The following is a 57,671-nucleotide window of genomic DNA, read 5'->3' on the forward strand; positions in this document are numbered from 1 at the left end:
AATACGTTTAGTGTGAAGATGATATTTCACTTTTATCACAGTGTGGTAAAGGCGGAGCTTAAAAGGAGAGGCTTTCCTAAAGAGGTGGCTAAGAAGATAGAGGAAGAACATGGGAAGATAGTTGCGAGGGCTAAGGATATTGGTAAGTCAAAGCTTTTGAGTTCGTACATTATGGCGAGCTATTACATTGCCATGAACAGGAGCACAGGGAAGTCTGCGCAGGAGAATTTTGAAATATTCCGTGACGGGCTTTGCGCTTCAAAGCTTTTTCACAAGGTAATGGGTGATGTGGACAGTTATCTTGACCCTAAGAAGATGCCAGGGCGTTTGAAATGGTCGGAAGACAGCCACAAGAGGTTATATGAAAACGACTGGGTGGTGGACATACTGCCGGGCAATGGTGAATATGACCTTGGGTATGATTATCACGAATGTGGGGCGTGCAAGCTTTGTAAGGACGAGGGGTGTTCTGAGCTGGCGGCTTACATATGCAAAATGGACTTTGTGCTGGCGGACATGATGAACATGAAACTCGTTAGGACGGGGACTATTGCTGAGGGTGCATCATACTGCGATTTTAGGTACAGCAGGAAGAAGTGACAGGCTCATAGGGGCTGAGAGTTATTTAAGAGAAGGTAAAAAAGAATGAAAGAGTTGGAGTATCCATTTGACAATGGGTTTATAATGAAAAAGAAAAGGTCGCTGAAAAGGCAGCTTTTGGGCGACGGAGCGGTGCGGCTGAAAAAGAGGGTGGCTGTGCTGGGCGGCTCGACTACGGACGATATTGTGTCGGTATTGGAGCTGTTTTTGCTTGACATGGGCTTTGAATGTGAGTTCTATCGATCGGAATACGGACAGTTCTGGCAGGACGCTGTGTTCTCAAATGAGGAGCTTGACCGCTTTAAACCTGATATCGTTTATATACACACGAGCCTTAGAAACCTCAGCTTTTCACCTACCCCTAGGTCGGGTGAAGAGGAGATAGAGCAGGGGTTGAACGCTGAGCTTGACAGGCTTTCTCAGGCTTGGGACGGAGTGAAAGAGCATTTCGGCTGTCCTGTGATACAGAACAATTTTGAGCTTCCGTTTTTTCGCCTTATGGGAAACATGGACGCTTCTGACAGGCGTGGAAAGGTGAACTTCGTCACAAGGCTCAATTCGGCTTTGTATGACAGGATAGCCCAGAGACCGGAGGTTTATCTCAATGATATAAACTGGCTGTCAGCGGCATATGGGCTTGAAAAGTGGAGCGAGCCGAAGTATTGGTATCTCTACAAATATGCTCTCAATATCGAGGCTATACCTGAGCTGGCTTTTCAGGTGGCGAATATTATAAAGGCTATCTTTGGCAAGAACAAAAAGGCGCTGGCTCTTGACCTTGACAACACTCTTTGGGGCGGCATCGTTGGTGACGACGGTGTGGAAAATCTCGAGATAGGCAAGGAAACGGCTGAGGCAATGGCTTATTTTGAGTTTCAGCAGTATGTTAAGGCGCACAAGGACCTGGGCGTGCTTTTGACGGTATGCTCCAAAAACGAGGAAGAGAACGCTTTGGCTGGGCTTTCCCACCCTGAGGGCGTGCTAAGGCCTGATGATTTTGTGGCGATAAAAGCCAACTGGCTGCCAAAGGACAAAAATATCGTTGACACGGCGGAGGAGCTTAACATTCTTTCTGAGGCGTTTGTTTTTGTGGACGATAACCCTGCGGAGAGGGAGATAGTCAGGGAACAGCTTGGGGGAACGGCTGTGCCTGAGATAGGGGAAGTCACGGACTACATAAGAGTGCTTGACCGTTCGGGATATTTTGAAACTGTTACGCTGTCGGAGGACGATCTTAAACGCAATGATATGTACAGGGCGAACGCTCAGCGTGCAAAGGCGCAGAGCAGGTTTGCGGATTATCATGATTATCTTTTGAGTCTTGAAATGACGGCAGAGATAGGGGATTTTTCGCCTTTGTATCTGCAAAGGATAACTCAGCTCACCAACAAGAGCAATCAGTTCAATCTCACCACAAAGAGATACACTGCGGAGCAAATGGAGGCGGTCTATAACTCTGATGAATACATAAGGCTGTATGGAAAGCTTTATGACAAATTCGGTGACAACGGCGTTGTGGCGGTGACTATCGGAAAGACAGACAGCGAGGACAAGGGCAGGCTTGATATCGAGCTTTGGCTGATGTCATGCCGTGTGCTGAAAAGGGATATGGAGCTTGCTATGCTGGATAGTCTTGTGAAACAGGCGAAAAAGCGTGGCATAAGGGAGATATACGGGCATTATTACCCTACGGCGAAAAATAAAATGGTGGCAGGGCTTTATGAAAGCTTCGGCTTTGAGAAGATATCTCAGGACGAAGAGGGCAACACGGCTTGGCGGCTTTTAGTTGAGGGGTATGAGGATAAAAATACTGTTATAAAGGTGAAGGAGGAGCATTATGCTTAGCAAGGACGAGATAATTGAAAGACTTGATGATGTTTTCAGAGATGTTTTTGATGACGATACTTTGGAGGTGGACGAGAACACCACGGCTGATGATATCGAGGATTGGGACTCTATCGAGCATATCACTCTTATCGGTGCGGTGGAGGACGAGTTCAAGATGAGGTTCAAAATGGGCGAAGTTTCGGGTATGAAAGATGTGGGCGAGATGATCGGCATTATCGAGCAGAGAGGCAAGTAATAGGCTGTTTGCGAAATATGCGTGAGAACGCTGTTCTTTTTCTGAATTTTGTGATTTATAGCGGCGGTATGGCTGAAAAGCTGTACTGCCGTAAACTTTTAATGTAAATTCATAGGTTATACTTGAAATATCTGCGAAAATGGTTTATACTATTGGTAATAAAACTATTTTACGGAGGATATTATGGAAGATAATTTTACCCTCTGTCAGGGCGTATCTGTGGGCGGAGCGGAAAAACTGCGGTCTTGCTGCCACATTCAGGGGGATAATATAAGGGGTGTGCTGAGTTGTGACATCATGGCGAAGGTCGCCTGCGGTGTGATAGAGAAGCTCGCTGAGCCTATATTCTTCTTTCTGGAGCTTCCTGACAGTGAGAGAGATGGATACAAGACCTATTATCTTGATAACTGCACGAAAGAGGTCGCCCTTGCCATAATGAAGCGTTACGGCACTGTGCTTGTAAATGACGGAGTATCGAGATTTGGGTTTGGCTCGCACAAGAATGACGAGGAGATATATTTCACAGACTATCAGGAATTTCAGATATACTCACGCAATCCAAAGAAGCTTGAGAAGCTTTTTGACAGGCTTGGGATAGACGTTGTGGGTGAAGATGAAGTTGTAACACTGTGGGACTTGATAAACGAGGACAACGCCGGTTGTATCTCATGCGTTGAGGCGGACGGCGAAACGGTTTTTGACATACCTGAAAATCTAAAGTCTGAGGGTATGTACGAAGCTGAATGAAAATACAGGAGGAATGTACATGAACATCTGGCACGATATTTCACCAAAGGTGATAACAAAGGAAAAATTCACGGCGGTAATAGAGATACCAAAAGGCTCAAAGGTAAAATACGAGCTTGACAAGACCACGGGCCTTCTGAGAATGGACAGGATACTTTACACATCGACCCACTATCCTGCAAACTATGGTTTTATCCCCAGGACGTATGCAGAGGACGGCGACCCGTTGGATGTACTTGTGCTTTGCTCGGAAACGCTTGCGCCTTTGTCTTTGGTTGACTGTTATCCTATAGGCGTTATCTCCATGCTTGACAATGGTGCGGCTGACGAGAAGATAATCTGCATTCCGCTCAATGATCCTACATACAACATATATAAGGACATTTCAGAACTGCCTAAGCACATTTTTGATGAGATGTGTCATTTCTTCTCGGTATACAAGGCACTTGAACACAAGGACACTGTGGTCGATGATGTTAAGGATCGTGAACATGCTACTGAGATCGTGGCACAGTGTATCGACAGATACATTGAGAATTTTTGCAAGTAAATAACTGAGGCTTGGCGGACGCACCGGGGTGCGTCCGCTTTTTTACTGCATATTGTATTTCTACCCTTGCAGTTGCCTTTTTTGCCACTTTATTTTGCGGTTTTGTGCAATTTTACTATTATTTTTGGCTGTTTTAACGTTAAAAACCCTCTCTCATGCTCCATTCCTCTTCAATCTTTATTTTCTTTATCTAAGCAATGAAAATTTACAAAATCGGATAGTGCAATAATTAAATTAGAAAACAAATTCCCTTGTTACCGAATTTTAACCTTTTTGCGACACTATATTCTACCGTTCATCACCCTTCTTGCTTTTTCTGTCACAGCGTCAGAAATAATTGTGCTTTTTTTCGCAAAACCTATTGACGTATACTATATGTTGTGTTACAATAACTTTATAAGGTCAATACGATGTGAATGTGTGTGAGTTTTGCGGAAATATCTGCTATCTTTATACAGGCGCAAATGTTTAAAGTACCACAAGATATTGTATGACGTAAAATTAATTAAAAGTTTACAAATTACAAGACGGTGACAAATTAAAAGGCGAAAGTTACAAAATCCCCCTAAAATCTCTCTTAAATTGACCAAGTGTCCAAGAAAAATCCCTTGCAAAAATTCACTTTGGGAAATATTACTGTTGCAATTTTCTATAATATAGTGTATAATTATTGTATGGTGGTTAAAAGTGCAAAAAAGTGGTGATGAGTGCTTCAAAAGTGGCATTTCATTGCTTAACTTGGTCAAGGGAGGTGAACGGCTTGCTGGCGTGCTTGCTTAAAGGAACTTACAATCAGACTATGGACGCTAAGGGAAGAATGACTTTTCCTACTAAGCTCAGAGAGCTTATCGGCGAGCGGTTCATTGTAACTAAAGGTATAGACGGCTGTCTGTTCGTTTATTCCCTTGAGGATTTCGAGAAAAGAGCCGAAAAGATCAGAAGTCTGCCTATGGCTAAGGCGAGAGCTTTACAGCGAAGCTTTATGGCGTGGGCGTGCGAGGTCGAGCCTGACAAGCAGGGCAGGATACTTGTTCCGCAGTCACTGAGAGAGGTGGCAGGGCTTGAAAAGGAGATCGTTGTGGCCGGAGTATCTGACAGATGTGAGATATGGGATAAAAAGCGTTGGGACGATTTCAACAGCAGCATTGATGATAACGAGCTTATGGAAGCTCTGGAGGGGCTTGATTTTTAATGGAATTTAACCACATTCCCGTACTGCTTGATGAGTGCCTGGAGGGGTTGAACATTCGACCTGACGGCATTTACTGCGACGGCACTGCCGGAGGAGCAGGACATTCGAGAGAGATCGCTAAAAGGCTTGACGGCGAAAAGGGCGGCAGGCTTGTGGCTATAGACAGAGATCCTGAGGCAGTGAAAACTGCGACCGAGCGGTTGGCGGGCTATCCTGCGACTGTTGTGAGAGGGAATTACTCTGAGATAGACGAGATATTTGAAAGGCTCGGCATAAGCGGTGCTGACGGCATTCTTATGGATCTGGGCGTTTCCTCTTATCAGCTTGACAATGCGGAGAGAGGTTTTTCCTATCACAATGACGCACCTCTTGACATGAGAATGTCAGGTGAGGGGCTTTCTGCAAAGGACGTTGTGAACGGATATGATTATCAGAGCCTTGCGAGGATAATTTTCGAGTACGGCGAAGAAAAGTTTTCAAGAAGCATTGCTTCTAAGATAGTAAAATACAGAGAACAAAAACCGATAGAGACAACTATGGAGCTTGCCGAGATAATAAAAAGCGCAGTTCCGCAGAAGGCAAGGCGTGAGAAAAACCCTTGCAAAAAGACTTTTCAGGCTATCAGGATAGAGGTAAATAAGGAGCTTGAACATTTGAATATCGCTCTTGACAAGGCATTCGATTGTCTTAACGTGGGCGGCAGGCTTTGCATAATCACTTTCCACTCGCTGGAGGACAGATTGGTAAAGCAGAGATTTCAGAGCTTCTGCAAGGGCTGTATATGTCCGCCTGATTTTCCTCAGTGCATATGCGGAAGAACGCCTAGGGGAAAGCTTGTGAACAGAAAGCCTATAGAGGCTGATGAAAAGGAGCTTGCGGAGAATAACAGAAGCCGCAGCGCTAAGCTCAGGGTGATCGAGAAGATCAAGGACTGAGTGAAATTTGTGTGAAATTGGGAATGTGTAAATAACGGGTTTGCCCGTGGATCGTGAGAGGTGTTTTACCGCAATGGCAAAGGTACATAACTTGGCATTTGATTACAGTGCCTATGACAACGCTCAGGAGGCGGAGGCTCAGAGAGCCATAAAATATAAGAAAAACCCTGCACTAAAGCAGAAAACCATATCGGTAGTAGCTGTGATAGGCATTTGTCTGCTGGTGGCTGTTGTTCTTGGAACGATGATATACGGCAGAGTCGAAATATCAAGCCTATGTTCGGAGCAGACCAGACAGGAGGAACAGCTTGCTCAGCTTCAGGGAGAGAATGTAAGTTTACAGTCAGAGCTTGCTCAGAAGACCAATATGTCAAAGGTCGAGGAGTATGCTGAGAATGAGCTGGGACTTAAAAAGCTGGATAAATCTCAGATAGAGTATGTAACTGTGGAGTCAGACTCGGTGGCAAAGGTGGTAAAGGCCGAGGACGACAATGTGTTCGTTAAGATAAAACACTGGTTCAGCTCTGTTCTGGAATATATCGGGGCTTAGTGAATAAAATAACTATGGGGAAAGTTAGGGACAAGATATTTGTGCTTAGCTTTCTTGTTCTATTAATTTGTATGTGTGAAAATACGATATTTGCCGTATCATGCTAAATTATTGAAGATTTTGTATGTGCGGTGATGTCCTGAGAGGAGATATTTATGACCGACAGACCAAGTGCCAGAATGAAACAACGTCTGAATATTTGGCTGAGCCTGCCTGTGGCGGCGATACTTATATATACGGTTGCGACCATCTTTTCGGTGTCTATAAAGGACGGCAAGAAGTGGCAGTCTCTTGCAAACGCTCAGCAGCTTAAAAGCACGGCTGTTTCAGCGTCAAGAGGCACTATTTATGATTCAAACGGAACGGTGCTTTCTCAGAGCGCAACGGTCTATACTGTTTATGCAGACCCTCTTATGCTCAAAGAAAAGCTTGATGACAACGACAAGAAGATAGAGGAGCTTAAAGGATATATAGCCAAAGAGGACGACGCGTCCAAGAAGGCTACATATCAGCAAAGACTTGACGCAACGAAATCAGGGGACGAATGTCTTGACGAGCTTGTGGAGTTTTTGGCACTCAATCTTGAGATAGACACTAACACTGTGAGAGAAAAACTCACTAAGACGGATACTCAGTACATCGTGCTGAAAAAAGAGGTGGAAAAGACCGTTTCCACGGCTATCGAGGATAAGCTCACGGAGCTTGGCATTGACGGCGTAAGGTGCGACCCTACCACAAGGCGACTTTATCCACAGAATACTCTTGCTTCTGTTGTTCTTGGTCACACGGACTATGAGGGCAACGGCATATATGGTCTTGAAGCTTACTATGACGATTATCTCAGCGGTATTGACGGCAGGATAATCACTGCAAAGGCAAGCGACGGAACTGAGATACCATACAGATACAAGCAGAGCTATGACGCTCAGGACGGTGACGATCTTAATCTGAATATCGACGCCAACATTCAGTATATCCTTGAAAAAGAGCTTGCAAAGGCAGTTAAGGAAAATCAGCCTACTGACAGAGCCTGCGGTATCATAATGAATCCTAAGACAGGTCAGATATACGCAATGGCGACTTCTGACCCTTATGACCCTAACGAGCCTGCGGCTATCTCCGATGAAAAGACGGCGGCGGAGCTTGCGGGGCTTGATGAAGATTCAAACGATTACAAGCAGAAACAGCTTGACGCATGGTCCCTTCAGTGGAAGAACAAGGCGGTTTCGGAAATATACAATCCGGGTTCTGTATTCAAGGTCATAACAGGTGCTTCGGCTTTGGAAGAAAAGGCTATCACACTTAATGATACTTTCGGCTGTGGTACTCAGATACAGGTGGAAGACACGACTTTCCACTGCTGGTCAACTACCGACCATGGTTCGCAGGATTTTGCTCAGGCAATGCTCAACTCATGTAACCCTGCGTTCATTCAGATAGGCATGAAGCTTGGCTCTGAAAAGTTCTGTCAGTATTACAATGCGTTCGGTTTCAACGAGCTGACAGGTATCGACCTGCCTGCGGAATCAAATTCTATCAGTATGCCACTTAGCAACATGGGTCCTGTTCAGCTTGCTTCATCTTCATTCGGTCAGACCAATAAGGTAACGCCGATTCAGATGATAACAGCTTACTCGGCGGCTATAAACGGCGGTTATCTTGTTACACCGCAGGTAGTGAACAGCATAACTGACGAGAACGGCAACATTGTAAAGAAAATGGACACTGTTGTAAGACGTCAGGTCATTTCTGAGGACACCTCCGCTTCTATGAGAGAGATACTCGAGGGCGTTGTTGAAGGTCAGCCAGGTTCAAACTGCTATATAAAGGGCTACAGGATAGGCGGTAAGTCGGGTACTTCGCAGAAAATAGACGAGGACTCAACAGGTCAGACTTATGTTTCTTCATACTGTGCATTCGCTCCTGCTGACGATCCGGAGATAGTAATGTTCGTAATGGTAGACCACCCCACAGGCGAGAAATTCTACGGAAGTCAGGTGGCAGCGCCTATATGCGTGAACGTGCTTTCAGACGTTCTGCCTTATGTGGGGATCTTCCCTGAGTATGACGAGAGCGAGCTTGCAGACTTGCAGGTTTCAGTACCTAGCGTTCAGTATTATACTGTTGAGGAAGCCAAAAAGACACTTGAAGATCTTGGACTTGAGGTCAAGGTCAAGGGCGAGGGCGACACTGTTGTTAAGCAGACGCCTGTTGCCGCAAAGATAGAGCATGGCGGATCGGTTGTGCTTTATACAGAAGCAAACGCCAAGGAAGAAACTGTTACGGTGCCTGAACTTAAAGGACTTACAAAGGAGCAGGCAAAGGCTACGCTTGATATGTATGGTCTTAACTTGACGGCAGAAGGCTCAGGCTATGAGGAGGAGGGTGCAGTTGCACAGTCCGATCAGAGCGTGGGAGCAGGACAGAGCGTTCCAATGGGAACGGCTGTGTCGGTAACATTTGCAGTGACCTCGGTAGGCTCACAGTAAGAAACCATGATAAGGAATGATAATTATGAAACTATATGATATCATAAAGGACGTTGCGAAAACTTCTCTGCCTGATATGGAGATAAGCGACGTCACAAGCGACACAAGAAAGGCTGTCAAGGCAGGCTCGATGTTCGTGTGCATAAAAGGAAAGACCTTTGACGGACATGACGCTGCTAAGGACATGATTGAAAAGGGCTGTACAGTTGTAGTCTGCGAAAGAGATCTGGGGCTTGACTGTCAGATAATCGTGGAGAACACAAGAGAGGCTTTCCCTCTGCTGTGTGCGGCGTTTTTCGGTCACCCTGAAAAGGAGCTTACTCTTATCGGTGTAACAGGAACTAACGGAAAGACGACTATCACAACTGTTATAAAGAAGGTGCTTTCTTCATTCGGCTGTAAGGTTGGTCTTATCGGCACTTGTCAGAACGAGATAGGCGACGACGTTTATCCTACTGCAAGAACGACTCCTGAACCTTATGATCTTTATGAGCTTTTCAGAAAAATGGCTGATGAGAAGTGCGACTATGTTGTTATGGAAGCTTCCTCGCAGGGCTTGGAACAGAAAAGACTTTCAGGCTGTCATTATAAGGTAGGCGTTTTCACTAACCTGACGCAGGATCATCTTGACGTTCACGGTACTATGGAGAACTACTATCAGGCTAAGAAGATACTTTTCACTATATCTGACAACGCTATCATCAATATAGATGATGAATATGGCAGGAGATATCTCAAAGAGATAAGCTGTCCTGCGAAAACTTATTCATGCTGTACAAAGGCTGATTTCAGAGCAGAGGATATACTGCTTTCAGCAAGCGGTGTGAAGTATGTTTTCACTGACGGAAAGATAAAGCACAATGTTTCATTCAATATGCCCGGACTTTTCAACGTTTCAAACTCGCTGGCTGTTATAGCCTGCTGTGAGACCCTTGGATTTGACGTTGACAAGACTATCAGAGCTTTGGGTACTATGCAGGGCGTAAGAGGAAGAGCGGAGATAGTTCCGACGGGCAGAGATTTCACTGTTATATGCGACTATGCTCACACTCCTGACGCACTTGTGAACGTGCTTTCGGCTATAAAGAACAGTGCAAGCGGAAAGGTAAAATGTCTTTTCGGCTGTGGCGGAAACAGAGACGCTTCAAAGAGAAGTCTTATGGCTGCGGCTGCGGCTGACAATGCTGATTTTCTTATCGTTACTTCCGACAACCCGAGAAATGAGGATCCGCAGGATATCATAAACGACGTTCTGGTTGGTCTGGAGGGCAAGACAACGCCTTATATCACTATCGTTGACAGGCGTGAGGCTATCCACTGGGCTATACATCATGCGGAAAAGGACGATATCATCGTGCTTGCCGGCAAGGGTCATGAGGATTATCAGATACTTGCAGGTGGTGTGAAGATACATTTTGACGAGAGAGAAGTCGTTGCGGACGCTCTTAAAGAGCTTGAAGCTGAGGGCAGATAAGAGAAAAATGTAGGGGCGAACAGTGTTCGCCCGTGATATGCAAAGCGGCTGTGGGCGGTTTTGCGATAAAGATATATTTATAAGATAAGGGAAAGGAGATACTGCCGAGAAATTGGCGGATAAGAATTAAAATGGAAAAATTAAGCTTACAGGAGATAATATCGGCGGTTCACGGAAGCTACGGCTATCCTGCTGACGTTGAAATTTCCGATATCTCCACCGATACGAGAACAATAAAGCCAGGCTCGCTTTTTATTGCACTAAAGGGTGAGAATTTTGACGGACACAACTTTGCCGCAAAGGCTATGGAGCTTGGTGCGGAGGCTGTTGTTACGGAAAGACCTGTGGAGGGTGCAAGATGTATGATCGTTGACTCCACTGCAAGGGCATTGCTTGACATTGCGGGGTATTACAGGTCTAAATTCGATGTTAAGGTAGTTGGCGTAACAGGAAGCGTGGGAAAGACCACCACTAAGGATATGATAGCCCTTGTTGTGGCGCAGAAATACAAGACGCTGAAAACTCAGGGCAACCACAACAATGAGATAGGTATGCCGCAGACGCTTTTCGGTCTTGACAGCAGCTATGAGGCGGCTGTTATCGAAATGGGTATGTCGCATCAGGGTGAGATATCGAGAATGTCAATGTCATGTCAGCCTGACGTGGCTGTTATAACCAACATCGGCATTTCACATATTGAAAATCTCGGCACGCAGGAAAATATTCTCAAGGCGAAGCTGGAGATACTTGACGGTGCGGCTTATGACGCTCCGCTGATACTTTGCCGTGATGATAAATTGCTTGCAGGGGTGCAGTTACATTCTGACAGAAAGGTTTATTACTATTCTGTATCAAAGAAGGACTGCGATGTTTATGCAAGCGGTGTTAAGACTGTTGACAACAGCATAACATTTACTATAAACTATGAGGGCGGAAAGATAGCAGCCCAGATAAACTGCTTGGGCGAGCATAATGTAAAAAACGCTCTTGCGGCGTTCTGTGTGGGTCTTGCACTTGATATTCCTCCTGAGGATATCGTAAAGGGCATTGCTCAGTTCAAACCGGAGGGTTTAAGACAGAATGTTACCGTCATTGACGGAGTTACATATATAGTTGACTGCTACAATGCTGCGCCTGACTCAATGAAAGCGAGCCTTTCGGTGCTTTCACAGGCACAGGCAGAGGGCAAGCGCATTTGCGTGCTTGGAGATATGCTGGAGCTTGGCAAGAACTCAAAGACCTATCACAGAAATGTGGGAGAGTATGTTGCGGCTTCAAAGGCTGACCTGCTTTACTGCTTTGGCGAGGACTCAAAGTGCTATATAGAGGGTGCTGAGAAAAAGGGCTTTGCAAAGGAAAATTGCAGGCACTTTGAAAGCAGAGATGACCTTGCGGCGGCTTTGAAAGAGGTAGTTGCAAAGGGCGATGCTGTGCTTTTCAAGGGAAGCAGAGGAATGAAGCTTGAAGAAGTGTTCAATGCGCTGACAAAATGAGTTGGAGCGTGCAGGCGGTGATACTGGGGTGTGAAATGGTGCTGGGATATGTTCTCGGCAGAGTGTTCATACCATATTTCCGCAGGATAAAAACAGGCAAATTCGATTTTTATATAGGCGACAGGTTCGCAAAGGACGGCTCTGAGCCAAAATTCGGCGGAGTTGTCATAATGCTCTGCGTTATATTCGGCATTGTTACGGGAGTTATATTTTATGACTCGCAGGCGGTGCTGAGTTTTGAGAACGGAGAGTTTTCAAGGCGTGTGTTTATCGCTCTGGGCGGAGTTTTGATGCTCACGGCTATCGGGCTTTCAGAGGACTATGTTAAGGAGAAAAAGCTTGGCATAGGCATGAAGCCTTTTTACAAGATATGTATGGAGTATCTTATATGTCTTGGTGTATGCGTGGGGCTTAGATACTGCGGAGGAGTGCAGACGGCTGTGCTTATGCCTTTTCACTTGGGCTATGTGCAGTTCGGCAGGCTTTTTTATCCGCTTTTTCCGTTGTTTATGACAGTGGGGATAAACATGGTAAAGATACACGATTGCGCAGGCGGTAAGACCGACACGGGTACTGACGGGCTGTGTGCTGTAACGGCTTTGATATTTTCGGCAGGGCTGTCAAGCGGTCTTGCGGCAGGGGCAGGCTCTGACGCCGCTCAGCTTTTTGCTGTTTGCACAATGGGTGCGGCAGGAGGCTTTCTCTTTTGGGGGTGCAGTCCTGCGAAGCTTTATTTGGGCGAGTCAGGTGCGTTGGCGATTGGTGGTCTTATGACTATGGCGGTGCTGCTTTCGGGAGAATATTTCGTTTTCCTGCTGGCTGGTGCGGCGGTGGTCGTTGACGGAGCTTGCGGGCTTTTGCAGTATATTGTTTTTAAGATAAGAAAAAAGCTGCTTATGAAAGGTTACACGCTTCATGAGCATTTGCAGAAAAAGGGTCATGGGGATCACGCCGTGATCGGGATATTCGCTGTGATATCTGTGGCAGGGGCTGCGGCGGCGATAGCGTTTTTGATATATTCGGGAAAGTTTTTCATATAGAGATTTTGTTGGGAGGTTGTTTGTTTGGCTATAAGAGGTCCTAGACGTGAACGTGACGGAAGCATAGTGTATAATAGTCACGTTCCTCTTAAACAACCTGTGGCACAGGCAAAAAGAAAACATAGATTCAGATTTATACTTACGGAGATAGACAAGCCGTTTTTCATTCTTGTAATGGTATTGCTTGTATTCGGACTTCTGATGATGTTTTCTGCAAGCTATGCGTGGGGTCTGAGTGAATATAACGATGGATATTATTATCTGGTGAGCCAGCTCAAGTCTGCCGGACTTGGTCTTCTTCTGATGTTTGCCACCAGCTATCTTGATTATCACTTCTTTCAGAACACTAAGATAGCATATATTGCGTTTATCGCCACATATCTTCTTACGTTTTATACAGCTCTTTTCGGAATAGACGTTGCCGGTGCAAAGCGTTGGATACAAATAGGTCCGATCAGCTTTCAGCCGTCGGAGCTTCTGAAAGTAACGTTCATTATTATTTTCGCATACATAATGTCGGTGAATTATCCTAAGTTCAAGGATTGGAAATTCTGTATTATACCGTTTACTGTGATAATGGGCGCGGTGGCACTGGTGCTTGTTTTGCAAAGGCATATGTCGGCTGTTATGCTGGTGGGTATCATGGGCGTGTCTATGATGTTCATAAGCGGTATGCCAAAAAAGACCTTCTGGAAATTTATCGGTGTGTGTGCTGTTTTCGGGGTGCTGCTGCTGATATATAAAATGGCGTCAGGCTCAGGCTTTTCTTATATTTCAGATCGTATACAGAGCTGGAAAAATCCTGAATCCGACCCTAGCGGAAAGACCTTCCAGACCTATGAATCTCTATTGTCTATAGGCTCGGGCGGCTGGTTCGGTCTTGGATTTGGAGAGTCAAGGCAAAAATACTATCTGCCTGAGTCGCAAAACGACTTCGTTTTCGCTATTATCTGCGAGGAGCTTGGCTTCGTGGGTGCAATGGTAGTGGTACTGCTGTTTGTGCTTTTTATAATCGAGGGCTTCATGATCGCTTCAAGAAGCAAGGATCGTTTTGGTATGCTTCTTGCGGCTGGTATAACAATACAGATAGGCTCGCAGGCACTTTTCAACATTATGGTAGCCTGCAACGCTTTCCCTAACACGGGTATTTCACTGCCGTTTTTCAGCTACGGCGGTACTGCACTGATGATACAGCTTGCAGAAATGGGTATCATGCTCAACGTTTCACGTCAGTGCATCAAAAAAAAGTAAAGAGGTATTAGTTCTATGCTCAGAGTTTTACTTGCAGGCGGAGGTACGGCAGGTCATGTAAATCCTGCTCTTGCCATTGCGGAGATCATAAAAAAACATTATCCTGACGCTGAGATAAGCTTTGCGGGAAATCCTGAAAAGCTTGAGGCTAGGCTCGTGCCTGCGGCAGGATATAAGTTTTATCCTATAAAGATAGAGGGCTTTCAGAGAAAGCCTAACTGGGTAAATCTCAAAAGAAATATCCATGCGGCAGGGTGTCTTGTAAAGTCAGGAAGCACTGCAAAGAAGATAATAAAGGAAGCAAGACCTGATCTTGTTATAGGAACCGGAGGATATGTTTCAGGACCTATAGTTAGAAAAGCCGCTAAAATGGGCATAAAGACGGCTATTCACGAGCAGAACGCTTTTCCGGGTGTGACAAACAAGATACTTGCAAAGTCTGCGGACGTTGTTATGCTCACTGTAAAAGAGGCAGAAAAGTATATGCCCGAAAATGCTAAGACGGTGGTGACAGGTCTGCCTGTAAGGGGAGCTTTCAACACCATGTCAAAGTCGGAGGCTAAAAAACAGCTTGGCTTTGATGAAAATGAAATATGTGTGCTTTCAACAGGCGGAAGTCTGGGTGCGAGAGTGCTTAATGAGAATATCGCAAAGCTTTTGAAATGGTATCAGGACAATGATGTTAAGGTGTGTCATATACATTCCTACGGCACTTATCAGGGCTATAAGGACTATCCTGAAAAGCTGGAGGCTATGGGTATAGATATCAACAACAGCAGACGTATCATAAAGGATTATATCAATATGCCTGTGGCAATGGCTGCGGCTGACCTTGTTATATCAAGGTGCGGAGCAGCTTCGCTGGCAGAGCTTGAAGCAATGGGCAGAGCTTCTGTGCTTATCCCGTCGCCTATGGTGGCTGAAAATCACCAGTATTACAACGGCATGGTATTGCAAAACGCAGGAGCAGGTTTTGTTATCGAAGAAAAAGACTTGACGGAAAAGCTTTTTATCGATACTGTAAAGGGGCTTATAGAAGACCCTGAGAAGCTCAGACAGTGCTCGGAAAACGCTGCAAAGCTTCATGTTGCCGATACTGAGGACAGGATATTCAAGGCTTTAGAGCCACTTATTAAGGGATAAGGAACGTAAAATTTAAGGGGGTAAAATAATGGATAAGAATTACAGACAGTATAACAAGAGGGCTTCAATGGACAGCATTGAAGTGCCTGATGTTGACAAGATAAAAAAGCTGTCAGATAAAAAGTTCAAGGGCAGCGGAGTGAACCGCACCGCCGACGAGATTTTTGACGGAGAAAAGTTCAACAAGGCAGGGGAGTTCGACCGTGCCACAAAGACTTACGATGACCCTACCAAGCACAAGGAAGAGGACGACAAAGAGGACGATTTCCTTGAGGACGCTGCGGCTATGCCTGCGCAGGCGGCGACAGGTCTTAGCAAGGGAGTAAAGGTGGGAGATTCATATGTAAAGCGTAGCAAGATAATAAAGACAGTTGTGGCTGTTATTATCGTGCTTGTGCTTATGGTGTTCTTCTTCCCACCGCTGTTTTTCAACGACGCAGACAAGAGCGTGGTGAGATATGACGACAACGTGTTCAAAACAATGGGTATGACGGATTTTAAAACATATGCGCTGTCAAATTATTCTGTATACAACGAAGAAGCTTTTGGTTCTGAGTTGAGTTCAAGCTACCGTTTTGCAGATATAGTGTTCAATATCAAAAACCCGTCTCCTTTTGAGATAAAGATACCGCAGTATGAGATCAGCCATGTTTCTTCTGAATATGACAACGCGGTATGCTATGCGACCAGCATTACAACAAACAGCGACGGAGAGGTCATAGGCGACACTGTTCCTCCGTTTTCCAGCAAGGAGGTCACTGTAAGGATACTTGTGAATATCACTGATATGGACGATAGTACGTTTGATGATTGCGTTACCGGCATGATACTTTCAACTAAGGATATGAAAAAGAAGATAGGCAATGACTCCTATCTGCCTTGTTTGCCTGCTTTTATGCCTGTTTCAAACGCTACAGAGATATATATCAACAAATAGCTTTAACCTATATGGGCGGTCCTGCATAAGATAAGTCAAAACCTTAAAAGGAGCGACGCTTATGCAACGGCTTATCATTCAGGGAGGAAGCAGGCTGAACGGAGAGATAACCGTTCAGGGAGCAAAAAACGCAGCTCTGCCGCTGCTGGCAGGGTGTGTTCTTATAAACGGAGAGATCAGGCTACATAACTGTCCTGCACTTTCGGACGTATTTGCGGCTTGTCGCATTCTGTCGGTGCTTGGGGCAAGGTGCAGCCGTGAGGACGGCTGTGTTACTGTGGACGCAAGGGGCGCTGTAAAGACCTTTGTGCCAGATGAGCTTATGAGAGAGATGCGTTCGTCTATCGTTTTTCTGGGAGCTGTTCTTGGAAGAACAGGTGAATGCAGGCTGTCATTCCCGGGAGGGTGTGAGCTTGGTCCGAGACCTATAGATATGCACCTGTGCGCACTTAGAAAAATGGGCGTCAGGATAAACGAGGAGTATGGCGTGCTTAGCTGCACCTGCCCGAGAGGGCTCAGAGGGGCTAGGATAGACCTTTCGTTCCCCTCTGTGGGAGCGACTGAGAACATCATGCTTGCGGCTGTTCTGGCAAAGGGCGACACGGTGATATATAATGCGGCAAGAGAGCCTGAGATATGCGATCTTGCGGAGTTTCTGAACTGCTGCGGTGCAAGGATAAGCGGCGCAGGGGGCGGAACGATAACAATAAGCGGTGTGGAAAAGCTACACGGCTGTGAATACTCTGTCATGCCCGACAGGATAGTTGCGGCGACTTTTATGAGCGCGGCGGCAGCAACAGGCGGTGAGATAGGTCTGCTTGGGGCAAGGGCAGGGGATATCCGTGCGGTCATACCTATATTTGAACAAATGGGCTGTCAGGTATTTCTATATGAGGACAGGATATTTATAAAAGCGCCTAAACAGCTAAGAGCTGTGCGGACGGTGAGGACTATGCCTTACCCGGGATTTCCTACGGACGCTCAGGCGATAGTCACGGCGGCACTTGCTAAGGCAAAAGGCACCAGTGTGGTGGTGGAAAATATTTTTGAAAACCGCTACCGCCATGTTGACGAGCTTGTGAGAATGGGTGCGGATATAAAGACAGAGGGAAAAGTGGCTGTTATCGAGGGCGTGAAGGAGCTTTACGGAGCAAAAGTCCGTGCGCCTGACCTTAGAGGCGGTGCGGCGCTGGCTGTGGCGGCGCTTTCGGCAGAGGGAGAAACATCTCTCACTAATATAAAGCTTATGGACAGGGGCTATGACTGCATTGAAAATGCTTTTACGCTTCTGGGCGGAAACATAAAACGTGTAAATTACTAGCAGTTAGGAAAGAGGAAAATGAACGGAACTTACAAGGAAAACAGAATGAACTCACAGCGGCCTGCGGCACGTCGGCAGACGGTGAATATGCGCAATGTGTATGTTGCCAGCTTTTTTGCGGCTGCGGCGCTGCTGCTGGTGCTGAGTATGTTTTTGTTTTTTAATGTGTCGGAGATAAAAATAGAGGGCGTTACCCTTTACGAGCAGGATCAGATCCTTGGCGTGGGCGGCGTTTCAACGGGACAGAATCTTGTGAGGACGAATACGGATATAGTTGAAAAGCGTTTGAAAGATACTCTTGTGTATCTTGATGATGTCAAGGTCACAAAGAAATTTCCGTCAACACTTGTTATAACCTGCACAGAGGCCGAAAAGGCGGCTGATATCGAGTATAAAAATTCATACTATGTGCTGTCTGCTTCGGGAAAGATACTTGAAACGAAAAATCCTGCTCCGACAGGGGATATACCTGTTGTAAAGGGCTTTGAGCTTAAAAGCCTTAGTCAGGGCGACAAGCTTGCTTCTGAGGATTCATTTAAGGCGGATATCCTTAAAGAGCTTCTGAATGATCTTCATGACCTGAAATTTAAAAATATAGACTCTATTGACCTGACCACCCGTTCGGATATTAAGCTTATGTATGACGGCAGACTTGAAATAAAGCTTGGAAGCTCGGTGGATATGGAATACAAGCTTACATATCTTAAGGCGGTAATTGACAAGAGCATTACTGACGATTACGAGGGTACGCTTATTTACAACGGTGCTGACAGCGGCATTTCGGCTATTCCGAAATCGCAGGACGAGTCGTCAAAACCTGACGACACAAGTTCTGCAAAGCCAGATGACAGCAGCAGTGCGGTATCGGCTGATACTAATATTGATGACGGCAGCACATGGGACGGTGATAACTCATGGTCAGGGGACGATAGCCAAGGCTACGGCGACGATACCAACGCATGGGACGGCAATGATGATGCTGACAATGCAGGCACAGATCAGTGGACAAACGAGAACGGAAACACCGACTGGGAATATGATAACGGCGGCGATCAGGGCTATACCGACAATGGATATGCTGACAACGGCTATGTGGACGATCAGACGAACACAGATTGGTAGGGGTCAGGATAACTAATTGTATAGTATACACAAATGAAACTGAAAAATCAGTCGTTTTATTGATAATTAATAAAAAGTTTATAATGGTTTCATTTAAGTTCTTTACTTTTTGACAAAAGTATGATAATATATTATTGTATCTATTTATGTGCATATTCGGCACATAGGCTTTTTTGCATTTTATTTTTGATTTGATAAATTGATATGTAAAAATACGGAGAAGTATGAAAATTCGCTTTTAGGAGGAGTTCTATTATGGGTTACGAGTATGTTGAAGAGCCAGTCGTAGGCGCAAAGATCAAGGTAATCGGTGTCGGTGGCGGCGGTGGAAACGCACTTAACTGTATCGCACAGGCCGGTATCGAGGGAAATGTTGAATATATCGCTGTTAATACTGATATCCAGGCACTGCATAAGTCAGCTGCACACACACAGATCCAGATAGGTGAGAAGCTTACTCACGGTCTGGGCGCAGGTGCAAAGCCTGAGATCGGCGAGGCTTCCGCTCAGGAAAGCAAGGACGAGATCGAGAACGCTATCAAGGACGCTGACATGGTATTCATCACAGCAGGTATGGGCGGTGGAACAGGTACTGGTGCTGCACCTGTAGTTGCTGAGATCGCACAGTCACTTGACAAGCTTACTATCGCAGTTGTTACAAAGCCTTTCAAATTTGAGGGCGCAAAGAAGATGGAGAGAGCAGAGAAGGGTATCGAGGCTCTTATCAAGCACGTTGACGCTCTTATCGTTATCCCTAACCAGAACCTTATCACAAACGAGATGCGCCTCACTATGAAGCAGTCTTATGCTATCGCTGATGAAGTTCTTAAGACAGACGTTATCGCTATCGCTGAGATCATTACAAGGCATGATGAGATCAACGTTGACTTCGCTGACGTTACTACTATTCTTAAGGGTGCAGGAAGAGCGCATATTGCTATCGGTCACGGTGAGGGCAAGGATAAGGTACAGGATATCATCAATCAGGTCATTTCTTCCGACCTTCTTGAAACTTCTATCAAGGGTGCGAGAAGACTTATCGTAAACGTTACAATGAGCGAGGATCTCCTTATCAGTGATATGGACGAGCTTACAGCTGCTATTGCTGACGCTGCTGACGATAACGTTGAGATCATTTTTGGTAACGGTACAAATCCTGATACCAAGGACGCTATGGACGTTACTGTTATCGCTGCTGACTTTGTTGACAGAGATGACGTTCCTGAGGCTGCTGCACCAAAGGCTGCGACAACATATACTGCAAATTTTACTCAGAAGGCTGACGACGCAAAGGCTGACGCTGAAGCGATGCACAAGGCTGGCGTTAAGGCTGCTGATAATCCAAATTATTACGACGATATCTTCAATATCTTCAAGAACAAGTAATAATGCTTTCAAAGGCGGATCGGCGTTTACGCTGTCCGCCTTGTTTGAACCAAAATCGGAAAACGTTTACATGATCGAAGAGATTTTCGTATTCTCAGAAAATTATCATGATATTGAAAATTTTTCGCAAAAGCACTTGAAATCTTACGGAAAATTTGATATAATTATTCTGTGATAAATATGATTTTAAGACATTTTGTATAAATTTCAGTTGCTATTTTGTATGGAATAATGAAATTTTTGAAAACGGCTTAAATCAGTTGAAAAATAACGTGGTTTATTGTATAATAGAGATAATCACTAATGTGGAGGGATTGAAATGGCTAGTAATGGTTATTTAAGAACGGTTAGAGTCGGCGGATTTGATAAGCAGGACGTTCTTGCTTATGTAGACGACCTTACTTCTAAAATTTATACTCTTGAGGCTCAGGTCAATGACCAGAACGAAACTATCGAACGTCTTGAGAAGCAGGGCGGCGCTCAGAAGCAGGACTTCGAGGGCAAGAAGGAACTTGAGAAAAAGGTAGAAGAGGCTAAAAACAAGATAGCCGAGCTTATGGCTAATACTGATACAATGAAGGTTCGTATCGCTGACTATGAGCAGCAGGTAACTGAAAAGGACGCTGAGCTTGAAAAGCAGAAGCAGGAGATCGAGGATCTTAAAGAGAAGCTCGAAACTGCTGAGGCTAATGCCGGCACAGCCACTCCTGCATTCGATCTTGGAAGCGTGTTCATGGAAGCTCAGAACACAGCTAATAAGGTCGTTCAGGAAGCTAAGAAGGCAGCTAAGCAGATGGAAGATGAAGCTAAGCAGCTTCAGGATCAGGTTCTTGCTGACGCAAACGCACAGGCACAGAAGCTTGTTACAAATGCTCAGACAGAGGCTGATACTACACTTCAGACAGCTAAGTCAAGCGCTGCCGCAATGACAGCTGCCGCTAAGCAGGAGGCTGAAGCTGTTACAAGCGCTGCAAACAAGCAGGCTGCCGAGGTAACTTCTAAGGCTAACGCTGAAGCTGAGGCTGTTACATCTAAGGCTAACGCAGAAGCTGCTGACGTAACATCAAAGGCAAATGCTGAGGCTGCAAAGGTAGTAAGCGACGCTAAGAACGAAGCTAAGAACATCAGAGCACAGTCTGCTGATCTGAGAGAGTCTGTTAAGACACAGTTCACAAGTCTGAGCGAAACTGTTCAGCAGCTCGTTACATCACTTAACGATCTGTATGGCAATAGTATCGGTGCTGTAAACACTGCAAGAGATCTTATTGACGATGGTCTTTCTCTTGTAAGCGATGATGACGCTGAATAACAGTTTGTCATGTCGGAAATAAGAAAGGTACGTTCCGAGGAGCTTAAAGCGGTGAGCGGAGAGCTTAAATGCGGTGACAAGATATTGCTTTCGGGCGTTGTGTACACTGCAAGGGACGCTGCACATAAAAGATTCAATGCTTTGCTTGACGAGGGAAAGGAGCTTCCTATCCCTTTGAAAGACGCTGTTATCTACTATGCCGGACCTACTCCTGCACCTGAGGGAAAGCCTATCGGTTCATGCGGACCGACCACTTCAGGAAGAATGGACAGGTTTGCACCGAGGCTGCTTGATCTTGGATTGGGCGGAATGATCGGCAAGGGCGAGAGATCACAAGAGGTAAGGGACGCCGTGATAAGAAATGGTGCGGTCTATCTCTGTGCTATAGGCGGTGCGGGCGCACTTGCCTGCAACTGCATAAAGTCTTGTGAGGTAGTGGCTTTTGAGGAGCTGGGCTGTGAATCTGTAAAAAAACTTTACGTTGAGGATTTTCCTCTTGTTGTGGCTGACGATTGCCACGGAGGGGATATTTTCAGCGATGGCAGAGCAAAATACTGCCGTGTATAACATCAAAGTTGCGTAAATTGCGGTCAGCCGTGTATTTCGACACGGCTGACTTTTTGTTTGTTGAAAATCACAAGAATACATTCTTAAAACTGTGGTATGTTACAAATATTTTGACAGGGACGGCGGATTTCGTCAATTCTCTTGACTTTTATGGTCTAAAATGGTATTATAACATTACGCAGTGGCGTCAGAATGGGGCTTTGCGGTAATTTCTACGATTAGGTGGGCGGTATTTTTTGAGAGGCGATCGGCAGGATCAGCAGAAAAAGCTTTCAGATGAGCAGCTTGTGCTAAATGCACAGAGTGACAAAACGGCTATCGGTGAGCTTATTGCGAGATATATCTGTACGGTGGAGTTCCTGGCAAAAAAATATGGCGCCGAGGTTCACGAGGATCTTGTCCAAGAGGGGCTAATGGGGCTTCTGGGTGCGGTTAGGACCTATCGTGAAGACAAAAATGCGAAGTTTTCAACTTACGCTACAAAATGTATAAAAAATAAGATCATTTCGTCTGTTCACAGAAATGCACTTCTTTCAGGCGGCGAGGAAGCTGACCTTGAGGCTATTCTTGGCAGCGGTGGCACTGTACCTGAGGAGGTCGTAGTGGAGCGTGAGGAGCTGAATGAGCTTTATGATAAGATCACTTCTGCACTTTCGGAGCAGGAGTGGCAGGTATTTCAATCGTTTTTGAGAGGAATGTCATACAATCAGATAGCATTAGGCTTGGGCACGTCGGAAAAGGCGGTAGACAATGCAATGCAGAGAGTCAGACGGAAATTGAGATCACTGTTGAGATAGGAATATGGCCGTATAGCTTAATAGCAGAGCGTTGTTTATTCAAAGGTGTCGGTGCAAATCCGACTAGGCACAATTTTATGTAATGAGGTAAGAACCATGTACGAAGACAAGACATTAGTATGTAAGGAGTGCGGAAACGAGTTCGTTTTCACAGCAGGCGAGCAGGAGTTCTATGCTGAGAAAGGTTTCGTAAACGAGCCACAGAGATGTAAAGCTTGCAGAGATGCAAGAAAGGCTGCTACAAAGTCTGAAAGACAGACTTATACAGCAACTTGTGCTTCTTGCGGCGGCGAGGCTGTTATTCCTTTCAAGCCAAGAGAGGACAGACCTGTTTACTGCAGCGAGTGTTTCGCTAAGATGAAGGAGCAGGGTTAATTTTCTGCATAATTGAGCTGCCTTTGGGCGGCTCTTTTTTTTGTTTGTGCTTATTTGATCTGGCGGAAAGCGGAGGGGGTCATGCCCTCGTATCTTTTGAAAAGCTTGCAGAAATAGCTTTCTGAGCAAAAGCCTGTTTCCTCGGCTACCTGCTCGATGCTTTTTTCTGTACCGGTAAGCAGGGCTTTGGCTTCTTGGATACGACGTTTTGCGATGTATTCCATTGGACGCATACTGAGTTTTTTGCGAAAAAGCAGACAAAGGTGCTGTTTAGTTACTCCTGACACACTACAAAGCTCGTCCATTGTGATAGGGGAAAAATAGTTGTAGTTTATGTAGTCCAGTGCTTTCATAAGGGCGGAGGATACTGACGTGGCAGGGTCTTTGTAGGCGATAAGGCGGTAAAACTCCATAAGAAAATCATACAAATAGCCAGAGGCTTTGTAATTGCCGAAAATACTGTCGGTTCGCAGAGCATTGTGCATTTTGCGGAAAATATGCTCGAGCATTTTTGTATCGCTGAGGTGAAAGGTTTTAAGCTCGGTAAGGCCGAACTGGGTAAGGATATCCTTGGCGGCGTATCCGCAGGGGACTATCCAGTGGATATCCCATATATCCTCTTCTGGATAGTATTCGTGGGGCGTTTCAGCGGGTATGAATATGGCGGTATCATGTGGTATGGGAATGGCTTTATTCTCAAAGATAAGCGTGCCGCTGCCTTTGGTGCAGTAGAGTATCTGGTCATAGTGATAGCCCTCGGGTCTTATAAGGTGATCCTGACAGTGATGATGACCCATATTTTGCAGATATAGTGGCAGGGACTTTTCATTTCCCAGGATAGGATAATCGGCAAAGAACAAAAATATCAACTCCATATTCATATTGTTATAAATTAATAATATCATTCATTGACTTGCCTGTCAATAGCTGATAAAATAATTACAGTAATTTATAAACTTGTAAAGGAGAACAGCTATGGATATTTTAAAGCTTGCGGCGGAAAATTCGCCAAGATCGAAAATGATATATCATGAGGATACTCAGGCGCTGCACATTGGCACGCTTGATAAGCACTGCTATTTTGTGCCGTTTGCAAAGGGGCAGGATCCTTTTGAGGACCGTAAAAATTCTCAGCGAATGGAGCTTTTAAACGGCAACTGGGGTTTTCGCTATTATGACAGCATAGTAGAGCTAGAGGACGATTTTATTCACGAAAAGTTTGAAAACACTATCCCAGTGCCGTCAAACTGGCAGCTTTACGGCTATGACAAGCCGCAGTATACGAACGTGTGCTATCCAATACCATTTGACCCGCCTTTTGTGCCTGACGATATACCTGTGGGAGTTTATCAGCGTGAATATGATTATTCCCCTGACGGCATGGACAGGGTGCTTGTGTTCGAGGGCGTGGATAGCTGTGTTTATTTGTATGTGAACGACAGCTTTGTGGGATATTCACAGGTTTCTCACGCTACGGCTGAGTTTGATATTACGCCATATCTTGCTGAGGGCAGGAATATCATTACTGCCGCTGTGCTGAAATGGTGCGACGGAACTTATCTTGAAGATCAGGACAAGATAAGGCTTTCGGGAATTTTCAGAGATGTTTATGTGCTGTCAAGACCAAAAATGCGTCTTGAAAATTATATCGTGAAAACTGTTCTCGGTGAAAATGGCTCTGCAAGGCTGGAGTTTACGGTATTCGGCTGTGATGTTTCGGCAAAGCTTTGCGATGATGATGGTGTTACAATGGCTCAGTTTTCGGCTTATGACGGTGAGAGCGTTGAGATAAAGTTAGAGAACGTCAAGCTTTGGAGTGCTGAAACACCTTATCTTTACAGGCTTACTATCAATGCAGGCGACGAGGTCATCGGCGAAGAGGTTGGCTTCAGAGATGTAAAGGTGGATAATGGCGTTGTTAAGATAAACGGCAGGGCAGTGAAGTTCAAGGGCGTAAATCGTCATGACAGCTATCCTGACACGGGATATTATGCTTCTTATGAGCAGATGAAAGCTGACCTTGTGCTTATGAAAAAGCACAACATAAACGCTGTGAGAACGTCACATTATCCTAACTCCCCTGTGTTTTATCAGCTTTGCGACAGGCTGGGGCTTTATGTTATTGATGAAGCGGATCTGGAGTCACATGGCTGTGTGGAGGTCTATTATGACTACAAGTGGGACTATTCAGATTACAACGGCATTGCGATGCTTGCTTGCGACGAGAGGTTTGGCAATGCCATAAAAGATCGTGCGGAATGTCTTGTAAAGCGTGACATCAACCGCCCTTGTGTGGTGTTCTGGTCATTGGGCAACGAGAGCGGATATGGCAAAAATATGCTTGATGAAGCTGAGCTTATAAAGAGGCTTGATGATACAAGGCTTGTGCATTATGAAAGCACACACTGCCTTGACGGAACTTCCGACAGCGTGCTTGACGTAGTTTCGGGTATGTACTGGGATCTAAACGGGCTGAAAGGCTATCTTGAAAAGCCTGAGGAAAACAGACCTCTTGTGCAGTGTGAATACTGCCACGCCATGGGAAATGGTCCGGGAGATCTGGAGGATTATCACAATGTGTTCTATTCCAATGAGCGTTTCTGCGGTGGCTTTGTGTGGGAGTGGTGCGACCATTCTGTACCGCTTGGTATGACGGCTGAGTGTAAGATAAAATACGGTTACGGTGGAGATTTTGGGGAAAGACACAATGACAGCAATTTCTGCATGGACGGTCTTGTTTATCCTGACAGAACGCCACACACGGGACTTTTAGAGGTAAAGCAGGTATACAGACCTGTGCGAGTAACAAAAGGGGAAAGCGAGGGAAGCTTTGTTTTTTCAAGCACGCTGGAGTTTGTGAACGCTGGGGATATTCTCGATTGCCGCTACGAGATAACGGACAAAAACGGTATTATACATATCGGTAGAGTGGATTTTGACATCGAGCCTATGGGAAGCACTGTGGTGAATGTTCCCAATGATACAGCGGAGTATGAAAATGAAACATTTATAAGGTTTATTTTCACTGCAAAGGAGGACACTGACTATTGTGAAAATGGCTATGAGGTGTGCTTTGATCAGCTTAGGATAGCAGAGGGCAAGGCTTGTAAGGTCGCTGAGGTGAAAGAAAATGTTGAGGCTGTGGAAACGCCTCTTGATATCACTGTGACAGTGGGAGATGTTGTTTACCGCTTTGACAAGCGTAAGTCGGCTTTTGTTTCTGTGAAATTCGGCGGCAGAGAGCTTCTTGACAGACCTTTGCAGTATAACTTCTTCCGTGCGCCTACGGATAATGATGTCATGAAGTACAATTGGTACAAGGTGCATCTTAATGACTTTGATGTGAAAAGCTACGGCTGTGAGCTTTCAGCAAGCGAGAACAGAGCGGAGATAAGCGTCACACAGTCTTTTGGCTGGTCCATACAACAGCCGTTTTGCAGGCTGAAAGCTGTTTATGTTATTGACTGCAGTGGGCTTGACATAAAATGCGAAGCGGAGTTTTCAAATAAGATAGATATGCTTCCAAGGTTCGGTATAAGGCTTTTCATGCCAAAAGATTTTTCAAGGGCGGAATATTTCGGATATGGTCCTACAGAAAGCTACATTGACAAGCGTCAGGCTTGCTATATGGGCAGATTTGCGGCTGATATCGGGGATATGCACGAGGATTATATAAGACCGCAGGAAAATTCATCGCACTATGGGTGCAGATATCTCACTGTGAGCAGTGAGGACACAAGTGTGATGTTCACTGCAGGAGAGGAGTTTTCATTCAACGCTTCTCAGTTTTCGCAGGAGGAGCTTGCGGCAAAGGCACATAACTATGAGCTTGAAAGGTGCGAGAGCAATGTTATCTGCGTTGACTATGCAATGGCAGGGGTCGGTTCTAACTCCTGCGGACCAAGGCTTGCGGAGAAATATCAGCTTGAAAAGCCTTTGATAAATGCACATTTTCATATTCAGATAAGTAAAATATAAAGGAGTTTTTATGGATATCTGTGAAACATACTCAGACAGAAAGCTTTTTTGCAACGATTGGGAATTTTACAAGGCGGCTTTCGGCTCTGACTACTCAGAGGATTTTGCTTTCAAGCCTGTGGACATTCCTCATGATTGGCTTATTTATAATACAAATGACCTATATGAAACTTCTACTGGCTGGTACAGAAAGAATTTCTCTTACCAAAAGAAAGAGGGCATACGCACTTTTATCCGCTTTGACGGAGTTTACATGGACAGCAAGGTGTATGTGAACGGTGCTTTGGCAGGGGAGTGGAAATACGGCTACTCGGCGTTTATGTTCGATATCACCGACCTTGTTAAGGACGGTGAGAATGTTATTACTGTCCGTGTGGATCACCACTCGCCAAACTCCAGGTGGTATTCGGGTGCGGGCATTTTCAGAAAGGTTTGGCTTTGCGAAAACCCTGAGATACGTTTCGGCAATGACGGCATTTATATCACCACGTCAAAGCAGGAGGACGGCTGGCAGGTGACTGTGAAGGCTGAGATGCTTCGTCCTAAGGGCACGCCTATTGGGGGAATACGCATCAGGAACACTATTTTTGACAAGAACGGCAAAGAGGTGGCAAGCTATGAGTCTGACGCTTGTGGGGCGGATATTTCCTGCATACCTGAGGCGGTGCGTGTGAAAGGCGTGAGCTATTCTCTCACCGCTCAGACCATGACAGTGAAAGACCCTGAGCTTTGGGATATCACCTCGCCTGTGCTTTATACCATGGTGTCGGAAATTCTTGTGGACGGCGGCTGTGTACAGCGTGTAAGTCAGAAATTCAGCTTCAGGACTATCAAATTCAAGTGCGACAGCGGTTTTTATCTCAATGGCAGACACGTTAAGCTCCACGGCTCATGTGAACACCATGACAACGGCTGTCTTGGGGCAGTTTCCAATCCTGCGGCTATAAGGAGAAGATTTAAAAAGCTACGCAAAATGGGAATCAACGCTATCAGAACCTCTCACAATATGCCTGCGGAGGAGTTTATGGACATCGCTGACGAAACAGGTATTGTAGCTTTGCACGCAAAATGTAACTTGTTTGCAAGCAAAATGTAAAGTGCAAAAAGCCGACAAATCACGAATTACACTTAAAAATCCAGACAACTAAACGGTATGCATTTGAAAAATCGTGACAGCATATTAAAAAATGAAACAAAAATAGCACGATGGAGTCATGTTTTGCTACTCCGTTTAAAAGGGGGTGTTAAAATACCGCCCCCTTTGTTATGCCTGGGTAAAACGTCCACCCATACAAAAGGAATGAGCGATTTGCTCACCCCCTAAATAGAAAAGTTAAACCGCATTTTAATAGCGTTTGAAGCTTGTTAAAATGCGGTTTTAATGTTCCCAAAATAAAACCAAGAGAAAAATTCCATGAAAAGAAAGATTATTATTGAAACAGTTTAAGCTTGCTGTCTGACCTACAATAAGCTAAAGCTGTAACAGCATTTAAGTGTAACTTTAATTCCCATTATGTAGCCTCGTGAGCTTCAATTACGGCAATAATAGCATCTTTTGTTGTAGCTCCGTTCAGATCTATGCCGTTGGCTTCCGCATATTCCTTAAGCTGTTCAACGGTCATGGAACTGAAATCTGTAACTTCCGATGGTTCTGAATTTTCTGTACCATTGCTTTCAGAAACATTAGAAATAGCAATTGCCTTTTTCTTGTTGTTCAGAACAAAAGCGTCATAGTAAACACGACCTTCAACAAGCCAGCCGCTTATGCCGGGAGGATTATCATGCGTGTTGTATTCCGCAAGCTTTACGGGCGAACACATTGCGATCGGATGAGTTATAATAAAGTTCGTGCCTGTTGGAAGATATGAAGACGGAACAACCTTAATGCTTGCACCGTCAATCTTAGTAAGATTACCGCTCTGTGCTATATTTGCCGCACTGTCAGATGTTCCGACAAACTGTGGATCAAGTCTGAGTGCCTTATAAAACTTAGGCGTCATGTATACAATGCGGTTTTCTGTTGGTATTTCATTTTCAGTAAGCTGCATAGCTACGTCAAGGTAGTGTTCATAAGGACTTGATGATTTAGCGTAACTAAAAGTCGCTGAAACGCCTGCATTTGCAGAAAGCTTTGACAGCCTGTACTTATCAATGGTGGGTACTACAATTTCATCAATGTGTCTTTGCAAGCATTTAGCTGCCTGCTGGGTCATCATAGTATCGTCACTGTTACGCCTGTCAATTGTGAATGTAAACGCTTTATCCTGTGAAAGTTTAAGCTCCTGAACCCTGTTGCCTAATTCTTTGGGTGTTCCGTAACGATTAGAACCCGCCGACATATTGTAATCGCCCAACTCTGCAAGTTCCGCAGAATACACATATACTGTATTCACACCTGAGAAATCATAATTGTTATTTACCGCTTCCGTTGTTACCGAGGAAAGTTTAAAACGTTCATCAATAACATCTGAATATTTGGAAGCATAATTTATTGTGGTCTCTGCCATAAAATTATCACCTTATTCTTTTAAAATTCTGGCAAAATCATCATCGCCGCTTTTTGTTGCAGAACCATGATTCAAACCAGTATCAATTCTTGCACCAGTATCTTTTATTCCGCATTTGGAAAAAATATCAGAAAGCTTTGTAATGCTATCCTTGTATGTATCATCTGTGGAATAATCAAGAAAGTCAATAAGTTCGGTTGGTAGTCTCTCTTCAGCTAACAACTGCTTTGCATTGAACTTCCTTTCGGATAAAACTAACTTGTTCTCACGTTCCTGAAGAACTTTGTCACGCTCATCAGCTTCAGGTGAGGCCTGCTGTTTCTGAGCCTTGCCTTTTTCTTCTGCTAAACGTTTCTGAACAATTGCGTTGACCTCTTCCTGTGAAAAGGTTCTTGCTTCCTGCTTTTCGGCTGCAGTTGCCTTTGTTTCCTGTGTCATTTCTTCCATGACTTAAACCTCCGTTTTACGCCTGTCGGCTGAATTTTCGAGAGCTTGTTTTACAATATCACGAACGCTTCTTACAGATAATCCGTATTTTCTGGCTATGTTCTTATATGAACGTCCCTGCTGAACCTCATAAAAAATGTCCTTATCCCTTTGAACTCTTTGAATAGTTGCTAATTTGGGTATGTAGATATATCCTCCGGAAAAGCACTTTGCAAGCTTGTATGCGTTTTCCGCTCCTATCGTTTCAATAACATCATAGAAATCGGAATCCGCAAATAATATTGCGGCGTTTTCTTTAAGAGATTCAATGTATTTTTTATCCTGTTCGGTCATTGTAATCAACTCCTCATTAAGATATTAACATATTTCAAGAAAATAGAATATTGTTTTATTTCTCCGAAATATTTCAAAAAAGGACGGAATAACCGCCCTTTGAATTATGTACACCGACTGTGTTTTCTTGCTCTTTCCGTTCTCTTGCCTAGAATGAATCCGTAGTTAAACATTTCTATAAGTAACGCTGTCTTTCCTCTCATTTCAGGTTTTCCAAGCATACCCGCTTCTTCAAGCCTTAAAAAAGGTTCTATGTAATCAAAAGCGGGCATTAAATCCTGATAACTTAATATCTGGCGTATTTCCGTTGTTTCCTGTTCTATTTGTTCAAGTTCCTGTTTTTCCTTAAGCTCATACTCTGCAAGTACTTCAATCTGTTCCTTTATACTTTTATATACATCTTTATCGGGGAATTGGGGACAATTAAAAGATTGATAATTTTTGAACAAGTAGTATTTTATGGCTGTCGGGAGCGTATTACAATTACCCATAATATAGTTGTAAAAAGATGATTTGTATTGCTCCCATGTATAGTACTTCTCTCCTGCCCTTTGTTCTTCATACCATATCTTAGCGAAATTATAATTGCTGTACAGCTTTTGTTCAAATGCGTTCATTAGAGTAAGGTCATACTCTTTCTGATGTGCCTTTGTTGCTTCAATTAACGCTGCTAAAGCTTCTGTACTGCTATAAACTTCTTTTATATTTCCTGACATTATTAATATCCTCCTCGTTATCATTTTAAAGACGTTTTACAGCGTTAGAGAGCGTTTTAGAAAAATTATTAGTGAAATTACCCTATGAAGTCTCAAACCCGCTCAGAACGCTGTGTGCTTTGCCTATTGCAATTTCTGTTTTTTTGTGATATACTGAGGATAGCTTAAGCTACTTGAATTTTTAAGCTATCCTTGATGGTGCTTGTTATTGGTGTAACAAGTGCCATTCTTTTTATATCACTGTTATTCATATTAAATCACCTTTGAAAGCTTATAGATGAGGTCATAAGTTAACTTGATTTTGTTTAAGAACGCATACTCAGAACAATAATCATAGAACTTTATAGATTCTCTAAGGCTTCTTGTTTTTGATATGCTTGTAAGCAGTGCAATCATTTTTTTATCACAATCGGGAAAAATATGAGAAATCTCTTCTTCTGTGTAATCGTTGGAAACTCTCGGCTTAAGAAAAATCCTTGTTCTGATTTGGTCAAATTCATAGTTCTTTGAGCCTGTGAGCATTTGCATATATAGCTTTTCATTACCTGCAAGCACTATGCCGATGCCTGCTTCATCATTCAAGTTTCGTATTGCCTGCAAAGCGTTAAGTGTAAGGTGGTCAGCTTCATCTATTATAATAAGTCTGTGAGTATTACTGAAATACGGCACAAGAGCCTTCATCAGAGCGGTGCTGCTCCTTCCAATAACAGTTTTTCCGATTTCTTCGGAAATTTTCATCAGTATAGCCGAAGCGGAACGTGTTGCTGCATTCGCTGTAACATAAACTACGCCTGAATTATGCTCGGTATAGTATTTCAATGCTGTTGTTTTTCCTGCTCCTGAATCACCTCTAACAAGAATCATATCTGAACACTTGTGAGCGTATTTGACCGCCCCTAAAACTGTTTGAGTATTTTCAAGACCCAAATAAAATACAGAATTCTTCTTATAGTTGATTCTTTCTTTTGCCATAACAAGATATTTTTCAATCTGACCGGCTATTTTTTCATTGTTTCCTGTGTAAGTCCCGCTTAGGAACTGAGATATTACGGTAGCCGACAAACCGCATTCATCAGCTATTTGCTTCTGTGAAGCAGAAAACTGCTCTATAAATGCGGTTAATTCCGCTCTTGTTTTTTCTATGTACGACATAAATTAACCACTCTCCTTTTTATATGATTCATACATATCTTTGTATGGATTAAAACGTTCAGCAGGCTTTTCCGCATTGGTAACCGATATAGAAATATTTTCGGTTTCTTCAAGCAATGCCTGCTTGGCTTTATGCTCTTCTGCAATATTGCCAAATAGATAATCTTCTTCATTCTTAAGCCTTTGCGGCTTGTATTCTTCAATCATTTTGCGAACCTTTTTCTTTTCCTTGCCTGCTCTGATATAATCTTCTTCATTAACGCCCCTGAACGGCGAATGAAGCTTCGGAACTGCTTCACAAATCAATTTACCGTCATTATCAAAGATATACACCTTCTCCATGTTTTCGGGATCATATCTGATAAGTACGGTATCACCTACATACTTATATAATTCTCCGTTAATATCATTAAAGGTATTACAAAACAGCTTAACTCCGTTGTTATGTACCTTTCTTGATACGACTTTACCGCAAATAAGGTTAAGCGTTAAATTATCGGTAACTTTTCTTATTACCGTTGGAAGATTTTCATCATATACAGTATCGGGTGATTTTCCCTCCATACCTAAGCCTGAATGAGAAGTTGAATTATACTCATTGATGTAGTTTTCAAGCTTCTGAATATATTCCTCAAAGCTGGGTATGTTTTTATCATCTGCAAGCTTGATATTGGTTTTCTGCATATGTTCAGGACGCTGTTTTGCATCGTGACCCAGATATGAATAGAAACGCTTATCAAACCTTTCTTCAAATGTTCCAAAAAACCTTTCAACAGGTTTAGCTTGTCCGTGGTATGGTGTAGCTGAAATCTTTTCAATATGCAGCAGTGCTAAGGCTGAATTAGTGTTAGCGGTATCCAAAGCCTTGGATTTATAGTCTTTTCCGTTATCAGTATATATGCTGTTGGGGATACCATATTTTTCAATACCTAAACGCAAGCACTTTAAAATAACTCCTGTGTTCGGTTCTTCTTCACGAACCACAAACCCCATAATTTTAGTAGAACGAATATCAGTGAAAACCGTCAGCCAGGGGCGAAATACATTTCCTTGAACATTTCTGACTAATAAATCTGTTCTGTGATGGTCAGAACACCAAATTTCATTTGAATGCAAGTCGCTTTTATCTCGTATCATATACGGCAAGCTGTCATTAAATACTTTCTTGCCCTCACGATATTTCATAATTGCGTACATCGGAATAGTCTGAATTTTGCGAAAAAACGTTTCGTATGACGGAATGTCAGAGTGTTTCTTCTTTACAAGGTCATAGCAAAGTTTAGCCCCTCTTTTTTGTGTGGTCATATACAAAGCATAAAAAGCGTTCCAAACGTCTTCGGGAATACTTGATACACCTTTGTTATGTCCGCCCCTATTGTCAATAAGGGATTCAACATTTCGTCCGGATGTTTTATACTTTCTTTCCCACTCACGAAGCTGACGAGCTGTAATATCAGTGTTATGCTCTGCGTTATACCTTTTCAAAAATGCTCCGGATTTACAGCCGGAATTCCAATAACAGTGAATAACGTGCTTTTTATATTCTGCTTCCTTACGCTGCTTTTCGGTATATGTCGAATGATATTCTATAACGTTAAAATCAGCGGGTTTTACTTCTTCATGTTCGCTAAAGTATATGGCTTGTGCTTCCGGTGGTAGGCTGTCAAGGTTGATACGTATTTGCTTACCAGAAGAACCGCCAACACTTAAGATGTAATCAACTTCATAACTACCAGTTTGTACTGATTTCCTAACTGCTCTGCATGATATATTCAATAATTCAGCTACTTCCTCAGTTGTTAACCAAATATCATGCACTGGTATCTTCATCCTTTCTGTTCATAGTGTTAACAATCAACTCAATATCAATACCAAGAGTTCTTGAAAGATTAAAAGCAGTTGTTAACGATGGCATTGATTCTCCAAAAAGAATAGAAGTTAGTGCAGCAGTCGTTATATTCAGACCTTCAAGCAATGTTTTTCTGTCCATACCCTTATCAAGCATGGCTGTTACAATAAGCTTTCCAAGTTCTGAATATTGAGCCATTGTTCTTTTCTTACGAATTTTTCTTGAATTCATACAAATTCACCCTTTCTTTTTTATTAATTATGTGTTATAATAAATATATTATATATCAAGTGTACTATAATTAACGCATAAAGTCAATAGTTCATTTATGTGTCAGTTATTAATTCGTGGAGGTTTAACAATATGACTTTAGGAGATAGAATTAATTTTGTTAGAAAAGACAATAAAATGAATCAATCTGAATTTGCAAAAACATTGGGCATAAGTCAGGCACATGTAAGTAAAATTGAAAAAAACATAGAAAAACCATCAGAAACTTTACTATTATTTATTTCTCATCTCTTCCAGGTAAACATTGAATGGTTAAAAAACGAAGAAGGGGAAAGATATAAATATTATGGCTGGGATTTGAGTGATGACGGCTTAGAATCCAAATACACTAGCTTTAAAAACAAAGCTGATAATTTGCTTAACAGCTATACTGGAAAGGATAGGCAATGTTTTGTAGAAGCTTTTTGTTTCTTTATCACTCTTACAGCAGCACCGAAACTCGATGAAGAAAAAAGAAGTCAATACTTGATATCGCTACACAAACTAATGGATTATCTTGAACGACTGCAATTCAAGTCCAATACATATACTATATTTGATCCAAATAAAAAAGTTAATTATGAACATCTATTTACCCACATTAATGATTTAAATGAAATAAAAAATACTATAGATTCATCTATTGACGAAATGCTGAATATCTACCTATCGAAATTCAATCTACCATACAAATTTTGAATATGAAAATATGAAACCGTATCATTACCTATGAAACTACAATCAAAAAATCAATCCCATTAGCTTTTTATTAGAATGTCAGTTCGTTATTAGTTCCGCAATATTGCCATAAATGATTTTGTATAAAATGATATAAAAAGTGCCTTAAACTCCGATTTTACGAGGGTTTAAGGCATATTTTTATTAAATATTGAAAAGTTCCGCAATACTCAAAAAGTGACATTTTGGTTCCGCAATCAAAAACGTTAGACTAATGCATATTAACGTGCCGAATATCCCGAAATAACGGGAGTTTAACGGCATTTAATTCAAAGTAACTCGACCTAACGGGAAGTAACGATAATAACGAACTTTTTTACATTTTGCTTGAAAACTCACAGGTATGCTCATTCTCTCTGAGGGCTTTGATATGTGGGAGCGGTCAAAGACCGACTATGACTATGCTAGATTTTTTGATGAGTGGGTAGAAAAGGACGTTGCTTCATGGGTGCGCCGTGACAGAAACCGCCCTTCTATCATAGGCTGGAGTGTGGGAAATGAGATATTTGACACACACGCTGACGAGAGAGGTCAGGAGGTAACGGCTTGGCTCAAAAGGCTCGTCAGGCTCCATGACCCTGAGGGCAACGGCTATGTTACATTCGGCTCTAACTATATGCAGTGGGAGAACGGTCAGAAATGCGCTGATATTCTCAAGCTGGCAGGCTATAACTACGGTGAAAGACTTTATGAGGAACACCACGCCGCTCACCCTGATTGGATGATATACGGAAGCGAAACGGCTTCTGTTGTTCAGAGCCGTGGAATTTATCATTTCCCGCTGTCTGAAACCTTGCTAACTGACGATGACGAGCAGTGTTCATCTTTGGGCAATAGCTGCACAGGCTGGGGCGCAAAGAATACTGAGGCTTGCATTATCCCTGACCGTGACGCAGAATATTGTGCAGGTCAGTTCATTTGGACAGGCTTTGACTACATAGGCGAGCCTACTCCATACAGCACGAAAAACTCATACTTCGGTCAGTTCGACACAGCAGGCTTTGCAAAGGACAGCGCATATGTTTTCCGTGCAGAGTGGACAGACTATAAGGCTGAGCCATTTGTGCATATTTTCCCATACTGGGATTTCAGCGATGGACTGCCTTGTGATGTGAGAGTTTGCTCAAATGCTCCGAGAGTTGAGCTTTTCAAGGACGGCGTTTCAATGGGGGCATATGATATCGACCACAAGCATGGCAAGGAGCTGACAGCGAACTATATCATACCATATGAAAAGGGCGAGCTTAAAGCTGTTGCATATGACGAGAACGGAAATATCATCGCAGAGGATATACAGCGTTCATTCGGGGACGCTGTTAGAATAGAAGCTGTCCCTGACAAGACAGAGATACTTGCAGACGGCTCTGACCTTGTTTATATTGAGATATCCGCATTTGACAAGGACGGCACTTTCTGTGCAAATGCCAACAACCGTGTGAGCGTCAGCGTTGAGGGTGCGGCAAGGCTTATGGGTCTTGACAACGGCGACAGCACTGACTATGACCAGTATAAAGGCACATCACGCAGACTTTTCTCAGGAAAAATGCTTGCTGTTATTGGTGTGGCTGATAAGACGGGGGAGATAAAGGTAACGCTTACATCAAAGGGGCTGCCTGACTGTGTTGTTACCCTTGATGCTGTTAAGGCAGAATATGACAGCGGTACATCATCGCTGGAGAATGTGGGCTTTGCTCCTACCGAGTGTGGCAGGACAGACGAGATACCGGTGAGAAAGATAGAGCTTTATACTGATACTTTTACTCTTGACAAGGATAACCCTGAGATAACAGTGAAATATAAGGCGCTCCCTGCCAATTCGGATTATGCTGAGGATATAGAGTTCAGGGTAACAAATGAAAAGGGCATAACATCTAATCTTGCAGAGTGCGAGGTAACAGCAGACAGCATTAAGGTGAAAGCAAAGGGTGACGGAAGCTTCTGGCTTCGTGCAATGTGCAAAAACGGCACTGAGCGTTATCACATCATATCTATGCTCAAATTCACTGCTGAGGGTCTTGGAAACGCACTTACCGACCCATATCAGTTTGTTATCGGCGGACTATTCACAAGGGCGAGCGACAACGTTTCAAGCGGCATGAAGAAGGGTGTAGGCTTTGCAATGGGCAAGGTAACATCATGGGCGGCATATGATAATCTGGACTTCGGCAGTGCAGGCTCTGACACTGTTACGGTGCAGATATGGGCGAACACCCTTGACCCTGTTAAAATAAGCTTCTATGACGGAATACCTGACGAGAGCGGAAAGCTTCTTGGCACGTTTTGTTATCACAAAGAGCCTGAGTGGATGATCTTCAAGCCTGAAACTTTCAAGCTTTCAAGAAAACTCAAGGGTATTGAGACCCTTTGTATCCTTACTGATGACGGCTTCCAAGTGGGCGGTTTCAACTTTGAAAAGGTGAGCCGTGAATTTGCGGTGAATAATGCGGCTGATGCTGACAACATTTATGGTGACAAGTTCACAAAGGGTGAAAAGTGCGTGACCGAGATAGGCAACAATGTTATGCTTGATTTCGGCGAGTTCGATTTCTCTGAAAAACAGCCGAGCAGGCTCGTTATAAGCGGAAAGTCACCGCTTGCCCTCAACAGCATACATCTTATTTTGAACGGCAGCGAGGGCGAAAACCGAATACTCTGCGAGTTCAGGACAGATGACAGCGAAAATTATTCCCAGAAGAGCTTTGATATCTCAGGTATCAGCGGCAAACAGAAGGTTTCATTTGCGTTCCTGCCGGGAAGCAACTTTGACTTTGAATACTTCAGATTTGAGTAATAAAAACGCTCCGTACAGATTTTGTACGGAGCGTTTGCTAGTTCTGAAAGTTTATTATCTCGTTGGTTATCATAGGGTAGGCAATAAGCTTGGCGGAGTCAAGGTCTTCTTTGTGCATATCAACAGCGGATATCTGATGTCCGTTGTAGGTGGTGTAATAGTAAATGCCCTTGTCAGTATTGCAACAGCTTGTATAAATGGTTATCTCATACTTGTTCTCTGCCACCTGGCAGCAGCCTCTTTGCTGGTCAACTGAGTTTAAGATGTGGAAAAATTGACTTACGCTGTCCTGCTCGTCTGCACCTGAGCGTGAGTTCATTTTCACAAATGCGGCTCTTACAAATCTTGACTGTGAGGACAGGTCGCCCGGAAGTCCCATTGCACCCATGCCACGGCTGTAGGAAGTAAGGTCAAGCTTGTCAGAGAATGTGTTTTCAGGCTGTTTAGGGGAAAGTCCACGGAAATCGTTGAGCCTGAACATCTGCATATCAAAAGGCGGATTGTTTGTCAGCACGCCCACTGGATCGTTATAGACCTTTATGCCTTCTTTTACAGATTCCACTACGATACAATCGTTCTTGTCAGCTATTATCCAATGGAGCTGACCTGACGGCATTTGTGGGCTGAACTGAGTTTTGGTTATGTTTATCTTGTCTATAAGCGTCCTTGCTTCTGTCACGTTTGCACATTGACAGAGTATCCATGGGATAAACTCAAACTGCGCAACGTTGTCCCTGCCGTCTATATCATCACGGTAAAAGGCATTGCCAACAAAGTTAAGACCTGCCATGGCAAGACCCTTTTCATTGGCGGCGTCATAGAAAAGAGGATAATCCTGAGCGACATGAGCTGTGCCTATTACCGCATAATGGGTAGCTATCCTGCCCATATTAACAAAGTTAAGGGGAAAGTTTCTTGGCATTATGACTATTTCCTCACCGTAGGAGCTTTCATAGTCAAGGGTTCTTCCAAAGTAAAAATCGTTCGTTTTATAAGTTGCCGCAGTACACATTTTGTTACCTCCGTTATCAATTATATTATTTTTGTAGGGGCGAACACTGTTCGTCCGCCTACAGACAAAGCTATCAGCAGGACATATCTCACATTTAATATAACACTTTTTAATAATAAAATCAATGGCGTTGACTTATGTTAAAAAAATTGTTATAATAGTGGTAACATCGCATAATGATAGTGTTTTGTTGTCCTAAGATGATAAATGAAAGGAGCGAAACGGAGTTGACGTGGAACAATGTAAAGAAAATAGCAGGCAGAGTGGTGGCGGTGATAGTTCCTGTGGCGATGCAGTTTTTGTGGTATCTTCTCATACTTAAATGGCTCAGCAAGGCGGCAGGGCTTCTCAGCATCGTGCTTACTGTGCTGTCATTTCTGTTTGTACTTTATATCAACACAAAGCGTGAGGAGAGCAGCTACAAGACCCTTTGGCTTATTGTGATACTTACTTTTCCCGTGCTTGGTGCAGTTATGTATATAATTTTCGGCAATAACAATACTGCGAAAAAGCTTGAAAAGAATATCACAAAGGCAAGGCTTCACATGGACTATGAGCTTCCTGACGGGAAAAAGTGCATAGGGGAGCTTGAACGTGAGGACAAAAGGCTTGCTCAATCGGTGAAAAGAATAAGCGACGCAACGGGTTTTCCTATGGTGAAGCTTGATAGCGCAGAGTATTTTTCCGTGGGCGAGGAAATGTTCGCTGATATGTGCAAGGAGCTTGAAAAGGCTGAGAAATATATTTTTGCGGAGTATTTTATTTTGCAAAACGGCAAGTTTCTCAACACTGTGGTGGATATCATGGCGGAAAAGGCGGCTCAGGGCGTTGACGTCAGGATAATGTATGACGACCTTGGAAGTATTGCAACATATTCTCTTGCAGACGCTTTGAAGCTTGGGGAGAAAGGTATAAAATGTGTGCCTTTCAATCCGTTCCTTTTTATAAAATCACAGCTCAACAACCGTGACCACAGAAAAATAATGGTGGTGGACGGCAGAGTTGCATACAGCGGCGGAATAAATCTTTCGGACGAGTATATAAACATCGGCTCGAAATATGGTCACTGGAAAGATATCGGCTTTAAGATAACAGGCGAGGGCGTAAAAAGCTACACCTATATGTTTATGGAGTTCTGGAACGCTTTTTCAAATGACATGATACCTCATGACCTTGTGGGGGAGAGCTTTGAAAAAGAGGGCAAGGGTGGCGACGGCTATGTTTTGCCTTATTATGATTCCCCTATGGTGGACGAAAATGTGAGCAACACGTTTTTTTCTGAGATGCTCTATGCCGCAAGCAATTATGTGTGGTTCTACACACCGTATCTTATGCTTGGTGACAGCCTTTTTGACGCTTTTATAAGGGCGGCTAAACGTGGGGTCGACGTGCGTATCATAATGCCAGGTATCGCTGACAAAAAGGTGGTTTTCAGGCTTTCGAGAAGCTATTATCGTCAGCTTATCGAGGCAGGGGTAAAGATATATGAATACACGCCGGGATTTGTTCATGCAAAGGGCTGTATATGCGATGACAAGCTTGCGGTGCTTGGTTCGGTAAATCTTGACTATAGAAGTCTGTTTTTGCATTTTGAGTGCAGTTCTATATTCTATGATTCGTCTATAATAAAGACTTTTAAGGCGGACATCCTTGAAACCCAGAGCAAGTGCAGACAGCGCACGCTTGAGGACACAAAGCGTGGTTTCTTTGGACGGCTCATTGACGGCGTGCTAAGGATATTTGCACCATTGCTTTAACAATATTAATAACCACGCTGAACGATCTGGTGGCAGTTGTGGCTTACTATGGAACTAGCTGGATATTCCTGCTGAATGTTTTGAAGCTGGGGTAAAAAAATAGAATAAGATAAAAAAGCCGATCGCATCCATTTGGGTGCGGTTGGCTTTTTCAGGTTTGGCTATTAGATTCAAGGTAATGCCTATCTTATTGAATAATTTTGCATTTTGTGCATCATATTGTTGATTTATATTTGAATTTTTGTAGCTTTAACTAAATTGAATGGCTCAATCATGTTAGTTTTATACAAGTATAAATTGAAAAATGTATTATAATTTCGGGTTATAAGTTTATTTGTTGGTATCTTGAAAAGTATGTCAATATGTGTTATACTTAGTAACATAAGTAACTCAGGGGGAATCAAATGTTAGCTGTATGTATGACCTTGATAGACAACGATAAGGATCAGACGTCTTTTGAAGATTTTTATTACAGAAATCGTCAGATAGCCTATGCTTTTGCATACAAGATCTTGAATAATTCTGCGCTGGCAGAAGAGGCTTGTGCAAATGCTTTTTTCAGCATCGCAAAATGTTTTAAAAAAATTCACAATTATTCTTTGCACGATATGGACGCATATCTTATTAGAACTATTAGAAACGCCTGTTATGCGATCTACAATAAGGAAAATCAAAATCCAACATCGTCTATATTTGATCTTAAGGTGGAAGATGAGCCGAGTGAGGATTTTTATGATGATATTGACTTAGATCTGCTTATAGATGCGGTAAGAAAGCTGGATGATAAACTAAAGTCTGTGATAGCATATAAGGTCTATTATGATCTGACTGCTGATGAGATTGCACAGATCATGGGCATTTCTAAGAGAACGGTATTTAATTATCTGAACAAAGCCAAAAGACAAATTTTAGATTTGATCGGTGGTGATCGTTTTGAATGATAAGTTAAGACGGGCAATAAAAACAGGCATAATTGATGAAGACTATAAGGATTATTTGGCTGTTGAGAAAATTCCACATGATTTTTCGGAAAAATATGAGCAGAGAATTGGCGAGCTGATAAAAACTAACAGAAAAAGCGGTCACAGACATATAAGGATCACTCTAAGATTTGCTGCGGCGATAATAGCTGCGGTGCTTGTGGTCGGCTCTGTGACAGTCGCCGCCGTACCGCCGCTGCGTGAATGGTTTGTTGGAGTATTTGTGACACAAGGGGAATCTCATTCTAGTGTAAGATTTGCAGATGGTGATATTGAAGATAATAGTTTGTCTGTTGCCAACAATGTTATGACTCCTGACTTCATTCCTAGCGGTTATGTATTGTCAGAAGATTTTATAGACGATTTTACACACATTGTGACTTATACAAACGGCACAGAGCAAATTCAATTCACTCAAAATGATATATCGGCTGGAATGAATATAGATATTGATGATTTAGGTGCAAGGCAAATAAAAATAGGTAAATATGACGGATATATTTCAATAACTGAAAATGATATTATTCTTGTTTGGACAGATAAATCTTTTTCATACTCAATCGTTGGAAATGCGAGCGAAAGTGACATAATTCGTATGGCTAATTCGGTAAAATTGCACAAACTTTCAAAATAGTTCAAGAAATGTGTACATTTTTGCACTACTCCATACGTTATATATTATGTGAGCAGATAAAAAAAGGAGGTGAAATTTTTGAAGAAAATAATGACTTTGCTTATTGCAGTGGTGATTTCTGTAATGACAGTATTGCCATGCTCCGCAACGGATACCATGTTTGATAGTAATGATATCACAGTTTGTAACTTATACACTGATCTCATTACTGCGAAGGTTGCGATTAATTCATCAGGTAATGTTTATTACAGTTGCCAAGTACGTGGAAAAAGTAGTTGCACAAAAATTAGTGCATATGCGTATCTCCAGGTGTATAGTAATGGGTCCTGGAGCAATGTTGATTGTGTTACCAAGACGGTGAATAGTTCTACTCTTTTTGTTTCTGATACTTATAAGGGTACAAGTGGAAGCAAATATCGTTGTGAAGTACATGTATATTCATATAGCGGAAGCAAGTATGAATATCTTGAATCAACAAGTTCGACAGTAAAGAAGCCATAGTTGTGTATGGCGATTAAACCAGACATTTACACTTGAATGTGTGGATGTCATGACGAGAAAGGAAATAAGTATGATTATTAAGAAAATTGTTACGGGAATTGTTGCATTGGCTATTGTAAGCACCATGGCTGTTACTACTGCATTAGCAACTACGTCAGCAACCAAAGAGGTATATGGTCAGTCATATGCTTATTCAGGAAAGCTTGGAAATAATAGTTATGTGAGTTGGAATATTAAGGGCGATTCTTCAACTGCAATGACTACTGCGGGAAAAACAGAAAGTAAGTTTCAACGTTACATAAAGGTATCGGTTGAATGCAGAAATACAGCAAATAATGCTGTTATAACAAATCAGACAAATGAGATAACAACAAAAAATGCCGGAACAGGTATTGGAATTAAAAGAAACAAGAATAATTCATATGTTTATTATATACATCGTGTAAAAGTTAAAACCGATAAGGATAATCAGTATACTATAGACGATGTTTATTATCGTATAAATCAAAATAAGTAATATTAAGAGGTCTAAATGAAATACGTTTTTATTAACCTGAAAAATTTTGCCGTAAAGAATGTACTTATCTTTATTCTATTTATTGTTTGCGCCGTTACTGATGTGCTTATAATATTGTTTTCACATGGTGCATTTCAGAATTTTAAAGCAAGCAAGGATTTTGAAAAGCAAAAGAAGTATGTATTTAACTATACTTTTTCATTTGGCGATATAATAGATACTCAGGAAGACAGCGATGGCAGGATCTTGTCCTATTTTGGAACAGATTCTATAACTCCTGTTCAGCTTCGGGAGGTGCTTGACAAGCTTGATGATAATTCTAAAGCGTCAATGCCGGGTATGTATTTTAGTTTAATATTTGATCAAGACGAGCTTAAAATTGATGAGTGTTTTGACGGCGGTCAACCGTATCTTATGTCTGCGGTGCGCATTCAATATGATGAGGAGCTGAATGATTATAGTTTATACGAATCGTATGTCGACAACATGAGTATACGCAAAGGCAGATATTTTACTAAGGAAGAATATGCTTCAGACGAAAATTTGGTCGTGCTGCCTAGCGGCGCAAAAGACGATATGATCGGCAAGAATGTTGAACTGCTTGGCAAAAGCTATAAGGTCATAGGCATATTCGGTAATACTGTACAAGAGGAATTTCAGGTGCCATTTAAAACGTTGGGTGATAACTGCACTATTTCAAGCATAAGTTTTCTTGATGACAATGCTCTAGATACAGAAAGCTTTTTTAAGCTGAAAAAAGCTTTCAGCGAAGTTCTAACGTGTAATGTTAATTTTCCTCCGATAGACACGATCGATATGGCTGAAATAAAATTCTACAATTCCGTTATATTTATGTCCGTAGCCGTTGCGATAGCTTCTGCAATAAACCTTGCAATGCTTTTCAGATACATAATAAGATCCCGTGCTAAACAGACTGCTATATTCATGCTGTGCGGCTGCACGTCAAATAAAATAAGACGGATGTATATAGCCGAGATAGGTATGATATCAGTGACGATATATGTGATATTTGCATTGGTATTCAATTATGCGCTGCTTCCTAAGCTTACTTTGTTTTTTGAGTATATCAAGGTCGCATATAATTTCAGGGTATATATGACCATATTTGGAATATATATTATTTCTATTTATTTGTTCCTTAACATTGTGATATTGTTTACAAATAAAAGATCCCCTGTGAAAATGATGAAAGAGAGGGGAAAATAATATGATAAAATATGGTTTAAAAGAATTTGCAAGAAATATCTACAGCAATATTTTTATCGCTGTTCAGCTCGCCATTGCATTTATTATAATGTCGGCGGCTGTTTCTTCTGTTCTTTCAAGAATAGAGATGTATACTCCTGTAAAGAAATACTTTCCTGATGGCAAGGGACTATATATATGTAATATATATGATACTGCTCCTCTTGACGATGAGCTTAAAAATATTGATGATGTGGAGTCGGTGACAAGCGGATATGATACAAGCTTGTATTATTCTCCGTCATCAAAAGATCTATCTAATGGACTTGGTGACGATAGAATGAGCGTTAATGCTTTATCTGAAGATATGATAAAGTCATTTACGCCGCAGATGAGTTCGGGAAAATGGCTGTCTAATGCGTCGGCTAACGGAGATTTGATACCTGCTGTTGTGACTGAAAACAGCAACTACAAAACGGGTGACATAGTTACCATTATGCACAAAGAGAAAGTAGGGGAGATGTCCCCTGATGATGAGGATTTTGACTATGCTGATCCTTATAAGTATGAGTATGTTAAGAACAAGGTGGAAATTGTCGGTGTCATAGCTGACGGCTCACAGTTGCTGGGATTTTCATCTGCATATTTAGGCACTGAGGATAGTATAAAAGAAAAGCCTGATTTCAGAGATCTTTATGCTAATGTCAATAAGCATGGCAATATGATGCTGATAGTTCCGACAGACTGCCTTAAAGATATAAACTGTAAAATATATCCTTGTGGCAATCAAATAGTAACGTTAAAGGATAATGTAAGCAATGAGCGTTTTAAGGAGCTTGAATTATATCTGAGGGATTATGGCAGGGTTTTTGACTTTGAGGATTTCAGAGAAAATTCGCTTGTATATATTAATGGTCAGCTTATCAAGCTTGTTCCAATGCTTATATGCGTGATAGTTCTTGTTATTGTAAGCTCAGTTTCGGCTTCGGCAGTGAACATAAAAAAGAGACTTGGAGATTATGGTATCTATTATCTCTGCGGAGCAAAGTGGAACGCATATATCAAGATAGATCTTGTGTGTGATCTTATGACCGCAGTTATGGCAGCCGCCATTGCAGTGTGTATTTCAAATGTTCTTACTATGAGCAAATTTATGGGAAATACAGTGATAAGTTTTGGTTGGCTGCACTTGATCGGCTGTGTATGTATCGTTATCTTGAATATTCTGATCTCACTTTTGATACCGGGCGTTATAATGAGACGAAATACACCAAATGAGATCTTGATGATAAATGAATAAGAGAGGCATTATAATGATAAAGCTTGATAAAATAATAAAGATATATAATCCAAAGAAAGCCAATGAATATGAGGCTTTGCATGGGGTATCATGCGAGATATCAGACGGTGAAATGGTAGCGATAATTGGAAAATCAGGCGCAGGAAAATCCACACTTTTGCATATCCTTGCCTGCATAGACAGCTATCAGAGCGGTGAGTACACAATTGACGGCACTTTGGTAAAAAATTTATCGGAGGGGCAGTATGCACAGATAAGGAATGAAAAGATAGGCATTGTAATGCAGGACTTTGCACTTGTTGAGGATTTTTCTGCCCTTGAAAACGTATTGATTCCATTGGATTTTGCAAAGAAAAAGATAAAGAATAAAAAAGAAAAAGCTCTTGAAGCATTAAAAGCTGTTGGTATGGGGGATCTTTCTAAGAAGCCTTGCAACAAGCTTTCGGGAGGACAGAAGCAGCGTGTTGCTATAGCCAGAGCAATTGTCAACGAGCCTGCCATGATACTTGCGGACGAGCCTACAGGAGCGCTGGACACAAAGACCTCGGCCGAGATAATGGAGCTTTTCAAACGCCTTAACAAAGAGGGAAAAACAGTTGTTATCGTTACTCACGATCCAAAAGTCGCAGAACAATGCAGTCGTGTTATCGAAGTGTCTGACGGTAAGATCATATAGAAAAAATCCAATTCCCACACATCAAATGCAAAAATCACATTTTGATATCGGCTGTTTAGCGTGATATTTTGTGGGTGTGACATATCCTAATAACATAATTCGAGCTTTTTTATCTTTCTTTTCTTTATATCTGTTTAATAAGAGTAAAATTGTCAGAATAAAAAAATTGACCGCGCCCGTGAAAGGTGCGGTCATTGATTTTTTTGTATGGCGAAGCGTTAGTTTTGGTTTGGTCTGTATGTTTTTGCCATGCGTGAGAAGTGTGAAAGGAGCTTATTGTCAATGAACTTGCTCACTGCTGTGATGGCAGGTCTTGCACCTGATTTGATGTTGTAGGTGTCGGCTGTTATCTTATCTACTGCCTTTGCAAGCTCGTCTGCACTGAACAGGGAGTCCATATTCAGCTCAGGGTGAAGCCTTTTGATGACTTTTATTTCGCTCGCAAGCCGTTTTTCAACTATCTTTCTGTACACCGATCTTGATATCTCGCTGAAAGTGTATTTCTGTGAGAAGCGGTTGATAAGTTCGACGTCAAAATAGTCGGAAAGGTCGCTTATGAGTTGTGTTTCCTACTTGCTGAATTGTAGCACATAAGCACATGGCGTGTCAACAACAAGGGTAAGCACACTTTTTAAGCCCGTTACAAGACACTTATTTGACTTTATAAGCCAAAAACGCTTAGCCCTCAAATCTGCATTAATAATTCTTACGATACTTACGCAACAAATTCGGGTTTGTAGATGGGCTTATGCAAGTTAGACTTGAAGATGTATGCGAAAAAAGGTATCTCTAATTTGAAACTACCTGAGGCTGTTGATAAGAATGGTGCATACGATGTATATGGTGCATCAGGTTTAATTAGAAAGATTGATTTTTTTCACCAAGGTGAACCATATGTTGCAATTGTAAAAGATGGTGTTGGAATAGGTAGAACAATGTTGTTGAAAAAAACTCCTCTGTAATTGGAACTTATAAATTTGCGAATACGCTCCTTTTTTGATGCTTTTTTTGTGTATTCATACAAAATATTGGCGTTTGGCGCAAAATGTCAGGATAACCCATTGACGTGTCGTGCATAAATTGGTAAAATGATATCAGAGTGTTTATATACAGCCATTTTTTTAGTTGTACTCTGCGAGATGCACCAATTGTTGTGCATTTCGCGTGATATAATTATCTCATAAAATAAACAAGGTGCTTTTATCATGAGTACATAACATGGTTTAATAAAATATGACAAGCGTCAGCAGCGATATTGCAAAACGCATAACTACAGCGAGTCGCTGTGGAAGTTTCAGGGAATAGTAGCTTTATCAAAAGCTTTTTCACCGAATCGGATTTAATTCCATTAAATAAAATTCGGCTCCAAAGCATTTGAATCTTGTGCTGACGCTTGTTATTATTTTTTTTGAGGTGACAAAATGAATGATATTGATAATGATATCATAAGGATCTCAGAGGAGCTTGATGTTCCTTTAAAAAAGCTTTATATGCTTAGCAACAACCGAATACGCTATCATAAACGAAATCAGAAAAAGTGTTATTCAAATTACCGCAAGGTGATAATACATCGTGGCAGAGGGCATAAAAACAGGGTGTTAAAAGTGCCGAACGAATATCTCAAGCTTGTTCAAAGAAGGATACTTGAAAGGTATCTTTACACGCTGTCCGTATCTGAGTATGCCACTGCATATTGCAAAAACTCTTCGCTTTTGAAAAATGCAGAGCCGCATATTGGTCAACAGAGAGTGCTTAAACTTGATGTTTCAGGCTTTTTTGACAGCATTGATTTTGGCAAGGTCTATGGGGTCATGTGCGAGCTTGGATTTTCTAAGCCTGCCACAACGCTGCTGACAAATATATGCACTTATAATAGCATACTGCCACAGGGTGCGCCAACATCTCCGCAGATATCGAATTTGGTGATGAAAAGATTTGATGAGAGGATAGGCAAGTGGTGTGGAGAGCATGGCATAAATTACACAAGATACTGTGACGATATGACATTTTCAGGTGGAAAAGCTGTGCTTAACGCCAAAGAGATAACGCAACTTGTGAGCAGGGCGTTGCGGAAAATGGGGTTTAAGCTAAACATGAAAAAAACGACGCTTATCGGCTCATCACAACGTCAACAGGTAACGGGGATAGTGGTCAACGAAAAGGCGCAGATCTCGTCGAAACAGCGTCGGGAGATACGTCAGGAAATATATTACTGTGAGAAATACGGAGTTTCCCAAAGCCTGTTTTTCAAAGGTGCTGACATTACGCCTGAGAAGTACATAAATTCGCTGCTTGGCAGGATATCTTTTGCATTGCAGATAGACCCTGCGGACGTGAAAATGCATGAGTATTTCAAGGTGGCGAAAAAACTCAAGAGTGAGGTGTGCGTGGAAAAGTAGGGCAGAACATGGAAGGTATGAAACTTCAGATAACAAAAGCTCGGAAACAGCACAATGTGCTATCTCCGAGCTTTAAACTTTGGTGACCCGTACGGGAATTGAACCCATGATTCCGCCGTGAAAGGGCGGCGTCTTAACCTCTTGACCAACGGGCCGATTTTTCGCTATGAGAAATGTGGTAGCGGTAACTGGATTTGAACCGGTGACACCCTGGGTATGAACCAAGTGCTCTAGCCAACTGAGCTATACCGCCATATGCGTTTCTCATAGCGACTTGATTATTATACACTATTTATACCCCGTTGTCAACCTTTTTTGCACAAAAAGTTTGGACTTTTTCGATTTTTGCCTTTTTGCACAGTATTGTGCTTTCGCTAAAAAGCAAATGCGTCATTTTGCATAATTTTTGTGCGCAGCTACAATATAGGAAGTGTAAAATAAGAATATTTTACATGAATTTTGCTTAAAACTCTTTAACAATTTGCCGTTTTGTGATATAATATATTAAATCAGTATAGATGTTTTGATATCATAATAAAAGGAGTATGGCACAATGAAAAATGTGTTTATGAATAGAGAGCTGTCATGGCTGAAATTTAATGAAAGAGTCCTTGAGGAGGCTGAGCGTGAGTGCGTGCCACTCTGTGAAGGACTTTCTTTTGCTTCTATCTACCAGAGCAATCTGGACGAGTTCTTTATGGTTCGTGTAGGCTCGCTTACTGACCAGATGGAGGTCGATCCAGACAGCAGGGAAAATAAAACAAATATGACCGCTAAGGAACAGCTCAAAGCCGTTATCGCTAGAGTGGGCGAGCTTAACGAGCGTAAAAATAAGATCTACGCTGACCTTATGAAGAAAATAGCCGAGCAGGGCGTTGCTCTTGTTGATTTTTCCAAGCTTACAGCGGAGGAAAATTCTCAGTTGGAACAGTATTTTATTAATCAGATAGCTCCGCTCCTGTCGCCTATGGTGGTGGGCAAAAGACAGCCTTTCCCTTTCCTTAAAAATAAGGATATCTATGCCGCTGTTGTCCTTGAAAGCAAAAATTCCAAGGAGAAGCTGGGTGTTATCTCCTGCGGAAGCGAGGTCTTCCCACGCCTTATAAAGGTCGGTTCAACAGGCAAGTATATGCTTTCTGAAGAGCTTATCCTCCACTATGTACCTAAAATTTTCAAGGGCTACACCGTCAAGTCAAAGTCACTTATAAGAGTTACAAGAAATGCTGATATTGACGCTGACGCACTTTACGACGAAGATCTTGATTACCGTGAGTTCATGGCTGACCTTATCAAGAAAAGAAAGCGTCTTGCACCTGTCAGACTGGAGCTTTCAAGGCAGCTTGATAACAATATCGTTGATCTGCTCTGCAAACAGCTTGAAGTGAATAAAAAATCTGTTTTCAGAAACAGCACTCCTCTTGATCTGTCATTCCTGTTCCAGATACAGGATATACTCAGACAGAAAACCGAGCTTTTCTATAAAAAGAGAGTTCCGCAGAGGTTTACTGCCTTTGACGATAACAAGCCGATCCTGCCGCAGATAAAAAAGAAAGACAGACTGCTTTCTTATCCTTTTGATAGCATAAAGCCTTTTATCAATATGCTCCGTGAGGCGGCTGACGATAAAAATGTGGTGTCTATAAAAATGACATTGTATCGTGTGGCAAAGCACAGTGAGGTGGTCGAAGCCCTTTGTGAAGCCGCAGAGAACGGCAAGGACGTTCTTGTATTGGTGGAGCTTAAGGCGAGATTTGATGAGGAAAATAATATCGAGTGGTCACGCCGACTTGAAAAGGCTGGCTGTACTGTTATCTATGGTCTGGAGGGCTATAAGGTACATTCAAAGCTTTGCCTTATCACAAAGCGTTCAGGCACAAAGACCGAGTATTATACTCAGATAGGCACTGGAAACTACAACGAGAAAACTTCAAGACTTTATACCGACCTGTCTGTTATGACCTGCGATAAGGACATCGCAAAGGACGCTATAGACGTGTTCAATGCTCTTGCTTCTGACGATACTGTAAAGAGCGTTGACAAGCTTCTTGTTGCGCCGAATTGTCTGCAAAACAAGGTGCTTGATATGATAGACGAGCAGATAGCCATAGCACAATCAGGGGGAGAGGGCTATATAGGCGTGAAGATAAATTCTCTCACTGATAAGAAGATAATCGACAGATTTATCGAAGCTTCAAGAGCAGGCGTTAAGATAGACCTTGTGGTAAGAGGCATATGCTGTCTTATCCCAGGCGTTGAGGGCGAAACCGACAACATCAGGATAATAAGCATTGTAGGACGTTTTCTTGAACATTCCCGTATCTATATGTTTGGCAAGGGCGAGGAAAGAAAGATATATATTGCTTCCGCAGACTTTATGACAAGAAATACCCTCAGACGTGTTGAGGTCGCTACACCTATTCTTGACGAGGATATCAAGTCTCAGATAAGCATGATGTTCGACAAAATGCTTGCAGATAATTGTCAGGCAAGAGAGCTTGACTCTGACGGGGAATATACCCTTGTTTCAGACGGCAAAGAGCCACTCAATTCTCAGGAATTTTTCTATGATCTTGCCTATGAAAGAGCTTCCAAGGCGGAGGTCGAGGATAAATGACAATATTTGCCCTGAAGGGTTCACTTGAAGAAATAACACCGACACAGCTAAGCGAACAAACTTGCTCGGCTGTGTTTATTACCGACTCTGCTCACGCAGAGGAAACTCTCAGAACGGCGAACATAACCTACGAGGGCGTGATATCCCTGCGTGACGTTGTGTTCTGTAAGATAGAATCACAGCCTTTCTGTCTGGCAGGCACGCTTTCTATCCCCAAGCTTCTTGACATAAAGGGAAGCCGACACAGGATACAGTTTTTTATCGACAACAAAAACATGGTGATAATAGACGATGAGGAGTTTTCACTCAGGTTAGTCCAACGCATACAGAGAAGCAGGCATAATCAGGGAGAGAGCAGGGAGCATTTTATCTACAATTTTTTCAGCGAATTTATGCTCCGTGACACCGAGCTTCTTGCGGAACATGAGCAAAAGCTTATGGAGCTTGAGGAGAACGTAAACGATGGCAAGACGGACGATTTTCTTGAAACCATAACGCCTATCAGAAAAGAGCTTCTTATTTTGAGAAGCTACTATGATGAAATAATGGATCTGGGCAGAGAGCTTGAAGAGGACGAGAACGGCTTCTTTGAGAAAAGGCAGAAAAAATATTTCGGCACTATCTCAGACCGTGCCGACAGGCTCATGGGCAGAACTGTACATCTTCTTGAATATGCAACGCAGGTGCGAGACGCTTATCAGTCCCATGTCAATGCTCAGCAGAACAAGAATATGGAGTTTCTTACGGTCATATCCACTATATTTTTCCCTCTGACCCTTATCACGGGCTGGTATGGCATGAACTTTCAGAATATGCCCGAACTTAGAGAGGGGTATCCGGGTGTTATAGCCCTTAGTATAATAGTAGTGATAGTGTGTATAATCTTTTTCAAACGAAAGAAAATGCTTTAAGGCGGACTTTGTTCCGCCTTTTTTTCGTTCTAAAGGTCAGAAATGGCGGTAAATTCATATTTCACCTCTTGAATTTGGATAATAATTGTGCTATAATAACTTTATGTTTGCGAAAAGAGGTGACTTGTCTGAATAAAGAATTACTGCTATTGCTGTTGAAGCTGGCAGCAGGCTGTGTCGTAATAATGACCTTTATCGTCATTGCCTGCCTTATCACTCCAAAAATAGCACGATTTATTGAAAAACGTCACCCTGAGCTTGCCGAAAAGGACGATCCCGAAAGGGTGGACGGTGAGAATACAGGGAATGATCCTGAGAACTATAAGGTACAGGGCATATTTGATAAGTCCCACATTGACGGCTGGGATCCCAACTATAAGATATATAACGAGGATATCTATGCTCTTAATTTTAAAAAGAAAAAGAAGAATGTCAGCAGTGAAGCTGTTAAAAAAGACGACGGCAACAAGAATAATGACAATGCCTGAATGATATAAGAAAGAGGTTTTATAAATGGCTAAGGATAAGAAAATGGTTGATGCGATAACCTCCATGGACGAGGATTTCGCAAAGTGGTATACTGATATATGTATGAAGGCTGAGCTTGTTTCATACACAAGCGTAAAGGGCTGTATGGTAATAAGACCTTACGGCTACGCAATATGGGAGAATATCCAACATATACTTGACACAAAGTTCAAGGAGCTTGGTCATGAAAATGTTTGTATGCCTATGTTTATCCCTGAGAGCCTGCTTCAGAAGGAGAAAGACCACGTTGAGGGCTTTGCTCCTGAGGTAGCTTGGGTAACATACGGCGGAAGTGAAAAGCTTGAAGACAGACTTTGCGTAAGACCAACGTCTGAAACGCTTTTCTGCGAGCATTATGCTAATATAGTTCATTCCTACAGAGATCTTCCCAAGCTTTATAATCAGTGGGTATCTGTTGTACGTTGGGAAAAAACAACAAGACCATTTCTTCGTTCAAGAGAGTTCCTGTGGCAGGAGGGTCATACTATCCACGAGACACCTGAGGAGGCTATCGAGGAGACAGAGAGAATGCTCAACGTATACGCTGATTTCTGCGAGCAGCAGCTTGCTATGCCGGTCGTAAAGGGCAGAAAGACAGAGAGCGACAAGTTCGCAGGTGCAGAAGCAACATACGCTATTGAGGCTCTTATGCACGACGGCAAGGCTTTGCAGGCAGGCACTTCGCATTACTTTGGCGATGGCTTTGCAAAGGCTTTCGATATCACTTATACTGGAAGAGATAATAAGCTTGCACACCCATTCCAGACATCATGGGGCGTTACGACAAGGCTTATCGGTGCAGTTATAATGACACACGGCGACGATAACGGACTTGTTTTGCCACCTGCTGTTGCACCTGTTCAGGTAGTTATCGTACCTATAGCACAGCACAAAGAGGGTGTTCTTGACAAGGCTAACGAGCTTTACAACACGCTTAAAAATGCAGGCATAAGAGTTAAGCTCGACGATTCAGAGCAGTCACCTGGCTGGAAGTTTGCACAGTATGAAATGAAGGGCGTTCCTGTAAGACTTGAAATTGGTCCAAAGGATATTGAGAACGATCAGTGTGTGCTTGTTACAAGACACAACAGAGAAAAGGTATTCTGCAAGCTTGGTGAGCTTGTTGAAACTGTAAATGAAAGACTTCAGGCTGTTCATGATGGCCTTTATGCAAAGGCACTTGAAAACAGAGAAAGACGTACCTATGTTTGCAAGACACTTGACGAGATAACAAAGGCTCTTGAGGAAAAGGGCGACGGCTTTGTTAAGGCAATGTGGTGCGGCGATGAAGCTTGCGAGGATAAGGTAAAGGAACTCACAGGAGTAGGTTCAAGATGTATCCCGTTCGAGCAGGAAGAGATAGCAGATACCTGCGTGTGCTGTGGAAAACCTGCGAAGCATATGGTGCTTTGGGGCAAGGCTTATTAATAGGTTTTTTGGATGAAAAAATATCGGGTGGCTGTCAATTTGTTATTGGCAGTCACCCGTTTTTTGGTTTGTGATTTTTAGCTGTTTGCTTGGACAAGACTCTTTATTATCGGTATGATAAGGCAGAGCATATATACTATAGTGGCAGGGTTTGTAAAGACGTATCTGCGACATTCTTTCGGTGTAAGCACGTTTTTGCTGTCATCAATGATAAGCTTTTTAAGGCTTGTGAAAAGCACCATAAAGCCCGCCAGACCTATGACTATCTCAGCAACGCTCATGAAGGTTTCATAGTGTTCAAGCCCTATCGCATCAGATATGGACGAGAAGTTTGCAAGCAGATTGTTTAGACAGTGTATTATAACTGTTGGCAGTATCGAGCCGCACTTTGCGGCGATAATAGCGTAAACAAGTCCTGTGCCGAATGCCGAAGCCGCCTGAGGGATATTTCCATGCATAAGTCCGAATGCAAGTGCCGAGAAAAGCACCGCCGCACCCCTTCCGTATGGGCTTAGAGCCGTGAGGATCGCTCCACGGTAGATAAATTCCTCCACGATAGGGGCTATTATCACAACGTATGAGAACTGCACTATTACTGCAATGGCAGAGGGCTGATGAATGGAAAAATCGCTTGTGGGAACTGTCACTCCGTTTTGACCAAGTATACCCGTGAGGATAGATATGAGCTGTGACAGCAGAATGTTTATCACAAAGCAGGCTGAAAACCATTTTAACCCTTTTACTGCCGTGCCTTTTTTCGGCTTTATGAAGCTTGATTCTCGTTTTCGGAAAAGTATAGCAAAAACTATCCCAAAAACAAGCACGCTCATAAGAGTAATAAACAAATTTGCCGTCATGGAAAAAGTAGTTGAGCTTATAAAAGCGGTCTGCTTTTTCAGATAGCTGAGAACTGCCGAGTAGCTAAGAGTGAATTTTCCTGAGTGATAAGTGTATGCAACGTAAAAGAATAACACTGCGAATATCCTGTTTAGCATGTTGTATAAAATGAGCAGAAGTGAAATTTTCACGCAATCTATAGTAAGAAGTTTCTTTTCCTGCTGTTTTTCAGGGGTCAGCAGAGAAACAGACTTTTTGGTAGTCAAATATTATTCCTCCCTTGTTCGGTCTTATCTATATATTATAACACACAACATGGTGCTTTTGCAAATGGTATTTTGTCAGGTATGTGATGAAATGTTATGGATTTGTAAATAAATAAGAGAAATTTTGTGATAACTATTGCATTTTATCAACCTTGTTGTATAATATAATTAGCACTCAAATAGATAGAGTGCTAATTATATGGAACAGTATTCAAAGAAAGTAAAATATTATTAAGGAAAGGTCGAGATTTTATGCAGACAAAAGAATTTAAGGCAGAATCCAAAAGACTGCTTGATATGATGATCAATTCGATCTACACTCATAAGGAGATTTTTCTCAGAGAGATAATCTCAAATGCAAGCGACGCTATTGATAAGCTGTATTTCAAGTCCTTGACAGACACTTCTGTGGGAATGAAAAAGAGCGACTTCGCTATCAATATCGCTATCGACAAGGAAAACAGAACGCTTACAGTTTCTGATAACGGCATCGGTATGACCGAGGAAGATCTTGAAAACAACCTTGGTACTATCGCAAACTCAGGCTCGTTCGCTTTCAAGAAAGACAATGACCTTGGGGACGATGTTGATATCATCGGTCAGTTCGGTGTAGGCTTCTATTCTACTTTTATGGTAGCAAAGGAAGTTACCGTTGTAACAAAGGCTTTTGGCAGCGATCAGGCTTATAAGTGGACATCTGACGGTGTTGAGGGCTACACAATAGAAGAGTGTGACAAGCCTGACGGCGTCGGCACAACTATCACACTTAAACTCAAGGACGATACTGATGACGAGAAGTATTCAACATATCTTGATCAGTATCAGATACAGTCGCTTGTAAAGAAATATTCTGACTACATCAGATTCCCTATCAGAATGGAAGTCGAGCATACTCATTATAATGAGGAGGGTAAAGAGCCTGAGGTACACAAGGCTATCGAAACTCTTAACAGCATGACCCCTATCTGGAAGAAGAACAAGAGCGAGCTAAAGGACGAGGATTACAACAACTTCTATATGGAGAAGTTCGGCGACTATGAGCCACCTGTTGCACATATCCATTCAAAGAACGAGGGCGTTGCAACATATGACGCACTGCTTTATATACCTGCCCGTGCGCCTTTTGACTATTACTCAAAGGACTATGAAAAGGGACTCCAGCTTTATTCAAGCGGTGTAATGATAATGGAAAAGTGTGCAGACCTGCTTCCTGACTGGTTCAGCTTTGTAAAGGGCGTTGTTGACTCTGAGGATCTCTCACTGAACATCTCCCGTGAGCTTTTACAGCAGGACAGACAGCTCAAGATAATCGCAAAGAACCTTGAAAAGTCCATAAAAAACGAGCTTGCAAAGCTTCTGAAAAACGACCGTGAGAAGTATGAGAAGTTCTACAGCGTATTCGGGCTTCAGTTTAAGTTTGGCATTTATCAGTCATACGGCGCTGCAAACGAAACTCTGAAAGATCTCCTTATGTTCCCGTCCTCATTTGACGGCAAGAACGTTACACTCAAAGAGTATGTTTCAAGAATGAAAGAAGATCAGAAAGAGATCTATTATGCCTGCGGCGAAACAAAGGAAAGGATCGAAATGCTCCCTCAGCTTGAAAAGATCAAGGATAAGGGTTATGAAGTTCTTTACTTTACACAGGACGTTGACGAGTTCGCTATCAAGGTGATGATAAACTATGACGGCAAGCCTTTCAAGTCCATAAGCGATGCTGATCTCGACCTTGACACAGAGGAAGAAAAGGAAGAGGCTAAAAAGCTTGACGAAGAGAACAAGGATATGTTCACTTTCATGCAGGAAGCTATCGCCGACAAGGTAAAGACTGTCCGTCTTTCAAAGAAGCTTAAAACTCACCCTGTTTGTCTTTCATCAGACGGCAGCATAACTATCGAAATGGAGAAGGTCCTCAACGCTATGCCTCAGAATGACGGCAATAAGGTAAAGGCTGAAAAGGCAC

51 protein-coding genes and 2 tRNA genes (1 of these 53 cut by a window edge) are annotated in these 57,671 nt (G+C 42.6%); 40 read left to right on the forward strand and 13 right to left on the reverse strand.

The window, feature by feature from the left end; translation table 11 throughout:
* The 22 genes from AB5Z01_RS06545 to AB5Z01_RS06650 form a co-directional block, all read left to right on the forward strand.
* Positions 1-600: L-2-amino-thiazoline-4-carboxylic acid hydrolase (locus tag AB5Z01_RS06545; RefSeq protein WP_368365395.1), on the forward strand; the 600-nt coding region annotated here is incomplete at its 5' end.
* 45 nt (positions 601-645) lie between these two features.
* On the forward strand, positions 646-2,445 hold the full coding sequence (locus tag AB5Z01_RS06550; RefSeq protein ID WP_287214901.1) for an HAD family hydrolase: 1,800 nt from the start codon (positions 646-648) through the stop codon (positions 2,443-2,445).
* Positions 2,438-2,683: an acyl carrier protein gene (locus tag AB5Z01_RS06555; RefSeq protein ID WP_022288344.1), complete on the forward strand. Its 246-nt coding sequence runs from the start codon at positions 2,438-2,440 to the stop codon at positions 2,681-2,683. The genes AB5Z01_RS06550 and AB5Z01_RS06555 overlap by 8 nt, the downstream gene beginning before the upstream one ends.
* 183 nt (positions 2,684-2,866) lie before the next feature.
* Positions 2,867-3,430: a hypothetical protein gene (locus tag AB5Z01_RS06560; protein WP_022288345.1), complete on the forward strand. Its 564-nt coding sequence runs from the start codon at positions 2,867-2,869 to the stop codon at positions 3,428-3,430.
* Positions 3,431-3,449: 19 nt separating this feature from the next.
* Positions 3,450-3,980: an inorganic diphosphatase gene (locus AB5Z01_RS06565; RefSeq protein ID WP_038670519.1), complete on the forward strand. Its 531-nt coding sequence runs from the start codon at positions 3,450-3,452 to the stop codon at positions 3,978-3,980.
* Positions 3,981-4,752: 772 nt separating this feature from the next.
* Positions 4,753-5,172, forward strand: coding sequence for a division/cell wall cluster transcriptional repressor MraZ (gene mraZ / locus AB5Z01_RS06570; RefSeq protein WP_256320806.1), 420 nt, complete (start codon positions 4,753-4,755; stop codon positions 5,170-5,172).
* Entirely contained in the window at positions 5,172-6,107 is a 936-nt protein-coding gene (gene rsmH, locus AB5Z01_RS06575; protein WP_022288348.1) for a 16S rRNA (cytosine(1402)-N(4))-methyltransferase RsmH, read from the forward strand. Before mraZ ends, rsmH begins: the two co-directional genes overlap by 1 nt.
* 73 nt (positions 6,108-6,180) lie before the next feature.
* The gene (locus AB5Z01_RS06580; RefSeq protein WP_022288349.1) at positions 6,181-6,657 is read left to right on the forward strand and encodes a cell division protein FtsL; all 477 of its coding nucleotides are present in this window, start codon (positions 6,181-6,183) and stop codon (positions 6,655-6,657) included.
* A 155-nt stretch (positions 6,658-6,812) separates the two neighbouring features.
* The gene (locus AB5Z01_RS06585; protein WP_368365396.1) at positions 6,813-9,146 is read left to right on the forward strand and encodes a penicillin-binding transpeptidase domain-containing protein; all 2,334 of its coding nucleotides are present in this window, start codon (positions 6,813-6,815) and stop codon (positions 9,144-9,146) included.
* 25 nt (positions 9,147-9,171) lie between these two features.
* On the forward strand, positions 9,172-10,620 hold the full coding sequence (locus AB5Z01_RS06590) for a UDP-N-acetylmuramoyl-L-alanyl-D-glutamate--2,6-diaminopimelate ligase (RefSeq protein WP_117859042.1): 1,449 nt from the start codon (positions 9,172-9,174) through the stop codon (positions 10,618-10,620).
* Between the two features lie 131 nt (positions 10,621-10,751).
* The gene (murF, locus tag AB5Z01_RS06595) at positions 10,752-12,113 is read left to right on the forward strand and encodes a UDP-N-acetylmuramoyl-tripeptide--D-alanyl-D-alanine ligase (protein ID WP_022288352.1); all 1,362 of its coding nucleotides are present in this window, start codon (positions 10,752-10,754) and stop codon (positions 12,111-12,113) included.
* The gene (locus AB5Z01_RS06600) at positions 12,110-13,153 is read left to right on the forward strand and encodes a hypothetical protein (protein WP_195220533.1); all 1,044 of its coding nucleotides are present in this window, start codon (positions 12,110-12,112) and stop codon (positions 13,151-13,153) included. Before murF ends, AB5Z01_RS06600 begins: the two co-directional genes overlap by 4 nt.
* Before the next feature lie 24 nt (positions 13,154-13,177).
* Positions 13,178-14,404, forward strand: coding sequence for an FtsW/RodA/SpoVE family cell cycle protein (locus tag AB5Z01_RS06605; protein ID WP_287214906.1), 1,227 nt, complete (start codon positions 13,178-13,180; stop codon positions 14,402-14,404).
* 15 nt (positions 14,405-14,419) lie between these two features.
* Complete coding sequence (murG, locus tag AB5Z01_RS06610) at positions 14,420-15,547, forward strand: undecaprenyldiphospho-muramoylpentapeptide beta-N-acetylglucosaminyltransferase (RefSeq protein ID WP_117876385.1); 1,128 nt, start codon at positions 14,420-14,422, stop codon at positions 15,545-15,547.
* A 28-nt stretch (positions 15,548-15,575) separates the two neighbouring features.
* Positions 15,576-16,484, forward strand: a complete 909-nt coding sequence (locus tag AB5Z01_RS06615; protein ID WP_195220529.1) for a hypothetical protein — start codon at positions 15,576-15,578, stop codon at positions 16,482-16,484.
* A gap of 61 nt (positions 16,485-16,545) precedes the next feature.
* Entirely contained in the window at positions 16,546-17,805 is a 1,260-nt protein-coding gene (gene murA / locus AB5Z01_RS06620) for a UDP-N-acetylglucosamine 1-carboxyvinyltransferase (RefSeq protein WP_368365397.1), read from the forward strand.
* Positions 17,806-17,823: 18 nt separating this feature from the next.
* Entirely contained in the window at positions 17,824-18,927 is a 1,104-nt protein-coding gene (locus tag AB5Z01_RS06625) for a cell division protein FtsQ/DivIB (protein ID WP_195220525.1), read from the forward strand.
* Between the two features lie 255 nt (positions 18,928-19,182).
* Positions 19,183-20,313: a cell division protein FtsZ gene (ftsZ, locus tag AB5Z01_RS06630; protein ID WP_022288359.1), complete on the forward strand. Its 1,131-nt coding sequence runs from the start codon at positions 19,183-19,185 to the stop codon at positions 20,311-20,313.
* 319 nt (positions 20,314-20,632) lie between these two features.
* On the forward strand, positions 20,633-21,622 hold the full coding sequence (locus AB5Z01_RS06635; RefSeq protein WP_022288360.1) for a hypothetical protein: 990 nt from the start codon (positions 20,633-20,635) through the stop codon (positions 21,620-21,622).
* Positions 21,623-21,631: 9 nt separating this feature from the next.
* Entirely contained in the window at positions 21,632-22,189 is a 558-nt protein-coding gene (locus AB5Z01_RS06640; RefSeq protein ID WP_022288361.1) for a FumA C-terminus/TtdB family hydratase beta subunit, read from the forward strand.
* A gap of 236 nt (positions 22,190-22,425) precedes the next feature.
* On the forward strand, positions 22,426-22,986 hold the full coding sequence (locus AB5Z01_RS06645) for a sigma-70 family RNA polymerase sigma factor (RefSeq protein WP_117927880.1): 561 nt from the start codon (positions 22,426-22,428) through the stop codon (positions 22,984-22,986).
* Positions 22,987-23,082: 96 nt separating this feature from the next.
* A complete protein-coding gene (locus AB5Z01_RS06650; protein ID WP_022288363.1) occupies positions 23,083-23,361 on the forward strand; it encodes a zinc-ribbon domain containing protein in 279 nt (92 codons plus the stop codon).
* Positions 23,362-23,411: 50 nt separating this feature from the next.
* On the opposite strand, the gene AB5Z01_RS06655 is transcribed toward AB5Z01_RS06650, so the two are convergent.
* Entirely contained in the window at positions 23,412-24,266 is an 855-nt protein-coding gene (locus tag AB5Z01_RS06655) for an AraC family transcriptional regulator (protein WP_242843654.1), read from the reverse strand.
* Between the two features lie 70 nt (positions 24,267-24,336).
* Here AB5Z01_RS06655 and AB5Z01_RS06660 point away from each other — a divergent pair, with 70 nt between their 5' ends.
* Together AB5Z01_RS06660 and AB5Z01_RS06665 are read left to right on the forward strand one after the other, a co-directional pair.
* The gene (locus tag AB5Z01_RS06660) at positions 24,337-27,339 is read left to right on the forward strand and encodes a glycoside hydrolase family 2 TIM barrel-domain containing protein (protein WP_287214909.1); all 3,003 of its coding nucleotides are present in this window, start codon (positions 24,337-24,339) and stop codon (positions 27,337-27,339) included.
* Positions 27,340-27,349: 10 nt separating this feature from the next.
* Positions 27,350-28,435 carry a glycoside hydrolase family 2 protein gene (locus AB5Z01_RS06665; RefSeq protein ID WP_368365399.1) on the forward strand — a complete coding sequence of 362 codons (1,086 nt, stop codon included), beginning with the start codon at positions 27,350-27,352 and terminating at the stop codon, positions 28,433-28,435.
* 415 nt (positions 28,436-28,850) lie between these two features.
* Here AB5Z01_RS06665 and AB5Z01_RS06670 read toward each other — a convergent pair whose 3' ends face one another.
* The 7 genes from AB5Z01_RS06670 to AB5Z01_RS06700 all read right to left on the reverse strand — a co-directional run bounded on the left by AB5Z01_RS06670 (position 28,851) and on the right by AB5Z01_RS06700 (position 34,574).
* On the reverse strand, positions 28,851-29,846 hold the full coding sequence (locus AB5Z01_RS06670; RefSeq protein WP_368365400.1) for a N4-gp56 family major capsid protein: 996 nt from the start codon (positions 29,844-29,846) through the stop codon (positions 28,851-28,853).
* Between the two features lie 12 nt (positions 29,847-29,858).
* Positions 29,859-30,293 carry a DUF4355 domain-containing protein gene (locus AB5Z01_RS06675; RefSeq protein ID WP_195552345.1) on the reverse strand — a complete coding sequence of 145 codons (435 nt, stop codon included), beginning with the start codon at positions 30,291-30,293 and terminating at the stop codon, positions 29,859-29,861.
* Between the two features lie 3 nt (positions 30,294-30,296).
* Positions 30,297-30,626, reverse strand: a complete 330-nt coding sequence (locus tag AB5Z01_RS06680) for a Mor transcription activator family protein (protein ID WP_195552344.1) — start codon at positions 30,624-30,626, stop codon at positions 30,297-30,299.
* 104 nt (positions 30,627-30,730) lie between these two features.
* Positions 30,731-31,342 (reverse strand): hypothetical protein, encoded by a 612-nt coding sequence (locus tag AB5Z01_RS06685; RefSeq protein WP_195552343.1) that lies wholly within the window; start codon positions 31,340-31,342, stop codon positions 30,731-30,733.
* A 252-nt stretch (positions 31,343-31,594) separates the two neighbouring features.
* Positions 31,595-32,494: an AAA family ATPase gene (locus AB5Z01_RS06690; protein WP_287215526.1), complete on the reverse strand. Its 900-nt coding sequence runs from the start codon at positions 32,492-32,494 to the stop codon at positions 31,595-31,597.
* Between the two features lie 3 nt (positions 32,495-32,497).
* Positions 32,498-34,324 carry a Mu transposase C-terminal domain-containing protein gene (locus AB5Z01_RS06695; RefSeq protein ID WP_287215529.1) on the reverse strand — a complete coding sequence of 609 codons (1,827 nt, stop codon included), beginning with the start codon at positions 34,322-34,324 and terminating at the stop codon, positions 32,498-32,500.
* The gene (locus tag AB5Z01_RS06700; protein ID WP_195552340.1) at positions 34,305-34,574 is read right to left on the reverse strand and encodes a helix-turn-helix transcriptional regulator; all 270 of its coding nucleotides are present in this window, start codon (positions 34,572-34,574) and stop codon (positions 34,305-34,307) included. Before AB5Z01_RS06700 ends, AB5Z01_RS06695 begins: the two co-directional genes overlap by 20 nt.
* A gap of 132 nt (positions 34,575-34,706) precedes the next feature.
* On the opposite strand from AB5Z01_RS06700, the gene AB5Z01_RS06705 reads away from it, so the two are divergent.
* Positions 34,707-35,312 carry a helix-turn-helix domain-containing protein gene (locus AB5Z01_RS06705; protein WP_195552339.1) on the forward strand — a complete coding sequence of 202 codons (606 nt, stop codon included), beginning with the start codon at positions 34,707-34,709 and terminating at the stop codon, positions 35,310-35,312.
* Positions 35,313-35,721: 409 nt separating this feature from the next.
* Positions 35,722-38,142, forward strand: coding sequence for a DUF4982 domain-containing protein (locus AB5Z01_RS06710; protein WP_368365401.1), 2,421 nt, complete (start codon positions 35,722-35,724; stop codon positions 38,140-38,142).
* A gap of 37 nt (positions 38,143-38,179) precedes the next feature.
* Here the strand turns inward: AB5Z01_RS06710 and bsh are convergent, their stop codons facing one another.
* Positions 38,180-39,154, reverse strand: a complete 975-nt coding sequence (gene bsh, locus AB5Z01_RS06715; protein ID WP_195220517.1) for a choloylglycine hydrolase — start codon at positions 39,152-39,154, stop codon at positions 38,180-38,182.
* Between the two features lie 227 nt (positions 39,155-39,381).
* On the opposite strand from bsh, the gene cls reads away from it, so the two are divergent.
* The 7 genes from cls (at position 39,382) to AB5Z01_RS06750 (ending at position 46,725) form a co-directional block, all read left to right on the forward strand.
* Positions 39,382-40,911: a cardiolipin synthase gene (cls, locus tag AB5Z01_RS06720; protein ID WP_243271188.1), complete on the forward strand. Its 1,530-nt coding sequence runs from the start codon at positions 39,382-39,384 to the stop codon at positions 40,909-40,911.
* A 404-nt stretch (positions 40,912-41,315) separates the two neighbouring features.
* Complete coding sequence (locus tag AB5Z01_RS06725) at positions 41,316-41,852, forward strand: RNA polymerase sigma factor (protein WP_022288371.1); 537 nt, start codon at positions 41,316-41,318, stop codon at positions 41,850-41,852.
* Positions 41,845-42,525, forward strand: coding sequence for a DUF4367 domain-containing protein (locus AB5Z01_RS06730; protein ID WP_302845224.1), 681 nt, complete (start codon positions 41,845-41,847; stop codon positions 42,523-42,525). The genes AB5Z01_RS06725 and AB5Z01_RS06730 overlap by 8 nt, the downstream gene beginning before the upstream one ends.
* A gap of 571 nt (positions 42,526-43,096) precedes the next feature.
* A complete protein-coding gene (locus AB5Z01_RS06735; RefSeq protein ID WP_117924191.1) occupies positions 43,097-43,543 on the forward strand; it encodes a hypothetical protein in 447 nt (148 codons plus the stop codon).
* A gap of 15 nt (positions 43,544-43,558) precedes the next feature.
* Entirely contained in the window at positions 43,559-44,770 is a 1,212-nt protein-coding gene (locus AB5Z01_RS06740; protein WP_368365402.1) for an ABC transporter permease, read from the forward strand.
* Between the two features lies 1 nt (position 44,771).
* A complete protein-coding gene (locus AB5Z01_RS06745; protein WP_368365403.1) occupies positions 44,772-46,049 on the forward strand; it encodes a hypothetical protein in 1,278 nt (425 codons plus the stop codon).
* Between the two features lie 13 nt (positions 46,050-46,062).
* Positions 46,063-46,725, forward strand: a complete 663-nt coding sequence (locus AB5Z01_RS06750; RefSeq protein WP_022288376.1) for an ABC transporter ATP-binding protein — start codon at positions 46,063-46,065, stop codon at positions 46,723-46,725.
* Between the two features lie 218 nt (positions 46,726-46,943).
* On the opposite strand, the gene AB5Z01_RS06755 is transcribed toward AB5Z01_RS06750, so the two are convergent.
* Positions 46,944-47,198, reverse strand: a complete 255-nt coding sequence (locus tag AB5Z01_RS06755) for a hypothetical protein (RefSeq protein ID WP_287214919.1) — start codon at positions 47,196-47,198, stop codon at positions 46,944-46,946.
* A gap of 321 nt (positions 47,199-47,519) precedes the next feature.
* On the opposite strand from AB5Z01_RS06755, the gene AB5Z01_RS06760 reads away from it, so the two are divergent.
* The gene (locus AB5Z01_RS06760; RefSeq protein WP_287214921.1) at positions 47,520-47,687 is read left to right on the forward strand and encodes a hypothetical protein; all 168 of its coding nucleotides are present in this window, start codon (positions 47,520-47,522) and stop codon (positions 47,685-47,687) included.
* A gap of 459 nt (positions 47,688-48,146) precedes the next feature.
* On the forward strand, positions 48,147-49,124 hold the full coding sequence (locus AB5Z01_RS06765; RefSeq protein WP_368365405.1) for a reverse transcriptase family protein: 978 nt from the start codon (positions 48,147-48,149) through the stop codon (positions 49,122-49,124).
* Positions 49,125-49,204: 80 nt separating this feature from the next.
* Here AB5Z01_RS06765 and AB5Z01_RS06770 read toward each other — a convergent pair.
* Both AB5Z01_RS06770 and AB5Z01_RS06775 read right to left on the reverse strand, forming a co-directional pair.
* A tRNA-Glu gene (locus AB5Z01_RS06770) sits at positions 49,205-49,279 on the reverse strand.
* A 21-nt stretch (positions 49,280-49,300) separates the two neighbouring features.
* Positions 49,301-49,377 (reverse strand) — tRNA-Met (locus AB5Z01_RS06775).
* 300 nt (positions 49,378-49,677) lie between these two features.
* Between AB5Z01_RS06775 and ppk1 the strand changes: the two genes are divergently transcribed.
* The 4 genes from ppk1 (at position 49,678) to proS (ending at position 54,605) form a co-directional block, all read left to right on the forward strand.
* Positions 49,678-51,738: a polyphosphate kinase 1 gene (gene ppk1 / locus AB5Z01_RS06780; RefSeq protein ID WP_287214923.1), complete on the forward strand. Its 2,061-nt coding sequence runs from the start codon at positions 49,678-49,680 to the stop codon at positions 51,736-51,738.
* Positions 51,735-52,649: a CorA family divalent cation transporter gene (locus tag AB5Z01_RS06785; RefSeq protein WP_287214925.1), complete on the forward strand. Its 915-nt coding sequence runs from the start codon at positions 51,735-51,737 to the stop codon at positions 52,647-52,649. The genes ppk1 and AB5Z01_RS06785 overlap by 4 nt, the downstream gene beginning before the upstream one ends.
* Before the next feature lie 149 nt (positions 52,650-52,798).
* Entirely contained in the window at positions 52,799-53,137 is a 339-nt protein-coding gene (locus AB5Z01_RS06790) for a hypothetical protein (protein WP_242843658.1), read from the forward strand.
* 25 nt (positions 53,138-53,162) lie between these two features.
* Complete coding sequence (gene proS / locus AB5Z01_RS06795; RefSeq protein WP_038670602.1) at positions 53,163-54,605, forward strand: proline--tRNA ligase; 1,443 nt, start codon at positions 53,163-53,165, stop codon at positions 54,603-54,605.
* Between the two features lie 77 nt (positions 54,606-54,682).
* Here proS and AB5Z01_RS06800 read toward each other — a convergent pair whose 3' ends face one another.
* Positions 54,683-55,708, reverse strand: a complete 1,026-nt coding sequence (locus AB5Z01_RS06800; RefSeq protein WP_287214927.1) for a CPBP family intramembrane glutamic endopeptidase — start codon at positions 55,706-55,708, stop codon at positions 54,683-54,685.
* Between the two features lie 252 nt (positions 55,709-55,960).
* Between AB5Z01_RS06800 and htpG the strand changes: the two genes are divergently transcribed.
* Positions 55,961-57,671 carry the 5' portion of a molecular chaperone HtpG gene (gene htpG / locus AB5Z01_RS06805; RefSeq protein ID WP_117863136.1) on the forward strand. The gene runs 179 nt beyond the window's last position, so the window shows 1,711 of its 1,890 coding nt (coding positions 1-1,711); it begins with the start codon at positions 55,961-55,963; its stop codon lies off the right edge, out of view.

It is taken from the genome of Ruminococcus sp. RTP21359st1_H3_RTP21359_211015 (genome assembly GCF_040909065.1).
Classification (GTDB): Bacteria; Bacillota; Clostridia; order Oscillospirales; family Ruminococcaceae; genus Hominimerdicola; species Hominimerdicola aceti.

What these genes read in the sequence shown, in the direction of transcription:
- AB5Z01_RS06745 (WP_368365403.1), top strand. Translation starts at nt 44,772, where the DNA reads ATGATAAAATATGGTTTAAAAGAATTTGCAAGAAATATCTACAGCAAT.
- AB5Z01_RS06665 (WP_368365399.1), top strand. Translation starts at nt 27,350, where the DNA reads ATGGATATCTGTGAAACATACTCAGACAGAAAGCTTTTTTGCAACGAT.
- AB5Z01_RS06785 (WP_287214925.1), top strand. Translation starts at nt 51,735, where the DNA reads ATGACAATATTTGCCCTGAAGGGTTCACTTGAAGAAATAACACCGACA.
- AB5Z01_RS06655 (WP_242843654.1), bottom strand. Translation starts at nt 24,266, where the DNA reads ATGATATTATTAATTTATAACAATATGAATATGGAGTTGATATTTTTG.
- AB5Z01_RS06600 (WP_195220533.1), top strand. Translation starts at nt 12,110, where the DNA reads ATGAGTTGGAGCGTGCAGGCGGTGATACTGGGGTGTGAAATGGTGCTG.
- AB5Z01_RS06590 (WP_117859042.1), top strand. Translation starts at nt 9,172, where the DNA reads ATGAAACTATATGATATCATAAAGGACGTTGCGAAAACTTCTCTGCCT.
- AB5Z01_RS06700 (WP_195552340.1), bottom strand. Translation starts at nt 34,574, where the DNA reads ATGAATTCAAGAAAAATTCGTAAGAAAAGAACAATGGCTCAATATTCA.
- AB5Z01_RS06680 (WP_195552344.1), bottom strand. Translation starts at nt 30,626, where the DNA reads ATGACCGAACAGGATAAAAAATACATTGAATCTCTTAAAGAAAACGCC.
- AB5Z01_RS06735 (WP_117924191.1), top strand. Translation starts at nt 43,097, where the DNA reads ATGATTATTAAGAAAATTGTTACGGGAATTGTTGCATTGGCTATTGTA.
- AB5Z01_RS06675 (WP_195552345.1), bottom strand. Translation starts at nt 30,293, where the DNA reads ATGGAAGAAATGACACAGGAAACAAAGGCAACTGCAGCCGAAAAGCAG.
- AB5Z01_RS06685 (WP_195552343.1), bottom strand. Translation starts at nt 31,342, where the DNA reads ATGTCAGGAAATATAAAAGAAGTTTATAGCAGTACAGAAGCTTTAGCA.
- AB5Z01_RS06550 (WP_287214901.1), top strand. Translation starts at nt 646, where the DNA reads ATGAAAGAGTTGGAGTATCCATTTGACAATGGGTTTATAATGAAAAAG.
- AB5Z01_RS06560 (WP_022288345.1), top strand. Translation starts at nt 2,867, where the DNA reads ATGGAAGATAATTTTACCCTCTGTCAGGGCGTATCTGTGGGCGGAGCG.
- ftsZ (WP_022288359.1), top strand. Translation starts at nt 19,183, where the DNA reads ATGGGTTACGAGTATGTTGAAGAGCCAGTCGTAGGCGCAAAGATCAAG.
- rsmH (WP_022288348.1), top strand. Translation starts at nt 5,172, where the DNA reads ATGGAATTTAACCACATTCCCGTACTGCTTGATGAGTGCCTGGAGGGG.
- AB5Z01_RS06705 (WP_195552339.1), top strand. Translation starts at nt 34,707, where the DNA reads ATGACTTTAGGAGATAGAATTAATTTTGTTAGAAAAGACAATAAAATG.
- AB5Z01_RS06765 (WP_368365405.1), top strand. Translation starts at nt 48,147, where the DNA reads ATGAATGATATTGATAATGATATCATAAGGATCTCAGAGGAGCTTGAT.
- AB5Z01_RS06635 (WP_022288360.1), top strand. Translation starts at nt 20,633, where the DNA reads ATGGCTAGTAATGGTTATTTAAGAACGGTTAGAGTCGGCGGATTTGAT.
- proS (WP_038670602.1), top strand. Translation starts at nt 53,163, where the DNA reads ATGGCTAAGGATAAGAAAATGGTTGATGCGATAACCTCCATGGACGAG.
- AB5Z01_RS06615 (WP_195220529.1), top strand. Translation starts at nt 15,576, where the DNA reads ATGGATAAGAATTACAGACAGTATAACAAGAGGGCTTCAATGGACAGC.
- AB5Z01_RS06725 (WP_022288371.1), top strand. Translation starts at nt 41,316, where the DNA reads ATGTTAGCTGTATGTATGACCTTGATAGACAACGATAAGGATCAGACG.
- AB5Z01_RS06625 (WP_195220525.1), top strand. Translation starts at nt 17,824, where the DNA reads ATGAACGGAACTTACAAGGAAAACAGAATGAACTCACAGCGGCCTGCG.
- AB5Z01_RS06650 (WP_022288363.1), top strand. Translation starts at nt 23,083, where the DNA reads ATGTACGAAGACAAGACATTAGTATGTAAGGAGTGCGGAAACGAGTTC.
- AB5Z01_RS06750 (WP_022288376.1), top strand. Translation starts at nt 46,063, where the DNA reads ATGATAAAGCTTGATAAAATAATAAAGATATATAATCCAAAGAAAGCC.
- murG (WP_117876385.1), top strand. Translation starts at nt 14,420, where the DNA reads ATGCTCAGAGTTTTACTTGCAGGCGGAGGTACGGCAGGTCATGTAAAT.
- AB5Z01_RS06640 (WP_022288361.1), top strand. Translation starts at nt 21,632, where the DNA reads ATGTCGGAAATAAGAAAGGTACGTTCCGAGGAGCTTAAAGCGGTGAGC.
- AB5Z01_RS06580 (WP_022288349.1), top strand. Translation starts at nt 6,181, where the DNA reads ATGGCAAAGGTACATAACTTGGCATTTGATTACAGTGCCTATGACAAC.
- murA (WP_368365397.1), top strand. Translation starts at nt 16,546, where the DNA reads ATGCAACGGCTTATCATTCAGGGAGGAAGCAGGCTGAACGGAGAGATA.
- AB5Z01_RS06555 (WP_022288344.1), top strand. Translation starts at nt 2,438, where the DNA reads ATGCTTAGCAAGGACGAGATAATTGAAAGACTTGATGATGTTTTCAGA.
- murF (WP_022288352.1), top strand. Translation starts at nt 10,752, where the DNA reads ATGGAAAAATTAAGCTTACAGGAGATAATATCGGCGGTTCACGGAAGC.
- AB5Z01_RS06690 (WP_287215526.1), bottom strand. Translation starts at nt 32,494, where the DNA reads ATGTCGTACATAGAAAAAACAAGAGCGGAATTAACCGCATTTATAGAG.
- AB5Z01_RS06710 (WP_368365401.1), top strand. Translation starts at nt 35,722, where the DNA reads ATGTGGGAGCGGTCAAAGACCGACTATGACTATGCTAGATTTTTTGAT.
- bsh (WP_195220517.1), bottom strand. Translation starts at nt 39,154, where the DNA reads ATGTGTACTGCGGCAACTTATAAAACGAACGATTTTTACTTTGGAAGA.
- ppk1 (WP_287214923.1), top strand. Translation starts at nt 49,678, where the DNA reads ATGAAAAATGTGTTTATGAATAGAGAGCTGTCATGGCTGAAATTTAAT.
- AB5Z01_RS06565 (WP_038670519.1), top strand. Translation starts at nt 3,450, where the DNA reads ATGAACATCTGGCACGATATTTCACCAAAGGTGATAACAAAGGAAAAA.
- AB5Z01_RS06660 (WP_287214909.1), top strand. Translation starts at nt 24,337, where the DNA reads ATGGATATTTTAAAGCTTGCGGCGGAAAATTCGCCAAGATCGAAAATG.
- AB5Z01_RS06670 (WP_368365400.1), bottom strand. Translation starts at nt 29,846, where the DNA reads ATGGCAGAGACCACAATAAATTATGCTTCCAAATATTCAGATGTTATT.
- AB5Z01_RS06740 (WP_368365402.1), top strand. Translation starts at nt 43,559, where the DNA reads ATGAAATACGTTTTTATTAACCTGAAAAATTTTGCCGTAAAGAATGTA.
- AB5Z01_RS06695 (WP_287215529.1), bottom strand. Translation starts at nt 34,324, where the DNA reads ATGAAGATACCAGTGCATGATATTTGGTTAACAACTGAGGAAGTAGCT.
- AB5Z01_RS06585 (WP_368365396.1), top strand. Translation starts at nt 6,813, where the DNA reads ATGACCGACAGACCAAGTGCCAGAATGAAACAACGTCTGAATATTTGG.